Origin of the sequence: Microbacterium sp. NPDC087665 (genome assembly GCF_044743285.1) — a bacterium.
Lineage (GTDB): Bacteria > Actinomycetota > Actinomycetes > Actinomycetales > Microbacteriaceae > Microbacterium.
Genome location: NZ_JBIUWD010000009.1, coordinates 54459 through 110921 on the forward strand (window position 1 = coordinate 54459; position 56463 = coordinate 110921).

A 56463-nucleotide genomic window follows, 5' to 3' on the forward strand; every position below is an offset into this window, starting at 1 on the left:
TCGCCGATCTCCTCGGGCGTCAGGGTGGTGCGCTTGAGCAGCTCGTCGCGCCACTGGCGGGCGGAGACGGTGTTGGTCACGAGGATGAGCGTCGTGGTCTTCGTCGCGGCCATGGCGCCGGCGCCCACGATGGTCTTGCCGGCGCCGCAGGGGAGCACGACGACGCCGGAGCCGTCCTTCGAGAAGGCGTTGACGGCATCCTGCTGATAGGGGCGGATGTGCCAGCTGGTCTCGGCGAGTGCGATCTCGTGCGGGGTGCCGGGCGTGTACCCGGCCAGGTCTTCCGCGGGCCAGCCGATCTTCAGCAGTTCCTGCTTGATCTGGCCGCGGGCCCAGGCATCGACGACGAACGTCTCGGGGGTGGGATGCCCCACCAGCAGCGGCTGGATGCGCTTGTTGTGCGCAACCTGCGAGAGCACGGCGGGGTCGGACGAGCGCAGGATCAGCGTGCCCTCGTCATCGCGCTCGATCACGAGTCGTCCGTAGCGGTTCACGGTCTCGCGGAGGTCGACGGACACCGACGGCGGCACGGGGAAGCGAGACCAGCGGTCGAGCGTCTCGAGCATGTCTTCCGCGGTGTGTCCGGCTGCCCGGGCATTCCACAGACCGAGGCGGGTGATGCGGTAGGTGTGGATGTGCTCGGGAGCGCGCTCGAGCTCGGCGAAGATCGCCAATTCGTGGCGTGCGCTCTCGGCATCGGCGTGGGCGACCTCGAGGAGCACGGTGCGATCGCTCTGGACGATCAGAGGGCCATCAGACATAACAGACAATCCTACCGGCGTGCAGTGGGGTGGGGGTCTACGGCGCGACGATCGTGGCCGCGCGGATGCTCGACACGGGAAGGGTGCGCTCGACGTCGGCGGCGCGATCCCGACCGCGCAGGCGTCCGCCGCCGAGTCCGGTCGCTTCGAGGAGCAGGTCGCGAGTGGATCCGTCGGGCATGCCCACGGTGACGCGCACGACGGCGCGGGCGCGCACGGCGGCTTCGAGCTCTCGATCGAGCCAGGCGGCGTCGGCATCCGGGCCCTGCTGTGCGCGGAGCCGGGTGATGAGCGCGGTGAAGTCGACGACGCGATCCGCAGCCGACACGGCGACGCCCGGCGGGTTCCGGTCGCCGACGATCGCCGTGCCGTCGGCGTCGATCAGGGTCGCGGGGTATCGCGCGTCGGTGAGCGCCCAGTACACGGTGTCGCGTCCGACCTTGGTGGTGAGCGAATCGACGTGCGCGCTCAGACCCAGCGGGCGCAGGTTCTGGTCGACGGCCATCGCTTCGATCAGGTGCGGGTCTGTGCTCTCGATGCGGGTGCGCCCGGTCTCGGCATCCGTCGACACCCGCACGAGCCCGTGCCGCTGCGCGGTCTGGGAGACGAGATAGGCGAGCGGCTGCGGGATGCCGGTGAGGGAGATCTCCCCGAGGAAGTCCAGGATGCTCTGCTCGGTCTCGCCGACGACGAAGGCGTGGGCCGTCGACTCGGAGGTGAAGCGGTACGACGACGCCTGTGCGGCGGATTCACGTGCGGCGATCGTCCGCAGGCGCACATCCAGAGCGGGAGCGAGCGGGCCCGGCGCGATCGCCGTGAGGTCGTTCTGCAGGAAGATGCGATCGACCTCGGTCGGCAGCAGGGTGGTCAGCGCCGAGGCGTCGACGGGCGCTCCCTCGCGCAGCGGAGTCGCCCATGCGGGTTCTGTGCCGTCTTCGGTGACGAGCCCGAGCAGGCGGGCCGTGCGCAGGATCGCCGCGCTGTGCTCCGGCCACGCCGGATCCCACGGGTGGGCGTGGATCCAGGTCGACGGCGCGATCCATCCGCCTGCAGCGCTGCGGAGCCCGCGGGGCAGCGTCTCGCGGAACGCCGTCGCGAGGCGCATCCACCGGTCCGCAGCGGGAGAGCGGAGCCATTCCTCGCCGGCATCCGTCACGCGCAGTCGACGGTCGGCGGCGACGGCGAGCTCGGCATCGCCGGCGATGCTCACCAGCGCGTCGATGAGTTCGATGGGGACGCCGGCTTCGCCGAGCTGGCGCTTCTCGGCGGCGCTCACGGTGCCGGCGGTGAGAAGCGTGAACGGGGAGTCGCGGGCGATGAGAAGAAGATCGGCGAGCACGGCGACGGTCGTGAAGGCGCGTTCGGCCGCGTGGGCCGATGCGGCGTCGGATGCCGGTCCCGGTGCGGTATCCGCGGGTGCCGCCGGTACCGGACGTCCGTCGAGCGCAGTCGCGAGCTCGGGCCAGGGGGAGCCGTCGGGACGGAGCAGAGCCAGAGAGGTGAGGGCCGCCGTGGCGTCTCCCGCGTCGCCGCCGGCCGCAGCGCGAACGAGAGCGGATGCCTCGTCGGCGGTGAGAGCCGGCAGGATGCGCCCGACGGATGCCGGATCGAGCAGCGCTTCGGCGGCGTCGAAGAAGTCGTGCCAGCCCGGATCGGCGCGCACGCCGCGCAGACGGAACAGTCGCGTGAGCTCGTCATCGCTCGCGGCGGACAGCCAATCGGCCAGGGGACGGGCGTGCGTGCTCACGATGACACCCTCAGGATCGCGATGCGCGACCCTTTCGGATGAAGCTCATGATGAGCAACGCGATGATCATGGCGAAGGCCACCGGCAGACCGTAGAAGGGGATCGCGGCGACCAGTGGCCAGACACCGCCACCGAACGCCTTCTGATCCATGCCGACGGCGGTTCCGATGATGATCGCGAAGAAGCAGATGACGGATGCCGCGGCGATTCCGAGCGCCGTGAAAGCCAGGATGCGATCGACTCGTCTGATCGGAACATCCGGTTGGGAGTTCTGCGTGCTCATCTCTCTCACCCTACCCGCACCGCGACCAGCGAGATTCCGCGGTCGCCGACCGGTAGGCTTGTCCTGTCGCGCAGGTGCGCGTCTTCTTTTTCTGTACAGACTCAGCGAGGTTCTCCCATGCCCACCGGCAAGGTCAGGTTCTACGACGAAGACAAGGGTTTCGGCTTCATCGCCAGCGATGACGGTCAGGACGTGTTCCTGCACGCTTCCGCGATGCCCACCGGCGCAGCCGTCAAGGCCGGCACGCGCGTCGAGTTCGGTGTGGCCGACGGGAAGCGCGGTCTGCAGGCGTTGTCGGTGCGGGTGCTCGACGCACCGGTGAGCCTCGCGAAGGCGAAGCGCAAGTCGGCCGACGACATGGCGATCATCGTCGAAGACCTCGTGAAGCTCCTCGACGGCATCGGCGGCGATCTGCGTCACGGTCGCTACCCGTCTTCCAGCCACGGTCGCAAGATCGCGGCCGTTCTCCGCAAGGTCGCTGATGACCTCGACGCCTGAGGCCGACGCGCGCCTCATCGGCGCGCATGACCTCGCGCTGAGTGCTCTGCGCGAGATCACTCCCGCGTCGACCATCGGCCCCGCCGCCGGCTACCTCCCCGAAGAAGACGGCTCGGTGTCGTTGCGGTTCGAGAACCGCCTCCCGGGCTACCCGGGCTGGTACTGGATCGTGACCGTCGCCCGCGTCGACGACGCCGAGCCGACGGTCCTCGAGGTCGAGCTGCTGCCCGGAGACGGCGCGCTGCTCGCTCCGGAGTGGGTGCCGTGGGCCGAGCGTCTGGCCGACTACCGAGCTCACCAGGTGGAGCTCGCCGAGCAGGCGGCGGCCGCCGGTGCGCCCGTCGATGAGGTCGACGACGAGAACGCGTCGGACGACGAGCTCGACGATGACGACGATCTCGACGACGAACTCGACGACGATGAGCTCGACGACCACGGGGCCGACATCCTGCACGCGGGCGACGTCGACGGCGTCGACATCGACGAACTCGACACGGATGCCGTCGACGACGACGGTTCCGACGACGACGGTTCTGACGAAGACGGTTCTGACGACGACGATGAGTCCGAGGAGTCCGACGATGACTTCGATGAGGATGCCGACGACGAGGATGCCGACGACGAGGAGTGATCCTCGTGCGCGTCGGTCTCTGACGGCACCTCCGAGGAGGGGCGCGGGCTCAGCACCCGCGCCCGACCTCAGGAACCGAGGTTCTCGAGCACGTAGTCGAGTGCGCGGGTGAGCTGACGCACGTCGTCGGGCTCGATCGAGACGAAGGTCGCGACGCGCAGCTGGTTGCGCCCCAGCTTGCGGTAGGGCTCGGTGTCGACGATGCCGTTGGCACGCAGCGTCTTGGCGATCGCGGCAGCGTCGACGTTCTCGTCGAAGTCGATCGTGACGACCACGGGAGAGCGGTGCGCGGCATCCGCGACGAAGGGCGTCGCGACGGCGGTGGCCGCGGCCCAGTCGTAGAGCACGCCCGACGACTCCGCCGTGCGAGCAGCCGCCCAGGCGAGGCCGCCGTTCTCGAGCATCCAGCGCAGCTGGCTGTCGAGCAGGTGGAGGGTCGTGAGCGCGGGGGTGTTGAGCGTCTGGTTGAGGCGCGAGTTATCGAGCGCGTTCTTCAGGCTCAGGAACTCGGGGATGTAGCGATCGGATGCCGCGATCCGCTCGATGCGCTCGATCGCCGCGGGCGAGGCCGCGGCGAACCACAGGCCGCCGTCGGAGCCGAGGTTCTTCTGCGGCGCGAAGTAGTAGAGGTCGGCCTGCGTCGCGTCGAAGTCGATCCCGCCCGCGGCGCTCGTCGCGTCGATGACCGTGAGGGCACCGTCTGCCGCGATGCGCTGGATCGGTGCCGCGACACCGGTCGAGGTCTCGTTGTGCGGCCAGGCGTAGACGTCGACGCCGTCGACGATCTCGGCGGCGGTGAGGGAGCCGGGCTCGGCCTTGCGCACATCGGGGGTCTCGAGCCACGGGGCGGCGGCCGCCGACGCGAACTTTCCGCCGAACTCGCCGAAGACGAGGTTCTGGCTGCGACGTTCGATGAGACCGAAGGCCGCAGCATCCCAGAACGCCGTCGATCCGCCGTTGCCGACGAGGATCTCGTAGCCCTCCGGGACGCGCAACAGGGTCGCGAGCTGCTCGCGCACGCTGCCCACGAGGTTCTTCACCGGGGCCTGGCGGTGCGATGTGCCGAGAATCGACGCCCCCGCGGTCACCAGCGCCTCGAGCTGCGCAGGGCGCACCTTCGAGGGTCCGCAGCCGAAACGGCCGTCAACGGGCAGGAGGTCACGGGGAATCTCGATCGCCATGCGTTGATTCTACGGGGGCGGGCGTGGGGTGTTTCACCGTGTCGGGTCTGATGTCGGCCGGGGAATGTAGGCTTGCCTAAGAACCTCGGAGGGCCAGAACATGACGGATCTGATCGACACCACGGAGATGTACCTCCGCACCATCCTCGAACTCGAGGAGGAGAACATCGTGCCGCTGCGCGCGCGCATCTCCGAACGACTCGGCCACTCCGGTCCGACGGTCTCGCAGACGGTCGGGCGCATGGAGCGCGACGGCCTCGTCATCGTCTCCGAAGACCGCACGCTCGAGCTGACAGACGCCGGCCGACGCAAGGCCGTCAACGTGATGCGCAAGCACCGGCTCGCCGAGCGGCTGCTCTCCGACGTCATCGGGCTCGACTGGGCATTCGTGCACGAAGAGGCGTGCCGCTGGGAGCACGTGATGAGCGAGCAGGTCGAACGCCGCCTCGTCGAACTCCTCGGCCACCCGACCGAGTCTCCCTACGGCAACCCGATCCCCGGCCTCGACCAGCTCGGCGACCTGCCGGCGCGCACCTTCGATGAGGGTGTCGTGGGTCTCGTGCAGAAGCTGAACGCGGCGGGTGAGCCGATCGAGGGCACCGTGCGCCGTCTCGCCGAGCCCGCGCAGGTCGACCCCGAGCTGCTCGAGCAGCTGCGCGATGCCGGTGTCATGCCGGGTGCGCGCGGAGACTTCCGTTTCAACGAGGGATACGTGCTCATCCAGATGGAGGGCAAGGAAGACGGTCTGGAGCTGCCGGTCGAGCTCGCATCGCACATCTTCCTGGTCGGCGAACCCGCCTGAAATCAGCGCTGATCGGGGCTCTCCACGGATTGCCAGGTTCGCAGGGTGACATGATCGTTATCTTCCGGTAACCTCGGACGAGTCGTCAGTGAAGCCCGTTGACGATAAGCCGCGATGATTGCCTTCCAGGCTCGTCGTCGTCGCGGTATAAGACGCACAAAGTACCCGAGATACATTCGTGCCACGAGAGCAGAGTGCCGACGAGCCAGCGCCACCCGAGCGCGCAGGCGCTGGAGGATGACGTTTTGGCCACAGAGATCGAACCGCCCGTAAAGAAATCTGAAGACCGAGTACCCGCCCGCCGCACCGGCGCGACGGCTGGAGCACGATCCGTCGTGAAGCCGCTCCGCTCGATCGCGATCTTCGGGGCAGTCGGTGCTCTCGTCGCCGCGGTCGCGCTTCCGGCGTACGCCGCGAGCAAGCCGGCAGAGGCCGCGACGACCGTGCAGCAGCTCGCTGCCGTCGACGCCCAGTCGCTCGTCGTCGCCTCGGAAGCCACCGCGGCCCCGCTCGCTCGCGGAACGTTCACCGCCACCACCCCCGAAGAGATCGAGAAGAAGAAGGCCGAAGAAGCGGCAGCCGCTCGCGCCGCTGCCGCCGCCACCGCGTCCGCCTCATCGTCTTCCACCAGCTTCAACACCGCGGGCTACGCGCTCGTCTCGCCCGGTTCGGGTGAGGTGCGCTACCCGCTCCCGCAGGGTTCGTACAACGTCAGCCGCACGGTCGGCGGCGGCCACAACGGTGCCGACATGCTCGCACCGGCGGGCACGCCGATCTACGCCGCTGCAGCGGGCGTCGTCCGCGCCTCGGCCGAGAGCATCGGCGGATACGGCGTCGCTGTGATGCTCGACAGCGTCGTGGGCGGCCAGCGCGTGCAGACCACCTACGGCCACATGATCTACGGTTCGCGCCAGGTTCAGGCCGGCGAGACCGTCTCCGCCGGACAGCTCATCGGTTACGTCGGCAGCACCGGTCGCTCGACCGCCAACCACCTGCACTTCGAGGTCTGGGTCAACGGCGGACTCCTCGAGCCGATCGCCTGGCTCGGCGCCAACGCGGGCTGATCCGCCGAACACACCTGTATCGTTCATCTGCCGTTTCGCCCTGCCCGGGCTGGAATGGGTTAGCCTGAACCCGTCGTCGAACTGTCGGGAGAAGCTGATGGACACCAGTCCGAGTATCCGCACCATGGATGCCCTCGGTCGTCACGTCCTTCTGCATTGCCCGCAGGGACGCCGCGGTTCTGCCGCGCGCCAAAGGCGCTGTCTTTAGACAGCGCCTTTTTTCGTCTCTGCGATCACTTCCTCCAGCACGGCGCCGTGTGAGTCGAGAGTGCCGGGAAGCCGTCCCGGCGGATCGAGAGGATGACGAATGCGCACACTTGTTCTGAACGCCGGCTACGAGCCGCTCGCCATCGTGTCGTTCAAGAGAGCCCTGGTGCTCGTGATGAACGACAAGGCGTCTGTGATCGAACGCGTCGAAGACGATCCCGTCTGGGGAAGCCACGGCGTCTACGACCGCCCGGCGGTCATCATCCTCTCCCGCTACGTGCGGGTGCCGAACAGCCGTCGGGTGCCCGTGACCAGACGCGGCGTGCTGCGGCGCGACAATCACCGCTGCGGGTACTGCGGCAAAGCGGCATCCACCATCGATCACGTGCTGCCGCGTTCGCGGGGCGGTGCGGACTCGTGGGAGAACCTCGTCGCCTGCTGCCTGCGCTGCAACAACGTCAAGAGCGACCGCACCCCTCAGGAGATGCGGTGGGAGCTGCGGTTCATCCCTCGTCCGCCGCACGGCACCGCCTGGACGGTGCGGGGCACCGAGCGCAGCGACCCGCGGTGGGAGCCGTACCTCGAACTCGCGGCGTGACGGCCGGCGGCTGAGCGACCGCCGCTCGCAGAGCCGGCCGTCGCTCAGCGTGCGTCAGAAGATGATGTCGAGGACGAGCTTGGCGATGATGCCGAGCGCGCCGAGCACGATGCCCAGCACCGCGAGGGTCGTGAAGACCCCGCTCGTCGGGCGACCGGCGCGACGGTCGACGGCGTCGAGACGGAGCGTCTGTACGCCCATGCCGATTCCGATGACGCCCGCGATCCACGGGAAGATGAAGATCGACACGGCTCCGGCAACGATCGCGATGATGCTGCTGGCCTGCTGCGACATCGGCTTCTTGCCGCCCGCAGGCACGGGTGCCTGCGCCGGGTATCCGGTCGGCGGCTGGTATCCGGCCGGCGCGACAGGGGGCTGCTGCGGAGCGTACTGCTGAGCGGCGGCCGGGGGAGCAGGAGGAGGCTGGTAGCCGAGGGGCTCGGCGAACGGGGCCTGCGGTACGGGCGGAACGGCAGGAGCGCCGGCGACCGGTGCCACGGGAGGAGTTCCGGCTGCCGGGGCGGGCGGCGGGGCGTAGGGGTTCTGCTCCGGGTTGTTCGACGCGTCCGTCATCGTCCGTCCTTCTGATCGCCGCCGACCGCATGCATGCGACCGACTCAAAAACCGTGAATGGTGGGGTGCCCTCGACAGGATTCGAACCTGCGACCTGCCCTTTAGGAGAGGGCTGCTCTATCCTGCTGAGCTACGGGGGCGTGCATCCCCAGTCTAATCGACGGGTCGGCACGCCCCTCTGCTCTCAGTCGAGGCCGCGCCGCCAGAGCTTCGACGGCCACCAGATCTTCTTGCCGATGTCGTAGGCGAGCGCCGGAACGAGAAGCGAACGCACCACGAAGGTGTCGAGCAGCACACCGAATGCCACGATGAACGCCAGTTGCACGAGGAACAGGATCGGGATCACCGACAGGGCGGCGAAGGTCGCCGCCAGCACGAGGCCGGCCGAGGTGATCACACCGCCCGTGATCGACAGCCCGCGAAGCACACCCTCCCGGGTTCCGTGCTCGATCGATTCTTCACGGACTCGCGTCATCAGGAAGATGTTGTAGTCGATGCCGAGTGCGACGAGGAACACGAAACCGTACAGCGGCACCGCGGGATCCGCTCCGGGGAAGTCGAAGATGCCGTTGAACACCAGTGCGGACACCCCCATCGCCGTGCCGAACGACAGCACGGTCGTCAGGATCAGCAGGACGGGTGCGAGGATCGAGCGCAGCAGCATCATCAGGATGAGCATGATGACGACGAGGATCACCGGGATGATCAGGTTGCGGTCATGGATCGACGCATCGTTCGTGTCGATGGCGGTCGCGGTCACGCCGCCGACCAGGGCGTCCACATCGCGCAGCTCGTCGCGCAGATCGCGCACGGTGTCGGCCGCGGCATCCGAATCGGCGGCGTCGGTCAGCGTCGCCTGCAGCAGCACGTCTCCGTCGACCACCGTCGGATCGGGTACCGGCGTTCCGGGAGGGCCGACCGCGACGATGCCGTCATCGGTCACGCTCGCCGTGCCGCTGGGAGAGTCGGATGCCGTCACGGCGACGCCGTCGACGCCGTCGTTCGCGAGCAGGATGTCGGCGGCATCCTGCAGCGAGTCCTCCGCGACGATCACATATGCGGGGCTGCCGGATCCGCCGGGGAAGTGCTCGCCGAGGGCGGTCTGCCCGTCGCGCGCCTCGGAGGCACCGATCACGAGGTCCGACTGCGGCACGCCGACCGCGTTGAGCTGCGTGACTCCCGCCGCGCCGGCGACCAGCACGAGGGTCGTGACGATCCAGATCACCCGCGGGCGACGTGTGATGAGTCCCGCGAGCCGCGCCCACAGGCCCGTGGTGCGCATGCCGTGCTCCTCTGCCACGACGGTGGGCTCGAATTGCGGCCGACGCGGCCAGAACACGGCGCGTCCGAAGAGCAGGAGCAGCGCGGGGAGGAGGGTCAGGGCAGCGAGCATGGCGAACACGATGCCGATCGCGGCGACCGGCCCGAGCGTGCTGTTCGACTTGAGGTCGCTCAGCAGCAGGCACAGCAGTCCGGCGATGACCGTCCCGCCCGAGGCGACGATCGGCTCGAAAGAGCCCTTCCACGCCGCCAGCAGGGCGACGCCCTTGTCTTGGGCGACGCGGAGCTCTTCGCGGAACCGGGCGACGAAGAGCAGGGCATAGTCGGTCGCCGCCCCGATGACGAGGATGAACAGGATGCCCTGGGTCTGCCCGCTCAGCAGCAGGATCTCGAACTTCGCCAGCCACCAGACGACCAGCAGCGCGACGCACAGGGCGAAGAGGCTCGTCGACAGCACCACGAGGGGGAGCAGGAACGAGCGGTAGACCAGCACGAGGATCACGAGCACGGCGAGCAGCGCCACGCCCAGCAGCAGGCCGTCGATGCCCGCGAATCCGGCTGCCAGATCGGCCGTGAAGCCCGCGGGTCCCGTGATGTACACCGTGACCCCGTCCGGGGCGGTGGCGCGCAGCTCGTCGCCGAGCTCGGCCACCACGTCCTTCAGCTCGGCGTCACCGCTGATGGGGATGAACGCCTGCACCGCGGCGCCGTCCTCCGACATCAGCGCGGGGGAGACGTCGTCTCCGACGCCCTCGATCGAGGTCGTGTCGGCGACGGCATCCGTGATCGTGGAGATCTCAGCATCCGTCAGCTCCGCATCCGACGTGAACACCGCGATCGCGGGAATCTCGTCGCTGTCGCGGAACTCGCCGAGCAGCTCCTGCACGCGCGTGGCATCCGCCGATTCCGGAAGGTAGGTCGTCTGGTCGTTCGACGAGACCTCGTCGACCTTGCCGAAGAGCGGCCCACCCAGCGAGGCGCCGACGAGCCAGGCGAGGATGAGCGCGACGGGCACGAACACGCGCACCCAGGAATGACGGCGGGAGCGCGCGCGGATGGGCGGGTTCGAGGCGCGGTCAGGGCGGGCCATCAGGGGTCCTTTCGGGCTGGTGTGGGTCAGGAGATCCAGGCGAGGATGAGGATCATCGTCGCGAGGAATCCGGAGAAGTAGTTGAGGGTGATGAAGCGGCGCCAGGCGCGGTTCGTGCCGCCGGAGGTCTCGTCGGTCACGCGCCACCACGGGGCGGCGTTGACGAGGTAGGGCGCGACGAGCAGCGCCGCGAGCGGGCCGGGCCACCCGGTGAACAGCATGAGGATGCCGGCGAGGAACCACAGCGCAAGCGACATGCGCACCGTGGCGCGTGCGCCGATGACGGTCGCGATCGATCCGATCCCGGCCTCGCGGTCGGGACCGACGTCTTGCACGGCGCCGAAGGCGTGCGCGGCCATGCCCCACAGGAAGAACGCCGAGAGCACGAGCACCAGATCGAGGGAGACGGATGCGCCGGCCAGCGCGAGCCCCACGATCGCTGGGGTCACGAAGTGCAGGCTCGACGTCACGGAGTCCAGGAACGGTCGTTCCTTGAAGCGGAGCACCGGGGCGGAATAGGCGATCACCGCGAAGATGCTGACCGCGAGCCAGATCGTCGAGGCGACGCCGCCGACGGCGACGAGGTAGACGAGGAAGGGGATGTTCGTCACCGCCGCCGCCCACAGCGTGGGGCGATGCATGCGCGGAGCGAGCAGGGCGCCTTCGATGCCGCCCTTGCGCGGGTTGGCGAGGTCGGAGGCGTAGTCGAACACGTCGTTGATCCCGTACATCGCGAGGTTGTAGGGGATGAGGAAGTAGACGAACCCGATGACCAGGGTCAGGTCGATTTCTCGCGTGGTCATGAGATACGCGGCCGCGAAGGGGAAGGCCGTGTTGATCCAGCTGATCGGGCGTGACGAGAGCAGGATCTGGCCGACATCGCGACCGAGCGAGCGCGGAGCCGACGGTGCGGTCATGCCGACTCCTCGTGCTCGTTGTGGTCACGACGGCGAGACCGCAGAGCGGCCCACAGAGCGGGGAGCAGGAGCGCGCCCGCGAGCGGGTAGGCGAAGTCCTCGAGCGGGGCGAGACCGATGTGGATGCCGAGCAGCTGGGGGCCGGCGTAGTGGAACAGCCCGGTCGCGATCATGAGGGTGTCGAACACGGCCGTGAGGACGAGGAGCACGAGAACGGTGAGCGCGACGGCGCCCGCATGCGGTCCGCGCCCGCGGGCGACGAGCACGAGCACGCCGACGAGAAGGATCGTCGCGCCGAGGAACCAGGCCGCGAGCTCGAGGTACGTCATCGGGCCGTCTCCGTCGTCCGGCGGCGGAGACGCATGAGGATGCGCACGGCACCGGTGTAGACGATCATCGTGCAGATCACGAGGAACAGCAGGAACACCGGTTCTTCGATCGGCATCTCGGGAGCGAGGACGATCCCCGTCGCGATCGCCGCGTCGCCGCGGAAGAAGATGCCCTGCGCGATGCCGAAGGCGTCCCACACGAGGAAGAACGCGAGTCCTGCGACCGTGACGACGGTGGCGGCGAACGCATCGCGCCAGAAGAACAGGCGGAACCGTCGGTCGAGAAGGAGCATGCAGCCGGTGAAGATCATCAGGGCCGCGAGATAGACGACGCCCATCAGACGGCGTCCGCGCTGCGCGTCACCCGTGCGGGTTCGGGGAGAGGGCCGGCCGAGTGGTCGCCGCGGATGCGCTTGAGCACGATCTCCGCGCTGATCAGACACATGGGCACGCCGACACCGGGAGCCGTCGTCGCGCCGGCGTAGTACAGGCCCCGCACGCGACGCGAGGCGTTCTGCGCGCGGAACATCGCACTCTGCGACAGGATGTGCGCGGGCCCCAGCATCCCGCCGCGCCACGAATGGTAGTCGTCGGCGAAGTCGGCAGGCCCGGTGGTCTCGCGCACGACGATGCGCTCGCGGAGGTCGGGGATGTCCGCCCACCGCGCGATCAGGCCGATCGCGGCATCCGCCGTCTTCTCCACCAGCGTCGATCCGGTGCCGTCGGGACCGCCGTGCCCCACACCGGTGTCGGCGGGGATCGGTACCAGCACGAACAGGTTCTCGTGGCCTTCGGGGGCGACCTCAGTATCGGTGGCGCTGGGACGGCAGACGTAGATCGACGCGGGGGAGGGGATGCTCGGCTGCGGGCCGAAGATGGCGTCGAAGTTCGCATCCCAGTCGTCGGTGAAGAAGAGCGAGTGATGGGGCAGTTCGGGCAGCGCACCGCGCACGCCGAGCATCACGAGCACCGCGCCGGGGCCGCTCGTGCGCCGCTTCCACCACGACTCGGGATAGCTCTGCAGAGCGGCAGGCAGAAGCGTCGTCTCGGTGTGGTGCAGGTCGGCACCGGAGACGACGATATCGGCATCCTCCACCCGCAGCGACCCGGTGTCGTCGCGCCACTCGACGCCCACCACGTGCGCCTCGCGACCCGAACCCTCGGTGCGGATGCCCGTGACCTCGGCGCCCGTGCGCACGGAAGCTCCCGCGCTCACGGCCAGTTCGCCGATGCGCTCGACGACACCCCAGAAGCCGCCCTGGGGGTAGCTGACGCCCTCGTCGAGATCGAGCGCGCTCATGAGGTGGTACATCGCCGGAGCGCTACGCGGATCCGTGCCGAGGAAGACGGCCGGGTACCCGAGGATCTGCCGGAGCAGCGGGTTGCGGAAGCGTCGTGCGGCGAACGACTGCAGGCGCGTGCCGAGCAGGGCGAACAGCCGGGGCGCAGACCGCAGCACCTCTCCCGTCGTCAGCGAGCGCAGTCGCGTGAAGGGGTTGTAGAGGAAGTACTTCTCGGCCATCGCGGTCGTGTGGTGCGCGGAGTCGAGGTAGGTCGCCAGGGCGCTCGCCGCGCCGGGTTCGACGGACTCGAAGAGGGCGGACACCGCTTCTCGTCCGGCGGGAACGGTGAAGGGGGCCGTGGGGAGCGCGGCATCCGGGTCGCGGAAGACGCGATAGCCCGGGTCGAGAGGTGTGAGATCGAGCTGCTCGGCGGACGAGGTGCCCATCATCGCGAAGAAGTGGTCGAACACCGACGGCATCAGGTACCACGAGGGGCCGGAGTCGAACCGGAAACCGCCGCGCTCGACGGTGCCGACGCGACCTCCGATCCGCGTGTTCTTCTCGAGCACGGTCACGGTGTGGCCGTCGCGGGCGAGCAACCCGGCCGTCGCGAGCCCCGCGACACCGGCGCCGATGATGACGACGCGGCTCATCGTGGCTCCACCGCCGTCACGAGCAGTGCGCGCAGCGCCAGCACGATCTTGATGCCGTCGGGCACGCGCACTCGGCGCACGTACAGATCGGCGGCCGGTGTCTTCGCCACCCGCTTCGTCACCGAGGCGAAGAGCGCCAGGGCACTGCGTACCGCGGCCCGGGCATCGTTCGGGAGCAACGGGATCGAGGCGCGGGCATCGCGCAGCTGCTGCTCGACGGTCGCGACCCAGGCATCGCGGTCAGCATCCGACAGGCGATCCGCACTGCTCAGGTAGCTGCGGTGCAGGCGGTCGGTGTCGTCGGCGAGATCACGCAGGAAGTTGACGTTCTGGAAGGCCGCGCCGAGCTGACGGGCGCCGTGCTCGAGCACGGCGGCGTTCTCGTCGGTCGGTGTCGTGCCGCGCAGGAAAACGCGCAGGCACATGAGCCCGACCACCTCCGCCGAGCCGAAGACGTATCGGGCGTGCGCCTCGGCGTCGTAGGCGGCGATGCCGGCGCTGCCGCCCTCGGAGATGTCGACGCGCATCGAGTCGAAGAACGGCTGGGTCAGGTCTTCGCCGATCCCGCAGGCGCGCGCCGTGCGCGCGAAGGCATGCAGGATCAGGTCGCTGCTGTAGCCGGTGCGCATGGAGCGATGCGTCTCGGCGATGTACGACGCGAGGGCGTCCGCCTGTGCACCCGCATCGAGCCCCGCCTCGGCGGCGACGCCGTCGACGATCTCGTCGGCGATCCGCACCATCGCGTAGATGTTGCGGATGTGCTGGCGGTGACGCCGCCCGAGCAGGCGGGTCGCCAGCCCGAATGACGTCGAGTAGGCGCGGATCACGCCGGTCGTGGCGATCTCGGCCGTGCGGCTGAACCGGCGGAGGGATTCGTCTCCGCTCGTGACGCCGCTCATGCGCTGCGCCCTTCGACGCGTTCGAGGAGCGAGCGGATGCTGCGCACGACGTCGTCCGAGAGGGTCCTCGTCTCCGCGGCGGCGGTGAGCACGGCCGATGCGGCTCCGAGTTCGTCGGCGACGAGGCTGCGCACGAAGTGCTCCGCGCCGCATGCCCGCAGGAGCTCGCGAATGCTCGCCCCGTGCTCGTCGCTCAGCTCGGGGGAGCCGAAGAGGGGCTCGATGTGCATCCATTCCGTGGTCATCCGCGCGTAGGCGATGATCGCGGTCTCCTTGCCCTCGCGCAGGTCGGAGAAGGCGTCCTTGCCGTGGGACTGCGGGTCTCCGAAGACGCAGAGCAGGTCGTCCTGCAGCTGGAAGGCGAGTCCGAGGTGCTGTCCGATGGCCGCCATGTCGTCTTCGACCTCGGCGGATGCCCCGGCCAGGACCGCCGCTGCGCGCAGGGGGAGGGCGAATGAGTACGTCGCGGTCTTGTAAGCGCTCATCGCCAGGATCGTGCGCAGATCCGGTGCGATGACGCCGTCGCTCAGACCGACGTCGATGTGCTCACCCGCCACGGTCTCGACGATGGTGTGCTCGATGAGGTCGAGCAGCCGGAGGCGGGTGCTCGTCGAGACCCGTGCGCGGGCGAAGCCGAGGATCGACGTCGAGAGCAGCAGGTCGCCCATGAGGATCGCACTGGATCGCGCCCAGTGCAGTTCGGCCTCATCGGGCTGGCCGTCGTCCTTGCTCGCGAGCGCTCCGATGAGGTTGGGGCGACGGCGGCGGATGAGGTCACCGTCGATCACGTCATCGTGCAGGAGGAAGGCGTAGTGGAGAAGCTCGACTTCGGCGGCGATGTCGATCGCCGCCGACGAATCGACATCGGCGCCGTACGACGCTGCGAGGGCATGGTGCACCTCGAGGAGCAGGCGGGGGCGGATGAGCTTGCCTCCGAGAGCATGCTGCGCGGCGGAGCGCCAGAGGGCGGCGAAGCTCTCGCCGTATGCTTCGGCCGCGGTGCTGCGCTCGGCGAACCGTCGGCGGAGGGCCTCTTCGATCCTCGTGCCGAGCTCTTCGTGGGTCGCGATGGCCGACATGCTCAGAGTGCTCCGCCCTCGCGCAGCTGCGGCAGCTGCTCGACGAGCCAGGGGCTGAAGGCGAAGGGTGCGCCGGCGACCGATGCAACGGCGTCGTCGCCAGCCACCCACGCCCACTCCGCGACCTCGCTCGGGTCGGGGTGCAATTCGCCGTCGAGACGGGCGATGTAGACCGGGCAGATCTCGTTCTCGACGATGCCGCTCGCATCGACCGCGCGGTAGCGGTAGTCGGGGAGGGCAGGGCGGAGGTCGATGACGCGGGCGCCGAGTTCTTCGCGAGCGCGCCGCTCGATGGCATCGATCATGTCTTCGCCCGGACGAGGGTGGCCGCAGAAGCTGTTGGTCCATACCCCGGGCCAGGTGAGCTTGCTCAGCGCTCGTCGCGTCAGGAGGATGCGCCCCTGCTCGTCGACGAGGTGGCAGGAGAAAGCCAGATGCAGGGGAGTGTCGGTGGTGTGCACCTCGCTCTTGGGGAAGGCGCCGATGACGGCTCCGTCCTCGGCGAGAAGAGTCACGTCATCCATGGCATCCTCTGCATGTCATTTAGCTAGTTTGGCGAGTAATAAACTTAGCATGAAATAGTTCCTTGTGTAACATGATGGCATGCGTGATGCGTCCGGCTCTACCCCGGCTCCGGGGGCGCTGACAAGCGCGCCCGCCGCGGTGACACCGGACTCGGCTGACGGAATCGACCACGCCGCAATCTACGACGTGGAAGCCAGCGATCCGCGCAGCTCGCTCGTCGATCGAACGGGCGTCCCACCCGAGGATCTGCGCCAGATCGCCGCGCTCATGGGAGCCCTCGGCGAACTGCGCGAAGCGGAGCAACGCCTCTCCCGCGCATCCCGGCGATACATGCAGTTGAACGAGACCGACATGCGGGCCCTGCACTATCTCATCGTGTGCTCGAACCGCCATGCCATCGCGACGCCGGGGGGAATCGCCCAGCACCTGGCGATCTCGACCGCGTCGACGACGAAGCTCCTCGACCGTCTCGAGAAGGGCGGTCATATCCATCGTTCTCCGCACCCGACGGATCGACGTGCGCTCGCCATCACCATCACCGACGACACGCGCGAGGCGGCGATGCAGACGGTCGGGCGGCAGCAGGCGAAGCGGTTCTACGCGGCGGCCCGGCTGACCCGCGAGGAACGCGATGTGGTCATTCGCTTCCTCGAAGATATGACGCGAGAGATCGCCCTGCCGGACGAAGCCTGGGTCACCGACCACAACGACTGAAGGCTCCCCCGGAGGGAAGCCTTCAGTGGTGTCTCTGGCGCGTGATCAGTGCGCTTTGTTGTACGCCTCGGTGATCGGTGCGGGAATTCGCCCGCGTTCCGAGAGCATGTAGCCGTTCTCGTTCGCCCAGGCGCGGATGGCCGCGACCTCGGGGTTGCGGCCGGCGCGCTTGCGCGGAGCCGAGGACTTCGCTGCGCTCGAGGATCCGGCGCGGCGCCCCGCCGAGATGTACGGCTCCAGCGCGGCGCGCAGTTCTTCGGCGTGCTCGGAGTTCAGATCGATCTCCCACGCGGTGCCGTTGAGCGAGAAATGCACGGTCTCGCCCTCGCCGACCTCCAGAACACTGCCATCGATATCGTCGACCAGTTGATGCACAATTCGTCTCGCCATGGAATTGACAGTACTCCCCGAAATGGAATTGCGGCAACAATGACATTCGCGAGTCTCCGGTCATTCGCACGGAGCGAATTTGTCGAATCGGTGATGGCCGCCTTTCGGGCGTGACGATTCCCGCTCGTGAATTCCGGCCTTTCGGAATTCCCCGTCAGGGAAGAAGCCCCGCGCGTCGAGCTCTGGCCACGGCGGCGTGGCGGGTCGAGGCATCGAGTTTCGCCATCGCGGTGCCGAGATACGCCTTCACCGTGCCCTCGCGCAGCCCGAGCTGCGCCGCGATCTCGGCATTGGTCGAGCCGAGCGCGGCGCAGGCGAGCACATCGGTCTCGCGAGGGGAGAGGCGGACCACCTGCAGCGGTCCGGTCTCGGGCATCGGCTCGCCCGACAGGGCCACGAGGCGCCGTTGGACGCTCGCGATCCGCTCACGCAATCCGTCGTCGTCGAGCGCCGCCGCGATGCTGCGCAACTCGGCGAAGCTCTCGCGCAACTGCTCCTGGTGCGGTGCGCCGACCGCGTCGGCGGTCGTTCCGCGCAGACGGAGCCGACGCTCGACCTCTTCGCGGATGCGCAGTTCATCGGCGACGGTCTGGGCGACGTTCATCGCGGGGGCCGTCGTCACGCCGCCCACCTGCTCTTCGTCCCAGGCCCCGGCGTACAGCACCCCGCGGGATCGGCCGCCCACGACGATGGGCACGGCGAGCAGCGTGCGCAGCCCCTCGCCCAGCACGAACATGTCGTAGTCATGGGTGATCTGCTGCGATGACCCGTAGTCGCTCGTCATCCGTGGACGCAGCTCCATCATCGCTCGCCCGCCGAGTCCGCGCTCCGGACGCACGCGCAGACCGTCGAGGCTGCGCGTGCGGTTGCCGACGATGGCGGTGACGTGCACGACGCCGTCGTCGAGGAGCCCGCCGAAGGCCACGGGGAATCGCGTGCGTCGAGCGAGGTCGCGCACGGCGCGGGCGATGAGCTCGTCTTCGGATTCGATCCCGGCCGGTGTGCTCACGAGTTCCTGCCCACGACTTCCTGCTCGCGACCTCGTGATCGCGAGCTGTGCTCTCGGGTGACGGCGACGTTTCCCGCTGTGTCGCGAGATTACCAGTGCTGAACAGTGCTGCGTGGGTCTCGGCGGCCTACTCGCCGAGACCCACGCCGATCGGGCCTGCCGTCACGAGGACTCGAGGTCGAGCAGGAATCGCTTTCTCTCGGGGTGGGCGCCGTAGCGGCCGGGAGACCCGTCGGACTTCACGACGCGGTGCACGGGCACGATGATCGAGAAGGGCGTGATGCGGCAGGCGGATCCGACGGCGCGGGCCGCGCCGGGATGCCCCGCTACCACGGCGACCTCGCCGTAGCTCATCGTCTGGCCCCACTCGATCGTGCGGATGGTCTCGAGTGCGCGGCGGTGGAAGCCGTCGACGAGGCGCCAGTCGAGGCGGATGCTGTCATCGAATCGGATCGGCGTGCCCTCGAAGTACTGGTCGAGCAGGGCGGAGAGCTCGTCGGCAGCGCCGGGGTCGGGCTCTGGCACGGCGTGCAACTGGCGGGACACGCTCTCGAGCAGCCACGGGACCGAGGGATCTTCGGACTCGGAGAGGTCGAAGCGCACGATGCCCTCATCGGAGAACACCGCCAGCGCATCGCCGAACGGCGTGGGTGCGAAGTCGTAGCGGAACGTCATGGCTCCATACTGGCGGGGGAGCGGCGGCTCGGGACCGGCGCCTCCGGTGGGGGTGGAGAGCCCGTAACGGGGCCATACTCGTGCAGAAGAGGTGGGGAACGGCCGTCGGCGCCCGAAAATCCGAGGAAACCCGCCCGGGATACCGGGCGTCGCGCGCATGCGCGCCTAGGGTATGAGATGTGTGGCGACGGGAAGGCAAGTCTGCGGATGACGCAGGAGCGGCGCGAGCCGTGACCCTCGGCGACCTGCACGCGACGACCACCGGAGTCGTCGTCGCCCACGCGGCCGATGCCGAGCGCATCCGTCTGCGCGCGGAAGCCGCCGATCTCGGCGGAGCCTCCCCGCTCACGAGTTTCCGCGACCGGCCCGAGTCGGGCATCGACATCTCGAAGGCGCACCCCGGCAGCCTCCCGCAGTTCATCACGGGCAAATCGACGCTGCTGTCGAATCTGTTCCGTGACGAGGTGGGCCTGCGCACCGCGCGCCTGGCGGCCGAGCGCATCACCGCCAAGAACACCGAACTGCGCACCGTGCGCGGCATCGAGGCCGTGAACCTCGCCGTCGGCGTCGCGCGGTGGCGCATCGGTGGTGCCGGCTTCGCGGCGCCCGTGCTGCTGCGCCCGCTCGCCATCCGCCGCCACCACTCCGATTTCGAGCTGAAGCTGCAGGGCGCGTTCGAGGTCAACCCCGAGCTCGTGCGCATCGCGCGCGACCACTTCGGCATCACGATCGATGCGGCGGGACTCGCCGCACTGGCCTACGACGGTGGAGTCTTCAAGCCCCAGCCCGTGATCGACAGCCTGCGCGCGATCACCCGCGCGATCGACACGTTCTCGGTCGAGCCCCGGCTGGTCGTCTCGACGTTCGCCGACGTCAGCGGTGCGATGGCGCGCGACACGCGCACCCTCGACCATCAGGTGCTCAACGCCCTCGCCGGCCACGTCAGTGACCGCGAGCAGGTGAGCGCGCCGCGTGCCACGCCGCACTTCACGGGACCGGATGACCGCGCTCCGGCATCCGACACCCTTCTTCTCGATGCGGATGCCGAGCAGGAGGCTGTGCTCGCCAAGATCACCGCCGGGCACTCGCTCACGGTCGCGACCCTGCCGGGAACCGGCGGCACGCAGACCGTGATCAATGCGCTCGGCGAACTGGTGCGCGCCGGCCGGCGGGTGCTCGTGGTCTCGGCGCGTCGATCCACCCTCGACGGGGTGCGCCACCGGCTCTCCGGCATCGGTCTCGACAGCCTGGCGATCTCGCCGGCCACCGTGCGCCGCGATCTGGTCCGCGCGATCGGGCGCAACGAGAAGGCCGCCGCGCCCAAGGTCAACGACGTCGACGACGCCCTGGTGCGCTTGCGCACGGTTCTTCGCGACTATCGACAGGCGCTCACCGCCCCGATCCCCGGCACGAACGCCTCGGTGCTCGAGGCCACACGGCAGCTCACCCGACTCGCCTCGCTTCCGGTGCCACCGTCGACGACTGCTCGACTCGGGCCCGACGCGCTGCGCCGCCTCGCGGACGACCGCAGCGCCGCTGCCGAGGCGCTCGCCCACGCGGCCCGACTCGGCGAGTTCCGGTTCGGCCCCGATGATTCGCCCTGGTACGGCGTCACGTTCGCGACGACCGAGTCCGCTCGCGCCGCGCACGAACTGGCCGGACGCCTGCACTCCGACAGTGTTCCCGCCCTGCTGGAACGCGGCTACGAGCTGATCGCCCAGACGCACATGCGTCCGTTCTCGACCATCGACGAGCTCGGCGACTATCTGGTGCTGCTCGAGGGCATCCGCGACTCCCTTGACCGGTTCAGCCCGACCGTGTTCGAGCGTCCGCTCGGCGAACTCATCCAGGCGCACGGATCGCGTCGGGATGCTCCGGGCATGTCCTCGGCGAATCGTCGCCGCCTCAAGCGACTCGCGAAGGAATACGTGCGCCCCGGCGTGCACGTCACCGAGATGCACGAGGCGCTGCTGCGCATCCAGACGCAGCGTACGCAGTGGCAGCGCTGCGTGGATGCGGGCGTCGCCCCCGAGATTCCGCTGGGCCTCGCCGATGTGTCGGCCGCCTGGCACCGCGTCGAAGCAGAGCTGGCCGAACTCGACGTCGCCCTCGGTCGACGCGAGCCGCTCGCGACGCTGCCGGTCGCACGCCTGGTTCGCACGCTCGCGGGCCTCGCCGCCAAGTCCGACGTGTTCGAGAACCTGGTCGAGCGCGCCGAACTGCGCGACGAACTCGCCCTGCTCGGTCTCGAGCCGCTGCTCGCCGAGCTCTCGGTCCGCCACGTGTCGGAAGCACGTGTCGGCGACGAACTGGAGTTCGCCTGGTGGCAGTCGCTCCTGGAGCGCGCTCTGCAGGACAACCGCGCCCTGCTCGGCGCGAACACTGCGGTCGTCGACCGTCTGGAACGCGACTTCCGCCTGGTCGATGAAGCGCACGCCGCGATGGCCGGCCCGCTGCTGGCCTGGCAGCTCGCCAACCAGTGGAAGATCGGCATCGTCGACGAGCCGCAGGAATCCGCTCATCTCCGTCGCGCTCTGACGCAGCCCGCGACGACGACCGCCGAGGTCATCAGCGCGGCGCCGACGCTCGTCGAGGTGCTGGCTCCGGTGTGGATCTCGTCGCCGTACCTCGTGCCGGAGATCCCCGATTCGGTCGAGTTCGACACCGTGCTGCTGGTGGATGCCGCGGCGATCAATCTCGCGGAGGCGGCCCCCGCTATCCGCCGCGCCCGTCAGGTCGTCGCGTTCGGCGACCCCGTGACCCAGCGGCCCTCGCCCTTCCACATCGCGGTCGATCCGGATGACCTCTGGGAGGCGGAGGTTCCGTTCGACGAGGTCTCTGTCTTCGAGCGCCTCTCCGAGCTGCTTCCCGTCATGACCCTGACCCGCAGCTACCGGGCCGGGGGAGAAGACCTCGCCGAACTGATCAACGACGCCTTCTACGGCGGTGAGATCGTCTCGCTTCCCTGGGCCGGCTCGTACCTCGGGCGCGGCAGCCTCACGGTCGACTACGTCGAGGGGGGCACGGGCACGCCCGACCCGATCTCGGGTGCGGTCGAGAGCCCCGACGCCGAAGTGGCGCGTGTGGTCACGCTGGTCGTCGAGCATGCGATCCACCGCCCCGCCGAATCGTTGATGGTCGTGACCGCCAGCATCCGTCATGCCGAGCGCGTGCGCGCCGCCGTGACCTCCGCCTTCGCCGGACGCTCGGACGTCGCGGACTTCGTCGGCCGTGACACCGCCGAGCCGTTCGCAGTGCTCACGCTGGAGGAATCGGTGGCCGAGAGCCGCGATCGGGTGATCTTCTCGCTCGGCTTCGGTCTCACCAAGCACGGGCGCGTGCTCAGCGACTTCGGCGACCTCTCGACTCCCGACGGCGAGCGTCTGCTCACCGTCGGCATGACGCGCGCTCGCCGTTCGATGGTGATGGTGTCGTCGATCCGCCCCTCCTCGTTCGACGACGGGCGTCTCGAGCACGGCGCGGCCACGCTCATGTCGATCCTCGGCGGTCTCGCCGCCCGGGCGCGCGATGCTCGCCTCGAAGACCTCGCCGACCCGTTGACGCTTGCTCTCGCGCGGGAACTGCGGCGCCTCGGAGCATCCGTCGACGTCGACTATCGCGGCCTGCTGCCGCTGGTGGCCCAGCACGGCGGCAAGGCGGTCGTCATCGAATCGGATCCCGAGTCCCGAGGCGATTCGCTGCGCGAGACGCTGCGGTTGCGCCCGAACGTGCTGCGTCGACTCGGCTGGCACTACGTACGGGTGCACGCCTTCGACCTCTACAGCGACCCGGTCACTGCGGCGTCGCGGATCGCGGCCGTGCTCGGCATCTCCGCGTCGGCTGCGCGCGCCGAGAACGATACGCAACCGCTCGATATGGGCGATACGCCCCATGCCTGACGAGCCTGAGGCGGATGCTCCGCGTCAGCGCGTGGTGCGTGTGCCGGGAGCGCGGCGCGCGAAGCTCACCCCGGTGACCGGAACCGATGCGTCGTCGGAGCCCGCACCACGAACGACGTCGTCTCCGAAGGGTCCGAAGGGTCCGAATGACGATCGGATGCTGCAGGACGTTCCGCCGCACTACTGAACGGCTGCTCCGGCTGCCCCGCTGACCGGAGCGATCAGCGCTTGAGTCTGGATTCCAGGATCATCGCCGTCTCGCGGACGGCATCCGCAAGATCCCGCTCCGCGAGGTCGATCGCCGCGGTGCCGATTCCCGAGGCGTCGGCATCGGCCCAGGTGACCGCGACGGCCGCGACGGGCCAGCCGGTGTGATCGCGCACGGCGGCTCCCACCGATCGCAGACCGTCGGCCACCTCGCTGTCCTCGGTCGCGTAGCCGCGCACGCGCACCTCGCGCAGCAGCTCGCGCAGGGCGCGCGGGGTACGGGGGCCCAGACCGGTGCGATCGGGGAAGGCCGAGGTGCTCGGATACAGGGCCCGCACCTGCTCGCGTGGCAGCGCGGCGAGCATCGCTCGACCGCTGGCCGTGAGATGCGCGGGGAGTCGCACGCCCACGTCGGTGACGAGCGCGGAGCGCCGGGGCGCGCGCTCCTCGACGATGTAGAGCACGTCGCCCCCGCTCATCACGGCGAGGTGCGCGCTTTCTCCGAGACGATCGGAGAGCGAGGCGACGAGCGGGCGACCGAGACGCGCGAGCGGCTGCTGACGGGCGTAACCGCCCGCGAGTTCGAACGCCGAGGTGCCCAGTCCCCAGCGGCGCTCCTCGCGCAGATGCATCACGAACCCGTGGAGCGCGAGCGTGGTGAGCAGGTGGTAGACGGTCGATCGGGGGAGTGCGAGTTCGCGGGCGATGGCGGATGCCGCGACCGGCGCCGGACGCCCGGCGAGGTAGCGCAGGATGCGCAGAGTGTTGTCGGCGGCGGGGACCTGCGAGGGGCCGGTTGCGGCGGCATCCGTACTATCTGGGATCACAGACAAAGGATGTCACGATCGGCTGTCGCCGGCGACCATGCGGGTGTGGAATCGAGACATGAGTGAACTCGTTTCCGTCCTCGTCGGCGCCGCCCCGCTGGCACCGGCCGATGTCGTCGCCGTCGCCCGGCACGGCGCCCCCGTCGTGATCGCCCCCGAAGCGCTCGAGCGCATCGCCCGCACGCGCACGGTGGTCGACGGACTCGCCGCCGATCCCGACCCGCACTACGGCGTCTCGACCGGTTTCGGGGCCCTGGCTACCACCTTCATCGCCCCCGAACGGCGGCTGCAGCTGCAGGCGAGCCTGATCCGCTCGCACGCCGCCGGCACGGGCGCGGAGATCGAGCGCGAGGTCACCCGCGGGCTGCAGCTGCTGCGGCTGCAGACTCTCGCTTCCGGCCGCACCGGCGTGCGACCCGTCGTCGCCGAGACGTACGCCGCGATGCTCAACGCCGGTGTCACTCCGGTCGTGCGGGAGTACGGCTCGCTCGGATGCTCCGGCGATCTCGCCCCGCTCGCGCACATCGCCCTCGCCGCGATGGGGGAGGGAGAGGTCCGCGATGCGGACGGAGAGCTGCGTGCGGCATCCGACGCGCTCGCCGCCGCGGGCATCGCGCCGCTCACCCTGGTCGAGAAAGAGGGCCTCGCCCTCATCAACGGCACCGACGGCATGCTCGGGATGCTGGTGCTCGCGCTGCACGATCTGGACGAGCTGCTGCTGACCGCCGACATCGCCGCTGCCATGTCGATCGAATCGCAGCTCGGGACGGATGCCGTCTTCGCCGCCGACCTCATGGCGCTGCGCCCCCAGACCGGACAGGGGGTGTCGGCAGCCCACCTGCGGGCCTTCCTCGCCGACTCGCCCATCGTGCACAGCCACAAGGGCCCGGAGGACGGACGGGTGCAGGACGCGTACTCGCTGCGCTGCTCGCCCCAGGTGCACGGAGCCGCGCGCGACACCGCCGGCTATGCGGCGATGATCGCCGGTCGTGAGCTCGCCAGCGTGATCGACAACCCGGTCATCACGCTCGACGGTCGCATCGAATCGAACGGCAACTTCCACGGGGCGCCCGTCGCCGCCGTGCTCGACTTCCTGGCCATCTCGGTGGCCGACGTCGCCTCGGTGTCGGAGCGGCGCACCGACCGGGCGCTCGACCCCGCACGCAGCCACGGGCTCCCGCCGTTCCTCGCGCATGAGGTGGGCGTCGACTCCGGCCTCATGATCGCGCAGTACGCCGCCGCGGGCATCGTCTCCGAGCTGAAGCGGCTCGCGGTTCCGGCATCCGTCGACTCGATCCCGTCGTCGGCGATGCAGGAGGACCACGTCTCGATGGGGTGGGCCGCCGCCCGCAAGCTGCGCCGCGCGATCGACGGGCTCGGCCGGGTGCTCGCGATCGAGATCCTCACCGGGGCCCGTGCCCTCGACCTGCGCGCGCCCCTCGTCGCGGGAGCCGCGACCGGAGCCGTGCGCGATCTCGTACGCACGGTGGCCGCCGGCCCCGGGCCCGACCGTTTCCTCTCTCCCGACATGGAAGCCGTGACCGCACTCGTGCAGTCCGGCGCCATCGCCCGCCTCGCAAAGGAGCACGCGAATGACTGACACGACCACCCCCTCGTTCACCACGTCCGACCCGTCGCGCTCGATCCGCGCGGCGCGCGGCAACCAGCGCACCGCGAAGAGCTGGGGAGCCGAGGCTGCGAAGCGCATGCTCATGAACAACCTCGACGCCGAGGTTGCCGAGCACCCGGAAGACCTCGTCGTGTACGGCGGCACCGGTCGGGCCGCGCGCAGCTGGGAGGCCTACGACGCGATCGTGCGCACGCTCGACGAGCTCGAGCCCGATGAGACGCTGTTGGTGCAGTCGGGCAAGCCCGTGGGCGTGTTCCGCACGCACGAGTGGGCGCCCCGCGTGCTGCTCGCCAACTCGAACCTCGTGGGCGACTGGGCGACGTGGCCCGAGTTCCGCAAGCTCGAGGAGCTCGGCCTCATCATGTACGGCCAGATGACGGCCGGATCGTGGATCTACATCGGCACCCAGGGCATCCTGCAGGGCACCTATGAGACGTTCGCGGCGGTCGCCCGTTCGCTCGGTCGCGACTCCCTGCGCGGAACCCTCACCCTCACCGGTGGCGCCGGTGGCATGGGCGGGGCGCAGCCCCTCGCGGTGACCATGAACGACGGCGCGGTGCTGATCGTCGACGTCGATGAGTCCCGTCTGTCCCGCCGCGTCGAGCACGGCTACCTCGACGAGTACACGACCGACCTCGATGCCGCCGTCGCCCGCGTCATCGCGGCGAAAGATGCGGGCGAGGCGCTCTCGGTCGGCGTCGTCGGCAACGCCGCCGAGGTGTTCCCCGAGCTGCTGCGCCGTGGGGTGCCGATCGACATCGTCACCGATCAGACCAGTGCCCACGACCCGCTCGCGTACCTTCCCGTCGGTATCGGCGTCGAGGAGTGGAAGGCCGAGGCCGAACGCGACCCCGAGGAGTTCACGCGCCGTTCGCGGGAGTCGATGGCCGCGCACGTCGCGGCGATGGTGGCGTTCCAGGATGCCGGGGCCGCGGTGTTCGACTACGGCAACTCGATCCGTCGTGAGGCGGAGCTGGGCGGATTCGCGCGGGCATTCGAGTTCCCGGGCTTCGTGCCGGCGTACATCCGCCCCCAGTTCGAAGAGGGTCGCGGGCCCTTCCGCTGGGTGGCGCTCTCGGGCGACCCGGAAGACATCTACAAGACCGACCGCGCCATCGCCGAGCTGTTCCCGGAAGACGCGGCACTGCACCGCTGGCTCGAGAAGGCCGGCGACAAGGTGCACTTCGAGGGTCTGCCCGCGCGCATCTGCTGGCTCGGGTACAAAGAGCGTCACCTCGCCGGGCTGAAGTTCAACGAGATGGTCGCCTCGGGCGAGCTGTCGGCTCCGATCGTGATCGGCCGCGACCACCTCGACTCCGGCTCGGTCGCCTCGCCCTACCGCGAGACCGAGGCCATGAAGGACGGCTCCGACGCGATCGCCGACTGGCCGCTGCTGAACGCCCTGCTGAACACCTCGTCGGGCGCGTCGTGGGTGTCGCTGCACCACGGCGGCGGCGTCGGCATCGGCCGCTCCATCCACGCAGGGCAGGTGACGGTCGCCGACGGCACCGCGCTCGCCGCCGAGAAGCTCGAGCGCGTGCTGACCAACGACCCGGGCACCGGCGTCATGCGGCACGTCGACGCGGGGTACGAGCACGCGAAGGACGTCGCGCGTGAGCGCGGCCTGAACATCCCGATGCTCTGAGGAGTGCGCATGACCACGCTGATCACGAACATCGCCGAACTGACCACGAACGTTCCGTCGCACGATGACCCGACGGGCGTGCGGCGCGACGCCGCCGTGCTGATCGACGGTGGTCGCATCGCGTGGGTCGGGTCGGCAGCGGATGCCCCCGACGCCGACGAGCATGTCGACGCCGAGGGCCGGGCCGTGATCCCCGGCTTCGTCGACAGCCACAGCCACCTCGTGTTCGGCGGAGATCGTGCGGCGGAGTTCGAGGCGCGGATGGCCGGGCAGAAGTATGCCGCCGGGGGCATCCGCTCCACCGTCGCGGCGACCAGATCGGCGAGTGATGACGAACTGCGCAGCCGGCTGCGCGGGTTCCTCGACGAGATGCTCGCGCAGGGCACGACCACGGTCGAGATCAAGAGCGGATACGGGCTGAACGTCGTCGATGAGGAACGACTCGTGCGGCTCGCCGCCGAGGTCACGTCGGAGGTCACATTCCTCGGCGCGCATGTGGTGCCCGCCGAGTACGCCGACCGTGCAGACGAGTACGTCGACCTCGTGACCGGGCCGATGCTCGAGGCGTGCGCGCCGTACGCGAAGTGGATCGACGTGTTCTGCGAGACCGGAGCGTTCACGGTGGAGCAGTCGCGCCGGGTGCTCCGGGCCGGAATCGCCCGCGGGCTCGCGGCGCGTGTGCATGCGAGCCAGCTCGGACCGGGCGAGGGCGTGCGTCTCGCGGTCGAGCTGGGCGCGGCATCCATCGACCACGGTACGTACCTGACCGATGATGACGTGGTGGCGCTCGCTGCGTCCGACACGGTGCTCACGCTGCTGCCGGGCGTGGAGTTCTCGACCAGGCAGCCGTACCCGGATGCCCGTCGTCTCATCGACGCCGGCGTCACCGTGGCGCTCGCCTGCGACACGAACCCGGGATCGAGCTTCACGTCGTCGATGCCGTTCTGCATCGCGATCGCCGTGCGCGACATGGGGATGACGCCCGGGGAAGCGGTATGGGCCGCGACAGCCGGGGGAGCCAGGGCGCTGCGCCGCGCCGACATCGGTGTGATCGCGCCGGGCGCGCGCGCCGACCTGGTGCTTCTGAAGGCTGCGACCCGCGTGCACCTCGCCTACCGGCCGGGGGTTCCGCTCGTCGCGCGGGTGTGGAAAGACGGGCTCGTCGTGGCCTGACAGCCCCTCGCCATCGGCACCCTCTAGGCTGTCGCGCGTGACTGTGCGTACCGACCTCCTTGCCCTGCTCGGCGATCTCCCCGGGATTCTCTTCGTGCCGCCGAGTCCGGAGATCTGGGAGCAGAGCGAGGTGCACGAGACGGCGCGTCGTCTCGTACGCGAGCGTGGGCTCGATGCCGATCAGCCCTACATCGGCTGGCACAGCCAACAGGACATGTTCGACCGGCGCGGCGAGCTCTCTGCGCCGCAGCGGATCTACTTCGGGGGCGATCTCGCGGTCGTGACCGCAGGGTTGAAGACCCTCGAGGGCAGCGGGTTCATCATCCTCGGCGGCCGCAGCGCGGATGAATCCTTCGCGGTATTCCTTGATGCACACCCGAACGGCACCGACGCGGGGCAGGCCGCAGCTTGGGACCGGCGTCTCAGCGCGCTGGACGAACCGTTCCGAGCGCCGTTGCGCGACGGGGAGGGGATCGCCTTGCGTGCCGTGCTCCGTTCCGCGGAGCTCGTGGCGCAGCAGGTGGTCGCCGCTCGAGTGATGCGAGAGCGGTCGCTGCTCACGCACGATGACCTCGACCTGCTGCTCGCGCCGGAGCGGTCCGCGGAACTGGAGCGGATACGCCACATCGGTTCGGCCGAGAACGAGCTGACGCGAACGATCCTGTACGCGTTCGATGTGCGGTACCCGGGTGCACCGTCGGTCGTCGCCTCGCTGGCGCGGGAAGGCAGAGCGGATGCCGCGGTGCTCGCGGCGTGGGGCGGTGAGGAAGCGACCCTCGCCGCACGGGAGCGCAGCATCACGACCGGTCGCGATGCCCGCGTCTACTTCGACCTGGTGCGGACCACCGGCGGCGACGTGATCAGTGCCGCCATCGACCTCGCTGAACAGCGGCGTGCGGTGGGGGAACTGCCCGACGAGATGCTGCACGCGATCGAGGGACTCTTCGGTCCACCTGGAGCCACCTCCTCCCTGAGCGCGATCCAGGATCGCAGGCTTCCGCCGTGGTTACGAGCGGCGATCGGCGACAACGTACAGAGGCGTCCGTTGACGCCGCGCCAGAACGAAGCCGCCCGAGGAGACGGACTCGGCCTCCCTCCCGAGGTCGTCCGAGATCTACCCATCGCCGTCGATGACGCTCGTCGCGAAGCCGGCCTGCCGTCCAGCCCCGGGTTCGATCTGCGCACCCGCTTCGCACACGACGCTGTCATCGAGGAGCGCGACTACATGCTCGCGACCCACCTCGACGGGATGCGTGCTGCCCTTCGTGACCCCGCTGTCGATGAACCGAGCGCCGCGGTCCTGCTCGAGATCGTCGACGGCGCCGGCGCGCTGGCATCGGAGGATATCGATGTGCTGCTCCAGGGCTGGCGAAAGCGACTCTTCGTCAAACCCGGGACGTACACGCCGGCCCCGCCGGCCGTGGTGACGCTCGCGATAGCAGCCGAGGCGGCGGGAAAGCCCGAGGCGGCGAAGATCGTCGATGCCCTCCGACACGACAAGCGCGCCTGGGCTCGTGCTCATCGTTACGCGATCGTCGGTGCGCTCGACGGCGATGCGGAAACTGAGGCTCAGCTCCTCGAAGATCAGGCGACGATCGTCGGCGGGGAGCAGGGATCACGCGCGGGCCAGCATGCTCTCGTGCGTGTGGCTGCTCGTCGGCGAGGAGTCGATCCGATTCACGCTGCGGCCGAGCTCCTGTGCCAGGCCTCGGGTCCTCGCTACGTCACCAGACACTATGCCGAGACCATGGTGTCGTTGGCGATGCCGGGCAGCGACCTCTGGCCTTTCGCCTTCCGAACGCGATCGATGATCGCGCTCCAGAGCGCACTGCGTGTCGTTGCCGACGACGGCCTCCCCATCGACGCGCGGCGGCGAGTATTCGAGATCGCCCAGGAGAGCAGCGTTCTCAGCCACCCCGATCGCGCCTACAGCCGGCCGCACCCGAGTGATATCGAACGACTGCGCGGCGATATGACACGCGTCGGGGACTTGCTTCGCTAGTTGTGCGAATCCGCCGGCAATACGTCTCGGCGGCCCGCGAGCCCTGCCAGCAGCTCCAGCACGCACAGCGCCGCGAGGCGCACCGTGCGGCCGTCCTCGGCATCGGCGGTCGCATCGACCTCGGCGAGGTCGGCGCTGACGACGCGGGGGTCGGATGCCACGGCGCGCGTGAGCGCTCGTAGCTCCCACGCCTGCAGGCCGCCGGGCACGCTCGCGGGGCACCCCGGGGCGACGGAGCGGTCGCACACGTCGACGTCGATATCGAGATGGATGCGCGGATCGGCACCGGCACCCGCGATCTCGAGCGCCTCGGCCACGACGTCGTCGATGCCCCGCCGGCGCAGCTCGTCGAGCGTGATCACCCGGATGCCCCACTCGGCTGCGCGCTGCGCGTAGGCCACGGAGTTGGCGAAGTCGGCGATGCCGATCTGCACGATCCGGGTCGGGGCGATGCGGGAGGTCTCGAGCGTCGACAGGGCCGGGGCATCTTCGACCAGACGCCGCACGGGTGTGCCGTTGGAGACACCGTCGCGCAGATCGAAGTGGGCGTCGAAGGTGATGAGGCCCGTGGCTCGGGCGCCGAGCCCCACGGGGTAGGTGAGGGAGTTGTCGCCGCCGAGCGCGATCACGAACGCCTCGCCGAGTTCGCGCACGCGGGCGATGACCGCGGCTTCACCCTCGTCGCCGTCGGGCTCGTGCACGTCACCGGCATCCGCGATGCGCAGCACGTCGTTCAGGTCGACCGCCGGCGGTCCCATCAGCGTCGTGCCGTAGCGGGGGAGCGCGTCGCGGATCGCCGCCGGGGTCGCCCCGGCGCCCGTGGGCGAGAGCGAGGTGCGCCATACGGGCACACCCAGCAGCACGGCATCCGTTCGTCCGTCACCGGACCAAGCATCGAAAGTAGGCCAGGCGCCCGCGCGCGGCCACAGCGGATCGGTGGAGAGGGCCATGTCAGACTCCCGGGATCAGGGCGTGCGCGATCGCGAAGATCGCGAGGCCGGCGAGGGCGCCGACGAAGGTGCCGTTCAGGCGGATGTACTGCAGATCGCGGCCGACCATCAGCTCGATCTTCTCGGTCGTCTCGGCGGGGTCCCAGCGCTCGACGGTGTCGGTGATGATCGAGGCGATGTCGTGCCGGTAGCGGTCGACCAGGAAGACCGCGGCATCCGACACCCAGGTGTCGACGCGGTGCTGCAGCGCGGCATCCGTCGTCAGACGCTCACCGACCTCCTGCAGGGCCTGCACGGCCCGGCGACGCAGGCCGCTCTCGGGATCGGCGAGCGAGGAGAGCAGACCGTTCTTCGCGGTGTTCCACGCCTCGGCCGCGAGGGCGCCGACGCGGGGGCTGTCGAAGAGCGACGCCTTCGCGTTCTCGAGCTTCGCGCGCGTCGACGGATCGTTCTGCAGGTTGTCGGCGAGACGGCCGAGATAGCCGTCGATGGCCAGGCGGGCCGGATGCTGCGGATCGGCCTGCACCGCCTGGATGAACTTCACGGCCTCGTTGTAGACCGTGTCGTCGACGAAGCGGTGCGCGAGTCGCGGCACCCACGAGGGGAGCCGTCGCGAGACGAGGCCGGTGAACGACTCGGCGTTCGCATCGAGCCAGCGCCCGATGCTGTCGACGGCCAGATCGACCGCGCCGTGATGCGCGTCTGCTTCGACGATCTTCTCGAGCCAGGTACCCGCGGGCGGCCCCCACTCGGGCGACACGAGGTGCTCGCGGGCGAGATCGGTGATGAGGTCGCGCACGTCGTCGTCGCTCAGCGCGTTCAACACGGCCGTCGCGATCGTCGCTCCCTCGGCGCCCACCCGCTCGGCGTGCGGCGCCTCGCGCAGCCATTCGCCGCCGCGCTGCGCGATCGCGGTGGAGGAGAGCTTGGTGCGCACCACGCTGGCCTCGAGGAAGTTCGTCTCGACGAACTCGCCGAGGCTGCGACCGATCTCGTCCTTGCGGCTCGGGATGATCGCGGTGTGCGGGATGGGGATGCCGAGCGGATGGCGGAAGAGCGCAGTGACCGCGAACCAGTCCGCGAGGGCGCCCACCATCCCGCCCTCGGCCGCGGCGCGCACGTAGCCGAGCCAGCCCTGGCGTTCCTGGAACGCGAAGGCGATCACGAACACCACCGCCATGAAGATCAGCGCGCCGAGCGCGACCGCCTTCATCCGGCGCAGCGCGCGGAGTCGTTCCTGGTCGGCGGGCGAGAGCATCGCCATCGGTGTGCGCGGCATGAAGGCATCCTTTCACGGCTGGGCGCCGCCAACGCGGAGTACCCTCGGATGCGTGATCGAAGACATCAAGAAGCGCGCCCTGCACCGCACCAGCATCCTCGAGGGGCAGATGCGCGGGGTCGCGCGGATGATCGAGAGCGAGGAGTACTGCATGGACATCATCACGCAGTCGCGTGCGATCCAGCGGTCACTCGAATCCCTGAACCGTCTGCTGCTCGAGAATCATCTGCGCACGCACGTGACGCACATGTTCGAAGAGGGGGGCGAGGAGCGCGACAAGGCGGTCACCGAACTGCTCAAGGCGTTCGACTTCGACCGCAAGTAGCGCAGGCCGACAGGCCGCGCTCCTCGGCCGTCACTTCTTGCCGTCGAAGACCTCGCCCTCCATGGCGTCGTAGCCCTCGGCCTGCGGGTCGCCGTGCGAGCCGCCCGACAGGGCGTACTCCTCTTCGGGGGAGAGCACGAGGCGGTGCCGGAAGAACACGCCGAACCCGATGAGGATGATCGCGTAGACGATCGCGATCGCGATGATCGCCGGACCGAAGGTCGGGTTCAGCAGGAAGCCCACGAAGATCAGTGCGGCGATCACGAGGGCGATCACGGCACCGGGGATGCCCCAGGGGCTCACGTACGGGCGATCGACGTTCGGGAACTTCTTGCGCAGGATGATGAACGACACCAGCTGCAGGCCGTAGGCGACGACCGCACCCCAGACGGCGATGTTCAGCACGATCGCGCCGGCCACGGTTCCCGCGCCTTCGGAGTCGACCGCGGTGAGCACGTCGAGCACGATGAGGGCGACGAAGCCGATGGCGGCACCGACCGTGAGGGCGACCCACGGCGTCTGGCGCTTGCCCGTCAGCGAGAGGAAGCGGGGGTAGTACCCGGCCCGCGACAGCGAGTACATGTTGCGACCGTAGGCGAACATGATGCCCTGCAGCGAGGCGAGCAGGCCGATCAGGGCGAACAGGGCCAGCACGGCGGCGAGCTGGTCGCCGACGATCGCGCGGAAGCCGTCGAGGAGCGGCTCTCCGGCGGTGCCGGTCGCCTCGGCGCCGATGACGCCGGTGTTGAGGAACAGCACGAGGAGTCCGGTGACGATGAGCGTGCCCCGCGCCCAGAACCCGGCCTTGGGGATGTCGCGCGTGGGGTTGTGCGATTCCTCGGCGGCAAGCGGCAGCTCTTCGATGCCGAGGAAGAACCACATCGCGAACGGCAGGGCGAACAGGATCGGCAGGACGCCGTGGGGGAGGAACGCGGTCTGCCCCTCGTCGGGGACGATGTCCCACAGGGCATCCCACGAGAAGGCGCCGGAGAACAGCGCCATCGCCGAGAAGACGAGGATGATGCCGATCGAGATGACGGAGACGACGATCGCGAAGCGGAACGAGATCGCAGCTCCCGCGGAGTTCAGCGCGATGAAGACCACGTAGAGGATCAGATACCAGACCCATCCCGGTAGCTCGAGGCCGAGCAGCTCGCTCGTGATGCCGTTCGCATACGATGCCGAGAAGTAGACGATCACCGCCGTGGTGGCGACGTACTCGATCGTCTCGGCGGCGCCGGTGACCAGACCGCCCCAGGGGCCCATGGCCGAGCGGGCGAACGAATAGGCCCCGCCGGTGTGCGGCATGGCGGCCGCCATCTCGCCGATCGCGAAGATCATGCCGTAGTACATGGCGACGAGGATGGCGAAGGCGATGAGCATCCCGCCGAAGCCCGCGAAGTCGATGCCGAAGTTCCAGCCCGAGAAATCGCCCGAGATCACGGCGGCGACCGCGAGGCCCCACAGACCCCAGACTCCGGCCGATCTCTTCAGTGTGCGTTTTTCGAAGTAGTCACTACCGGCACGTGTATAGGTCGCTCCGGCGACCTTGCGAGATTCATTGCTCTGCTGAGACATCCGCTCTCCGTTCGCATGCATGCAGGCGCCGGGTGCACCTTGCGGATGATTGTGACAGTCAATGGTGGTTTCGTCTACCTTTAAACGGCACAGTGATCTACTCTGAGGGCGAAGCCGGTCGGCCGATCGCTTCACCGCAGGAGAACGGAGCGTCAGATGTCGGGCAACCTGAGCATCGAACAGCTGGATGCCGGCATCGCCGCCGGCGAGATCGACACGGTGATCGTCGCCTTCGCGGATGCGCAGGGGCGGTTGGTCGGCAAACGCGTGTCGGCACGGCTGTTCCAGGAGGACATCCTGTCCCACGGTGCGGAGGCCTGCGACTACCTGCTCTCGGTCGACGTCGACATGAACACGGTCGACGGGTACGCGATGTCCGGCTGGGATCGCGGCTACGGCGACATGGTGCTGCGCCCGGATGCCGCGACACTGCGCCGGATTCCCTGGATCGAGGGCACCGTGCTCGTGATGGCCGACCTCGTCTGGCAGAACGGCGAGCCCGTCGGGCCGTCGCCGCGCGCCATCCTCGACCGCCAGCGCGACCGCCTCGCCGAACGGGGATGGACGGCCTACGCGGGGACGGAACTCGAGTTCATCGTCTTCAACAACACGTATCGCGACGCGTGGGCGCGCAAGTACGAAGGACTCACGCCCGCGACGGATTACAACGTCGACTACGACCTGCTCGCCTCCACGCGACTGGAGCCGCTGCTGCGCGACATCCGCAACAGCATGGACGGCGCCGGGATGTACTGCGAGGGCGTGAAGGGCGAGTGCAACCTCGGGCAGCAGGAGATCGCGTTCCGCTATGCCGAAGTGCGCGAGACCGCCGACCAGCACACGATCTACAAGAACGGCGCGAAGGCGATCGCCGAGCAGCACGGACAGTCCCTGACGTTCATGGCGAAGTTCAACGAGCGCGAGGGCAACAGCTGCCACATCCACCTCTCCCTGCGTGACGCCGCGGGCTCCCCGGTCATGGCCGGAGACGGCGAGCACGGCTTCAGCCCGATGATGGGGCACTGGATCGCGGGCATCATCGCCACGCTTCGCGAGTTCACCCTGCTGTACGCGCCGACGATCAACTCCTACAAGCGCTTCGCGAAGGGCAGCTTCGCACCGACGGGGGTCGCGTGGGGCGTCGACAACCGCACGTGCGCCCTTCGTGTGATCGGTTCGGGATCGAGCCTGCGCCCCGAGAACCGGGTGCCCGGCGGCGACGTGAACCCCTACCTCGCCATCTCGGCGATCATCGCCGGCGGCCTGCACGGCATCGAGAACGAACTGCCGCTGCCCGATCCGCTCGCCGGCAACGCCTACGAGGCGGGAGTGGACCACCTGCCGACGACGCTGCGCGAGGCCGCGAAGCTCTTCAGCGAATCGACCATCGCGCGAGCCGCCTTCGGCGACGACGTGGTCGATCACTATGTCAACCAGGCGCGCATCGAGGTCGAAGCCTACGACGCGGCCGTCACCGACTGGGAGCGCATCCGTGGCTTCGAGCGCCTCTGACCCCGCGCCGCTGATCGGCATCACGACCTACCTCGAGCGGGCGCAGCAGGGCGTGTGGGACGTCAGGGCGGCGTTCCTCCCCGAGCAGTACCTCACGAGCGTGACCTCCTCCGGCGGCATCGCGCTCCTCCTCCCGCCCCAGGATCCGGATGCCGCCGACGCGGCCATCTCGGGCATGGACGGGCTCGTGCTGTCGGGCGGTGCCGATGTCGCCCCCGAACTCTATGGCGATGACCGGCATCCGCTCACCGACCCCGCCAGGGTCGACCGCGACGCGTGGGAGCTCGCGCTGTTCCGCGCGGCGGAGCGCCGCGGCATCCCCGTGCTCGCGATCTGTCGCGGCCTGCAGCTCGTCAATGTCGCCCGTGGCGGCACGCTGCAGCAGCATCTGCCCGATTCGCTCGGCACCGAGCGGTACCGCCTCGGCGGCGGCGTGTTCGCCGAGAACGACGTCGAGGTGTCGACCGACACGCCCCTGGCCGGGATCATCGGCGAGACCGGCATGCGCGTGCACAGCTACCACCACCAGGGCGTCGACCGCCTCGGAGAGGGGCTCGTGGCGGCCGCGCACTCCGATGACGGACTCGTGCAGGCCTTCGTCGACACCTCAGCCGGTCACATCGTCGGCGTGCAGTGGCACCCCGAGGAGAACGCCGAGGACCGGCGACTCTTCACCGACCTCGTCTCACAGGCCCGTGCGTTCGCCGCACGGCGGAAGGAGGACGCACGATGAGCGCGTTCACAGTCATCAACCCGTCGACCGGAACAGCGATCCGCGAGGTCGCCCGCGCGGACGTGGGAGAGACGGATGCCGCGATCGCTCGCGCCGTCTCGGCTCAGCACCGGTGGGCGGCGCTCGCCCCCGTCGCGCGCGCCGATGCGTTGCGCGCGTTCGCACGCACGGTCGAGGCCGCGGCCGAAGAGCTCGCGCAGCTGGAGGTGCTGAACTCCGGGCATCCGATCGGCTCGGCGCGCTGGGAGGCCGGCCACGTCGCCCAGGTGCTCAACTACTACTCCGCCGACCCCGAGCGTCTCTCCGGTCGGCAGATCCCGGTCGCGGGCGGGCTCGACGTCACCTTCCACGACCCGTACGGCGTGGTCGGGGTCATCGTGCCCTGGAACTTCCCGATGACGATCGCCGCGTGGGCGTTCGCACCGGCGCTCGCCGCGGGCAACGCCGTGGTGCTAAAGCCCGCCGAGCTCACGCCGCTGACGGCGATCCGCCTGGGCGAACTCGCCCTCGAGGCGGGCCTGCCCGAAGGGCTCTTCGAGGTCGTCACCGGGTCGGGGTCGGTGGTCGGGCAGCGGCTCGTCGAGCACCCGGACGTGCGCAAGGTGGTCTTCACCGGGTCGACGGAGGTCGGCATCGAGGTCGCGGCCGGCTGCGCGCGGGGGCTCAAGCCCGTCACCCTCGAACTCGGTGGGAAGAGCGCCAACGTCGTCTTCGACGACGCCGATCTCGAGAAGGCCGCGGCGGCCGTGCCCGGCTCGGTGTTCGACAACGCCGGACAGGACTGCTGCGCGCGCAGCCGCCTGCTCGTGCAACGGTCGGTGTACGACCGCTTCCTCGAACTGCTCGAACCCGCCGTGGCGGCCTGGCGGGTCGGCGACCCGTCGAGCGACGCCACCGATATGGGACCGCTCATCTCGGCGGCTCACCGCGACACGGTGTCGGGGTTCCTCGACGGGGCGGACATCGCGTTCCGGGGGAGCGCCCCGCAGGGCGACGGCTTCTGGTTCGCGCCCGCCGTCGTGCTCGCCGACCCCGCCGACCGGATCGCGCAGCAGGAGGTTTTCGGCCCCGTCGTCGCCGTGATGCCGTTCGACGACGAGGCCGACGCCATCCGCCTCGCGAACGACACCCCCTACGGCCTCGCCGGCTCGCTCTGGACGGAGAACCTCGGTCGCGCCGTGCGCGTCTCGCGCGGGATGCAGAGCGGGGTGCTGTCGGTCAACTCGCACTCGTCGGTGCGGTACACCACCCCGTTCGGCGGGATGAAGGCGTCGGGGCTCGGGCGCGAGCTCGGACCCGACGCCGCCGAGCACTTCACCGAGACCAAGAACGTCTTCTTCGCGACCGACCTCTGACACCCCTGAACCACTGCAACGGAGAACCACACATGAGCATCGATCTGACCCAGCGACTCAAGGACCGCGTCGCCATCATCACCGGGGGCGCGAGCGGCATCGGCTTCGCCACCGCCCAGCGCTTCGCCGCCGAGGGCGCTTTCGTCGTCATCGCCGACGTCGATCCCGCCTCGGGCGAGAAGGCGGCGGCCGAGGTCGGGGGCGTCTTCCGCCCGGTCGACGTGGCCGACCAGGCCAAGGTCGATGCGCTCTTCGATGGGGTCGCGGCGGAGTTCGGCCGCATCGACATCGCGTTCAACAACGCAGGTATCTCGCCCGCCGACGACGACTCGATCGAGACGACCGAACTGCCCGCGTGGGACCGCGTGCAGGACGTGAACCTGAAGAGCGTGTACCTGTGCAGCCGCGCGGCGCTGCGGCACATGGTGCCGGCGGGACGCGGGTCGATCATCAACACCGCCTCGTTCGTCGCGCTTTTGGGATCGGCCACCTCGCAGATCAGTTACACCGCCTCGAAGGGCGGGGTGCTGGCGATGTCGCGCGAGCTCGGCGTGCAGTTCGCCCGCCAGGGCGTGCGGGTGAACGCCCTCTGCCCCGGTCCGGTCAACACCCCGCTGCTGCAGGAGCTGTTCGCGAAGGACCCGGAGCGGGCGCAGCGTCGTCTCGTGCACGTGCCGATGGGGCGCTTCGCGGAGCCGTCGGAACTCGCGGCCGCCGTGGCGTTCCTCGCGTCCGATGACTCGTCGTTCATCACCGCCAGCGCCTTCGTCGTCGACGGCGGCATCACCAACGCCTACGTCACCCCGCTGTGAAGTCGGATGCTGTGAAGCGGGATCATGTCGCTGTGACAGGGTGAGAGCATGAGCGTTCCCCCTTCCGACGGCGATCTCGCCGAGGTGCGCCGGGCGGTCTACCGACCGTTGCGGCGGGGGAACGCGCTCGAAGACGCGGTCGCACGGCTCGTGCAGACGATCCGCCTCGGCGTGGTCGCGCCGGGGGAGTCGTTGCCGCCGGAGCGTGAGCTCGCCGCATCGTTCGGAGTCAGCCGCGACACCGTGCGCGAGGCGATCCGCGAACTCGCCGACACCGGCTATCTCGTGCCGAAGCGCGGGCGCTACGGCGGCACGTTCGTGGCCGATCCGCTGCCTCAGCCCTCGGATGCCGGAGTGGCGACGCCGGTCGAGATCGACGACGTGCTCGGACTCCGTCGGGTGCTCGAGACCGGCGCGGCACGCGCAGCGGCGAGCCGGACGCTGGATGCCGCGACGCGGGCCGACCTCTGGGCACGGCACGAGTCGGCGCTGCCGGCCGGTCCCGAGGAGTACCGCCGGCTCGACACGCTGCTGCACCTGGCGATCGCCGAGGCCGCCGGCATCCCCTCGCTCGTGGCGCTCGTCGCCGAGAACAGGGCCGACGTCAACGCATGGCTCGACACGTTCCCGCTGATGCCCCGGAACATCCAGCACTCGGGAAAGCAGCACGAGCGCATCGTCACGGCGATCCTCGCCGGGCGCCCCGACGTCGCCGAAGCCGCCATGCGCGATCACCTGGCGGGCTCCGAGGCGCTGCTGCGCGGCTTCCTGATCTGAAGCCGCGGCAGGCACTCAGCCGGCTGCAGCCTGGTCGGCCACGGCCAGCGCCTCGTCGATCACCGCGAGTCCGCGCCGCAGGTCGTCTTCCGAGATGACCAGCGGCGGCGCGATGTGCACGCGGTTGAAGTGCACGAACGGCCACACCCCGGCCTTCTTGGCCGCGGCCGCGAAGGCGCCCATGGGGGCGGCATCCGCTCCGGAGGCGTTGAAGGGCACGAGCGGCTCGCGCGTCTCGGCATCCTTCACCAGTTCGATCGCCCAGAACAACCCGCGACCGCGCACCTCGCCGACGCTCGGGTGCGACTGCACCCACGAGCGCAGGGTCGGGTCAACGATGCGCTCGCCGAGGTCGCGCACGCGCTCGAGGATGCCGTCGCGACGGAACACCTCGAACGTCGCGACACCGGCCGCGCAGGCGAGCGGGTGGCCGGAGTACGTCAGTCCGCCGGCGAAGGGCATGTCGTCGAAGGCCCGGGAGATCCGTTCGGAGATCACGACCCCGCCGAGCGGCACGTAACCGGAGTTGACGCCCTTCGCGAAGCTGATGAGGTCGGGCTGCGCATCGAACGCGTCGATGCCGAACCATTCGCCCAGGCGGCCGAACCCGACCATCACCTCGTCGGCGATGTAGACGATGCCGTAGCGGTCGCAGAGCTCGCGCACACCCTGCAGGTAGCCGGGCGGCGGCACGAGCACGCCGTTGGTGCCGACGACCGTCTCGATGATGATCGCCGCGATCGTGGCCGGGCCCTCGAACTGGATGGTCTGCTCGAGGTGCGCGAGCGCGCGCTCGGATTCCTGCTCGGGCGTCTCGGAGTAGAACGGCGAGCGATACAGGTACGGGCCGAAGAATCGCACCGTGCCGGTGTCGACGCCGTCGTTCGCCCAGCGTCGCGGATCGCCCGTCAGCGAGATCGCGGTCGACGTCGAGCCGTGGTAGCTGCGGTACATCGACAGCACCTTGCGGCGTCCGGAGAATTGGCGGGCCATGCGCACGGCGTACTCATTGGCCTCGGCGCCGCCGTTCGTGAAGAACACCTTCTGCATGCCCTCGGGTGCCACCTCGCAGATGAGGCGGGCGAGTTCGCCGCGCACGTCGTTCGCCATCGACGGCTGGATGGTCGACAGGCGTCCGGCCTGCTGCTGGATCGCCGCGACCAGGTCGGGATGCTGGTGGCCGAGGTTGAGGTTCACCAGCTGGCTCGAGAAGTCGAGGTAGGCGTTCCCCGCGTAGTCCCAGAACGTCGATCCTTCACCGGCGGCGACGGGAAGGGGATCGATCTGCGCCTGCGCGCTCCACGAGTGGAACACGTGGCCGCGGTCGTCGGCCCGTACCTGCGCCTCGGCCTCGGGGGCGGGCAGGGCGTGGCGGATGCCGTGGCGATCGGCGAAATCGGTCATCGGATGCTCCTCGGTCTCAGTGGTTGCTCGGGAAGCCGAGGTCGATCTGCGACGGGGTGTGGTCGGGCCAGCGCGTGGTGACGACCTTCGACCGCGTGTAGAAGTGCACGGATTCGGGACCGTAGATGTGCGAGTCGCCGAAGAGCGAGTCCTTCCAGCCGCCGAAGGAGTACGCGCCGATCGGCACCGGGATCGGCACGTTGACGCCGACCATGCCGACCTCGATGTCGAACTCGTATTGGCGGGCGGTGCCCCCGTCGCGCGTGAAGATCGCGGTGCCGTTGCCGTAGGCGTTGGCGTTCACGAGCGCCACGGCGTCGGCGTAGCTGTCGACGCGCACGACCGCGAGGACAGGTCCGAAGATCTCGTCGTCGTAGACCTTCGTACCCGGGGTCACGTGATCGATCAGGCTGACGCCCAGGAAGAAGCCGTTCGAGTCGAACTGCTTCTCCGTGCCGTCGACGACGACCGTCGCGCCCTCGGCCGCGGCTCCCGTGACGTACGAGGCCACTTTGTCGCGGTGCTCGCGGGTGATGAGCGGACCCATTTCGCTCGCCGGATCCGTGCCGTCGCCGATCGTGAGCCCGTCGATGCGCGCGGCGATCGCAGCGACGAGGTCGTCGGCGATGTCGCCCACCGCAACGAGCACCGACACGGCCATGCAGCGCTCGCCGGCCGACCCGTAGGCGGCGGAGACAGCGGCATCGGCTGCCGCGTCGATGTCGGCATCCGGCATCACCACCATGTGGTTCTTCGCCCCGCCGAGCGCCTGTACGCGCTTGCCCGCCGAGGACGCACGCTGATAGATCGAGCGCGCGATCGGAGTGGAGCCGACGAAGCTCACGGCGGCGACCTGCGGCGACTCGAGCAGCGCGTCGACGGCCTCTTTGTCGCCGTTCACGACGTTGAGCACGCCATCGGGGAGGCCGGCCTCCTGGAACAGCTTCGCCAGCCACACGGCCGCCGACGGGTCCTTCTCGCTGGGCTTGAGCACCACGGTGTTGCCGCAGGCGATGGCCGACGCGACCATCCACAGCGGCACCATCACGGGGAAGTTGAACGGGGTGATCGCCGCGACCACGCCCACCGGCTGCTTGACGGAGTGCACATCGACCCCGCGCGAGACCTGCTCGCTGCGCTCGCCCTTGAGCAGATGCACGAGACCGGCGGCGAACTCGACGTTCTCGATGCCGCGCGACACCTCGCCCGCGGCATCCGAGAGCACCTTGCCGTGCTCCGACGTGACGATGGCGGCGAGCTCGGGCGTGCGCTCCTTCAGAAGCTGTCGCAGGCGGAAGAACACGTCGGCCCGCTTGATGAGGCTGGTCTCGCGCCAGGCCGGTGCCGCCGCAGCGGCCGCAGCGATCGCGGTCTCGACCTCGGCGGCCGACGCGAAGGCGACCTCCTTGGTCACCTCGCCGGTCGCGGGGTTGAAGATCTTGCCGGTGCGGGCCGCGTCCGCGGTCTCCGAGCCGTTGATGACATGACGGACGACGTCCACAGTGCTCCTGAGGGTATGAGGGAAACGGGTGAGGGTGCGGCTCAGAGCACGGATTGCGCCCGCGTGAGCACATCGCGCAGGATCTGCTCGATCTCGCGGAACTCCGCCGGCCCCACGGTCAGCGGAGGCGCCAGCTGGATCACGGGGTCGCCGCGGTCGTCGGCCCGGCAGTAGAGACCGGCCTCGAACAGGGCGGGGGAGAGGAAGCCACGCAGCAGTCGCTCGGACTCGGCGTCGTCGAACGTCTCGCGAGTCCCCTTGTCCTTCACCAGCTCGATGCCGAAGAAGTAGCCGTCGCCGCGCACGTCACCGACGATGGGCAGATCGGTGAGCTTCTCGAGCTCGGCGCGGAACAGCGGGGAGTTCTCGCGCACGTGCGCGTTGAGGCCCTCTTCGTCGAAGATCGCGAGGTTCTCGAGTGCGACCGCCGCCGAGACGGGGTGCCCGCCGAACGTGTAGCCGTGCGGGAACGACATCTCGCCCTTCGAGAAGGGCTCGTAGATGCGGTCGCTGATGATCGTCGCGCCGATCGGCGAGTATCCGCTCGTCATGCCCTTGGCGCACGTGATCATGTCGGGCACGTAGCCGAGGCCCGTGCAGGCGAACGTGTGGCCCAGGCGGCCGAACGCGCAGATCACTTCGTCGGAGACGAGCAGCACATCGTGGCGGTCGCAGATCTCGCGCACCCGCGCGAAGTATCCGGGAGGGGGAGGGAAGCACCCTCCGGAGTTCTGCACCGGTTCGAGGAACACGGCGGCGACGGTGTCGGCCCCCTCGAAGAGGATCATCTCCTCGATGCGGTCGGCGGCCCAGCGGCCGAAGGCCTCGAGGTCGTCGGCGGGGGCGCCCATCTCGGCGGCGCGGTAGAAGTTGGTGTTCGGTACGCGGAATCCGCCCGGTGCGACCGGCTCGAACATGGCCTTCATCGCGGGGATGCCGGTGATCGCCAGGGCGCCGTGCGGGGTGCCGTGATAGGCGACCGACCGCGAGATCACCTTGTGCTTGGTGGGCTTGCCCATGAGCTTCCAGTAGTGCTTCGCGAGCTTGAGGGCCGTCTCGACGGCTTCGCCGCCGCCGGTGGAGAAGAAGACGCGGTTGAGGTCGCCGGGCGCCTCGTCGGCGAGGCGATCGGCCAGCTCGATCGCGGCGGGGTGCGCGTACGACCACAGCGGGAAGAACGCGAGCTCGGATGCCTGACGCGCCGCGGCCTCGGCCAGGCGGCGTCGCCCGTGACCGGCGTTGACGACGAAGAGACCGGCGAGACCGTCGAAATACTCCTTGCCCTTGATGTCCCAGATGCGGTGGCCGTCGCCCTTGACGATGATCGGCACACCGGACTCGGCCATCGTGGACTGCCGGGTGAAGTGCATCCAGAGGTGGTCCTTGGCCTTCGCCTGCAGGTCGGCCTCGGATGCGGGCGAGTGGGTGGTGCTCATCTGGTCCCCCAGTTGTAGAGCTGCTTCTGCAGCTTGGCGTAGATGAAGGTCTCGGTCGAGAGCACCCCGTCGATGGGGCGGATCACGTCGTTGATCAGCGCGAGGAGGTCTTCGTCGTCTTCGCAGACGACCTCGGCGAGCACGTCGAACGCGCCGACGGTGATGACGACGTAGTCGATGGCGTCGATCTCGGCCACGGCTTCGGCGACGACGCGGGCGTCGCCCGAGACGCGGATGCCGATCATGGCCTGGCGGTGGAACCCCAGCTGCATCGGGTCGGTCACGGCCACGATCTGCATCACGCCGGATTCCGTCAGCCGCTGCACGCGCTGACGCACGGCTGCTTCGCTGAGCCCGACGACCCGGCCGATATCGGAGTAGGAACGTCGTCCGTCTTCCTGGAGCAACTCGATGATCGTCTTCGAGACCGCATCGAGGGAGGACTGCTTCTTCATCGAGACCATGGTGCGATCTTCGCACTTCAGTCGAATCAGTTCAACCGATTCCGCAGTTTTGATCGTCTCTGACGGAGGGATCGGCAGGCGTGCCTACGATTGCCGCGGGCCCAGCCATGCCGTCGCGGCGGTGGCGTGCGCCGATTCCGGGTCAGAGGGGTGGAACGCGCCGGCCAGCACATCGCGATACAGACGCGAGAGCTCGTTGCTCGAGAAGTACGAGCCGCCCCCGGCGACGAGCATCGCCTCGTCGACGACCTGCTTGGCCATCGTGATCGCCCGGTGCTTGAGCCCGGACAGCAGCGTGAACCAGCGCGGGCCGTTATCGGCGAGTACGTCGACGTCGTGGGCGAGCGCGGCGATCTGCGGGGGGAGGGCGTCGTAGGCGAGCGCCATATCGGCGACGCGCCATCGGATGTCCGGATCCTGGCTGTAGGCCGCGCCCGAGCTCTTCGACCGGCGTGCGTGCGCGGTCGCGACGGCGAGGTCGAGTGCGCGCCGCGCGATGCCGGTGTAGACCGACGCGAGCAGGATCTCGAACACGCTGAAGATGCCGAAGACGATCGGGTCGGGGTTCGAGCCGGGATCGATCCGGCGCACGACGTGCGCCGGGGCGGCGACGGCGCCGTGCAGACGCGTCGTTCGGCTCTGGGTTGCGCGCATGCCCAGCGTGTCCCAGTCGTCGCCGGTCACCACGGCATCCGTGCGATCGACGAACGCGAACACGAGCTTCGGAGCATCCGCACTCGTGGTGTCGAGGCCGTGCAGACCCAGCCGGGTCCACACTGGAGCGAGCGAGGTGAAGATCTTCGTGCCGGTGAACGCGTAGCCGCCATCCGCGAGCGGCGCGGCATCCGTGTCGCTGCCGAACAGCACGAGGTCGTTGCCGCCCTCGCTGATGCCGAACGCGAAGACCTCTCCGTCGACCGCCCCCTGCTGCACGAACTCGAGGCCGGCGACGCCGCGATCCGAGAACACCTTCGCGACGCCCGTCCACACCAGATGCATGTTGATCGCGAGCGCCGTGGCCGGTGCCGCGGTCGCGAGTCGCTGCTGCAGGATCGCCGCTTCGGCGAGCCCGAGCCCTGCCCCGCCCCGTTCGGCGGGAACCAGGATCGAGAGGTACCCCGCCGCCCGCAGCTCGTCGAGGTCTTCGTGGGGGAACGTGTTCTCGCGGTCGTGGATGGGGGCGCGTTCGCGGATCCGATCGAGCAGGTCGTCGGGCAGGAACGCGGTCGGGTCGAAAGCGTGGGCGCTCATGCGAGGGCCTCCAGGAGCTGGCGGATCGATTCCTCGGGCTTGTCGCGGTGCAGGGAGTGCCCCGCTCCCGCGACGACCGACATCGAGATCCGTGGATTCGCGGCGAGCACTTCGGCGGCGCCCTCGCCGGTGAAGAGGCTGTACACGGTGGGATCCGCCCCGATCACATGGGTGGGGACGGTGAGGCGCGCGGCATCCGCCCGCACGTCCCAGGGGCGGTTCTGCGCGCTCGTCTGCTCGATCGCCCAGGCGCTCGCGCGGCGCACCGCATCGACCTTCAGCTCCCAGTCCTGCGGATGCCAGTGCGGATGCTCCTGCTGGACGACCTCGATGCGCGGGTCGGCGAATGCCCGTTCCTGACTCTTGCGCACGATCGTGGCATCGCGGCCGTCGACCACGATCGCGGGGTCGAGGAGCACGAGACGCCGTGTCCACTCCGGGGAGGAGGCGGCGGCGACCGTGCTCGACGCGCCGCCGAGGGAATGACCGACGACCGCGTCCCAGGGACCGCCGCCGTCGGGCCGTGTGACCGCGAGGTCGGCCGCGTAGGCGCCCACCGAGTAGTCGAGCGCGCGGGGTGCCTCGCCGTGCCCGCGCAGATCGACGGCGACGGCGTACCGGCCGGAAGCCGCCAGGGCATCGCCGAGGCGCCACATCAGCGCGGCCGACGAACCCAGGCCGTGCACGAGGAGGACGCGGTGGGCAGACGACGGGTCGCCCCAGGCGATGCGGGGCAGCGTGAGCGGTGCGGGCATGCCCTCAGCCTAGGACGGCCGGTGGCGTGCGGGCCGGTAGTCTGCGGGTCAGTCGAGCGGAGGCAGGTCTCCGTGCGTGGTGAGCACGCGCGCCGCAGCCGCGTGGCCCGCCGAGAGCCTTTCGGCGAGACCGGCGCCGTCGAGCGTCGCCGCGAGGAACCCCGAGGCGAACGCATCTCCCGCTCCGACCGGCTCGACGACGTCGACGCGCGGAGCGGGCACGAAGACCGCGTCGTCGCCCAACGAGTACGCCGTGGCGCCCACGTCGCCGTCCTTCACGACGAGGAGGGCGCAGTTCGGCAGGTGCGCGCGCACGTCTTCGGCCGTTGCCGTGCCCCAGAGGCGTTCCGCCTCGTCGCGGCCGACGAAGGTGATGTCGGCGGCATCCGCGAGGCGGGCGAGCGTCGATGCGGCCTCGTCGAGCGACCAGAGCGCACGACGGTCGTTGACGTCGAAAGAGGCCACGGCGCCGGCGGAGCGGGCGTCGGTGAAGAGCTGATCGACCATCGCGAGGCAGGAAGAGGAGAGTGCCGGTGTGATCCCGGTCGTGTGCACGATGCGCACGCCCTGCAGCTGCTCCGCAGAGAGGAAGCCCGGCGCCATGAGTGAGGCGGCGGACCCCCTCCGGTAGTAATAGACGGCCGAGGACTCGACGCCCGGATCCTTGAACATCACGCCGGTCGGGGCATCCGCATCGGTCTCGGCCCAGAGCTTGACGCCCCGACGCTCGAGTTCTGCGCGGATGCGAGCGGCAAGCGGGTCGTCGCCGAGGCGGGAAGCCCACACCGCACGATGACCGGCGGACACGAGGCCGACCGCGACATTGCCCTCAGCACCCGCCACGCCCACCGACGCGGTCTCGGTCTCGGCCAGGGGAGCGCCGATCGCGGTTATGAGACCCATCGATTCTCCGACGCAGATGATCTCTGCGGGGGTGCCGGATGCTGCGGATGCTGCGGGGGAAGTGCTCATGAAGGGGTGACCGCCAGGGGCTCGGTGTCGGGATGGGGGCTCGCGTCGCGATGACGCAGATCGGGGAACGCGCGGACGAAGACGATGGAGACGATCAGGCCGACCGCTGCGAACAGCGTCGCGGCGAGGTAGGCGCCGCGCCAATCGGTGGAGTCGACGAGGAACCCGGCGACCGCGGAGCCGGCGGCGGCGCCGATGAGCTGGCCGGTGCCCGCCCACCCGAACGCCTCGGCGGTCTCGCTGAACTTGACGCTCGCCGAGGTGATCGCGAACAGCACGGCGAGGGCGGGGGCGATTCCGATGCCCGCGAGGACGAGGGTGCCGCCGAGCCAGAACTCGTTCAGCATCACCATCGTCAGGGCCAGGCCCACGGTGACGATGGTGAGGCGCCGCGCCATGGCCCAGGGGCCGATCGGGATGTGGCCGAACGCGAGCCCGCCGGCGAGGCTGCCCGCCGAGAAGACGGCCAGCACGAGCCCGGCGGTGAGGCTGCCGTGCTCGAACGTGGCGACGACGCCGACCTCGACGGCGGAGCAGGCGCCGATCAACAGGAAGCCGATGACCGTTGCCATCAGCACGGGCGGCTTGAGCACGACCTTGCCGAGCGCATTCCGGCTGCGCGGGATGCGCACGCGACCGACCTCGGGGGAGAGGATGAACCACGATCCGCCGCCGATCAGGATGACGGCGACGAGCAGGAGACCCTCGGTGGTGCCGATCTGCGTCGAGACGAGGGTGATCACCACCGGGGCGAGGATCCAGATGATCTCCTGCAGCGATGCGTCGAGGGAGAAGAGGGGCGTCAGCTGCGACGAGTTTACGAGCTTCGGGTAGATCGTGCGCACCGCGGCCTGGATCGGCGGGGTCGAGAGCCCGGCGATCATGCCGAGCGCCATGTAGCCCGCGAGGCTGAGGGGGAGGAGTGCGAGGCACAGCACCGCGATGACGCAGACGGAGAGGGTCAGGGTGAGCACGCGCCGCATGCCCCACGCGCCCATCCACCGGCTCGTCACGGGACCGGCGACGGCCTGGCCGATGCTGGTCGCCGCGAGCACGAGACCCGCCGAACCGTAGGAACCGGTCTGCTGCTCGACGTGCAGCAGGATCGCCAATGACGACATCCCGTTGGGGAATCGCGCCACCAGCTGTGCTGCGATCATGCGCGCCACTCCGGGCGTGCCAAGAAGGTCCCGATATCCCGCCACCAGACAACGGTACCGGGCGCCGCGGACACGGGATGAACGGGTCGACGGACGACGCGGATGCGACACGCCGACGACACGCCGAAGGGCAGTTTCCACAGGCATCCGAATGTCGGAGGCCCCTCGTAACGTGCTGCCTGTGGATGGATCCCTCACAGGGGCTTTCCAGCCGCGAGATCTCGCGGTTCGGATGGGTCTTCCGGAGGCTCCTGCCTGTGGAAGAAACGGTGGAGAACCTGTGTTGTATCTGGGGAGAGCGGTGGAAAACTACACGAATGTAACTACTACCCCTTGTGGTCACCCTGAGTGTCCGTCCCTATATGTAGTATTGAACTCCCGGCGGAGGTCCGCCGGCCACACAACGATTTTGAGGGGAACGAGATGTCGATCACGGTCTACACAAAGCCTTCCTGCGTTCAGTGCAACGCTACGTACCGCGCGCTGGATGCCAAGGGCATCGAGTACGAGATCCAGGACCTGTCGGAAGACCCGACGGCGCTGGAGCACGTCAAGTCGCTGGGCTACATGCAGGCGCCGGTCGTCGTCACCGACGAGGGTCACTGGTCGGGTTTCCGTCCCGACAAGATCGACGAGCTCGCGTCCCGCCTGGCCTGAACCCCGACGAGGAAAGCGGGGATGACCGATGAGTACCATCGCGACCGCAGCGCCGCTCCTCGTCTACTTCTCGAGCGTGTCGGGAAACACCGCACGCTTCGTAGAAAAACTGGGCCTCCCGGCTCGACGCATCCCGCTCCACCGGCACGAAGAAGAACTCGTCATCGACGAGCCCTTCGTGCTGGTCACCCCGACCTATGGCGGGGGTGAGGGGCGAGGCGTCGAACGTGGTGCCGTGCCCAAGCAGGTGATCCGGTTCCTCAACGACGAGCGCAACCGTCGTCACATCCGCGGAGTGATCTCCGCAGGCAACACCAACTTCGGCGAGGCGTTCTGCCTCGCCGGCGACATCATCAGCCGCAAGTGCCACGTGCCGCACTTGTACCGGCTCGAAATCTTCGGCACACAGGACGACGTGGATCGCGTCAGCGACGGATTGGAACGACGGTGGGCAGCGCAATTGATGAGCAAGCAGTGACCGATATCGACGGGCAGGTGGCCTTCAAGGCCAACGCGGCATACGAGGGGCTCGACTACCACGCCCTCAACGCCATGCTCAACCTCTACGACGCTGACGGCAACATCCAGTTCGACGCCGACAAGCGCGCGGCGCGGGAGTACTTCCTGCAGCACGTGAACCAGAACACGGTGTTCTTCCACTCCCTCAAGGAGCGCCTCGACTACCTGGTCGAGAAGGAGTACTACGAGCCGGCCGTCATCGAGCAGTACTCGCTCGAGTTCATCCAGGAGCTCAACGACCTGGCCTACGGCAAGAAGTTCCGCTTCGCGACCTTCCTCGGCGCGTTCAAGTACTACACGAGCTACACGCTGAAGACCTTCGACGGAAAGCGCTACCTCGAGCGCTTCGAGGACCGCGTCGTCATGACCGCCCTCGGCCTCGCCGACGGCGATGAGAAGCTCGCGGTCGCCCTGGTCGAGGAGATCATCTCCGGTCGCTTCCAGCCCGCCACCCCCACGTTCCTCAACGCGGGCAAGGCGCAGCGCGGTGAGCTCGTCAGCTGCTTCCTGCTGCGCATCGAAGACAACATGGAGTCGATCGCCCGTGGCATCAACTCCGCCCTGCAGCTCTCCAAGCGCGGCGGCGGCGTGGCACTCCTGCTCTCGAACATCCGCGAGTCGGGTGCGCCCATCAAGCAGATCGAGAACCAGTCGTCGGGCATCATCCCGGTCATGAAGCTCCTCGAAGACAGCTTCAGCTACGCCAACCAGCTCGGTGCCCGCCAGGGTGCCGGTGCGGTGTACCTCAACGCGCACCACCCCGACATCATGCGCTTCCTCGACACCAAGCGTGAGAACGCCGACGAGAAGATCCGCATCAAGACCCTCTCTCTCGGCGTCGTCGTTCCCGACATCACGTTCGAGCTCGCGAAGAACGGCGAGGACATGTACCTGTTCTCCCCGTACGACGTCGAGAAGGTCTACGGCGTTCCGTTCGGCGACATCTCGGTCACCGAGAAGTACCGCGAAATGGTCGACGACCCGCGCATCAAGAAGACCAAGATCAACGCGCGCGAGTTCTTCCAGACCGTCGCCGAGATCCAGTTCGAGTCCGGCTACCCGTACATCATGTTCGAAGACACGGTGAACAAGGCCAACCCGATCAAGGGTCGGATCAACATGTCCAACCTCTGCAGCGAGATCCTGCAGGTGAACACTCCGACCACGTACAACGACGACCTGTCGTACGACCAGATCGGCAAGGACATCTCCTGCAACCTGGGATCGATGAACATCGCGCTGTCGATGGATGCCGACGACCTGGGGCAGACCGTCGAGACGGCCATCCGTGCCCTCAGCGCGGTCAGCGACCAGAGCCACATCCGCTCGGTCCGCTCGATCGAAGACGGCAATGACCGCTCGCACGCCATCGGCCTCGGCCAGATGAACCTGCACGGCTACCTCGCTCGTGAGCACGTCTACTACGGGTCCGAAGAGGGCATCGACTTCACGAACATCTACTTCTACACGGTGCTGTTCCACGCGCTGCGCGCCTCGAACAACCTCGCGATCGAGCGCAAGCAGGCCTTCGACGGCTTCGAGGACTCGACGTACGCGTCGGGGGAGTTCTTCGACAAGTACATCGAGCGCGCCTGGGTGCCCGAGACCGCCAAGGTCGTCGAGCTCTTCGCCGGCAAGCACATTCCGACGCAGGATGACTGGGTGGCGCTGAAGGCGTCGATCCAGGAGCACGGCATCTACAACCAGAACCTGCAGGCGGTCCCGCCGACCGGCTCGATCTCGTACATCAACAACTCGACGTCGTCGATCCACCCGATCGCGTCGAAGATCGAGATCCGCAAGGAAGGCAAGCTCGGCCGCGTCTACTACCCGGCGGCGTTCATGACGAACGACAACCTGGAGTACTACCAGGACGCGTACGAGATCGGGTACGAGAAGGTCATCGACACGTACGCCGCGGCCACGCAGCACGTCGACCAGGGCCTCTCGCTGACGCTGTTCTTCAAGGACACCGCCACCACGCGTGACATCAACAAGGCCCAGATCTACGCATGGCGCAAGGGCATCAAGACGATCTACTACATCCGCCTGCGGCAGATGGCGCTCGAGGGCACTGACATGTCCGAGTGCGTCAGCTGCATGCTCTGAGCGCCGATCTGACCTCGAGAAACGACGAACACATGACTCCCGAACGACTCAAGCTGGTATCCAGCGTGCAGGCGATCAACTGGAACCGCATCGAGGACGACAAAGACCTCGAGGTCTGGAATCGTCTGGTCAACAACTTCTGGCTGCCCGAGAAGGTGCCGCTGTCGAACGACATCCAGTCGTGGAACACGCTCACCCCCGAAGAGCAGCTGCTGACGATGCGCGTCTTCACCGGCCTCACGCTGCTCGACACGATCCAGGGCACCGTGGGCGCCGTGTCGCTGATCCCCGACGCGATCACGCCCCACGAAGAGGCGGTGTACACCAACATCGCGTTCATGGAGTCGGTGCACGCGAAGAGCTACTCCTCGATCTTCTCGACGCTCGCGTCGACGAAGGAGATCGACGAGGCGTTCCGCTGGTCCACCGAGAATCCGAACCTTCAGAAGAAGGCTCAGATCATCATGGACTACTACCAGGGCGATGACCCGCTCAAGCGCAAGGTCGCCTCCACGCTGCTGGAGTCGTTCCTGTTCTACTCGGGCTTCTACCTGCCGATCTACTGGTCGTCGAAGGCGAAGCTGACGAACACGGCCGACCTCATCCGCCTCATCATCCGTGACGAGGCCGTGCACGGGTACTACATCGGGTACAAATTCCAGAAGGGTCTCGAGAACGAGACGCAGGAGCGTCGGGATGAGCTCAAGGAGTACACGTTCTCGTTGATGTACGAGCTGTACGACAACGAGGTGCAGTACACGCAAGACCTCTACGACGGTGTCGGTCTGACCGAAGACGTCAAGAAGTTCCTGCACTACAACGCCAACAAGGCGCTCATGAACCTCGGCTACGAGGCCATGTTCCCCTCGACGGTGACGAACGTGAACCCGGCGATCCTGTCGGCGCTCTCACCGAACGCCGACGAGAACCACGACTTCTTCTCGGGGTCGGGCTCGTCGTACGTCATCGGCAAGGCCGAGGCCACGGAAGACGACGACTGGGACTTCTGACAGATTCTGCGGCGTCACGCATCCTGGTGACGCCGCGTGTTCTCGGCCCGTGAACACTGAGAAGACCCCTGCCGCCTCACAGCGGCGGGGGTCTCCTGTTTCGCGTGATATGCAGATGCCGGTGCGGCCGAATCGAGGCCGGGTGTAGGTTGCGGAGATGGAGCCGATCCGTGTGGGCCTCGTAGCCGACCCGGCTTCGCCCACGGCCGTCGCGCGTCGGATGACCGACCTCACGCCGCCGCTCGCTGCTCAGGCCGACGGCTGGATCGTCGAACTCGTCAGCGAGCCGTTCACGCTCGGCTCTGAAGACGTCGATGTCGCGCTGGAACGACTTCGGGCGCACGCCGACCAGAATCGGTGGGATATCGTCATCGGCGTCACCGAGCTTCCGCTTCGCGATGACGACGGCCGCTACCTGCTGGCGGCGATCGATCCTCGACGCCAGTCGGCGGTGCTGTCGCTGCCCGCCCTGGGCGGTTTCCGGGTGCAGACCCGCGCGCGCCACGCGGTGCGAGGGCTGGTCAACGGGATCGCCGAACCCGCCTCGCCGGAGGAGCAGCGATTGCCGCTGCCTCGGCTCAGCGCCCGTGGGCGTGTGCTTCTGGGCATGGTGTTGGCCAATCGTCCGTGGTTGCTCGCCGCAGGCCTCAAATCCGCACTGGTCGCGGCCCTGGCGACCGGCGCGGTCGCGACGATTGAGCCGACGGTGTGGTCGCTCGCGATCTCGCTGTCGGGCTGGCGTCTGGCGGCGGCGACAGTGGCCTCCATCACGATCATCATCGCCTGGATCGTGATCGACGGCAGACTCTGGGACCGTCCCGACGACGACTCGCTCCCAGCGCGGGAGAAGTCGCGTCTCTACAACACGTCGACGCTGCTGACTCTGACGATCGGCATCATCATCTGCTATCTGGCACTGTACGTCGTGAACCTGGCGTGGGCGCTCTTCGTACTCGACACGACGGTCATGAGTGAAGCGCTCGGCCGAACCGTCGGAGTCGGCGACCTGTTCGTGCTCACGTGGTTCGTCGCGTCCGCGGCGACACTCGGCGGGGCGTTGGGCACGGGCTTGGAGTCCGACGATGCGATCCGCGCCGCCACGTACTCGAAGCGGGAGGAGGAGAGACGCGCCCGCCTTGCCGACGAGCGCGCCTGAGGCGGCGATGCTCCTCGAAGGTCCCACCGTGCGATGAATCTCGAATTAGTTTTGTCGGTCCACGAACTCCACCCCCTAGAGTGAAGCGCCGGTATATCGCGCGGGACCCGAATCCCCGTGAGTGCCGGTCGTGACGGGCATCCGTATCCGACGGTGCGCGCAATGAACGGGTGGTATCGGCGTCTCTCAGGGGGGAGGCGTTGATGGGACGCTGCCCACACATACCCAGGGGAGAAAATGCGCGTCAAGAAACTGTCGGCGCTCGCCGGCGCAGCCGCCGTGTTGGCGATGCTGTTCACGGGAGTCGCGGCCGCTCCGGCCTCCGCCGCCCCGATCACCTCCAGCTGCGACTACGCCGACCCTGACGGCGGAGCCAAGTTCCCGGGCTCCATCTGCTGGTTCGACTTCACCGGATACGACTCGACGACCGCGAGGACCACCGAGGGGCAGCAGTTCGAGATGTCCCTCGGCGCCTACGACGTGTCGTACTCCGTGACCGAGCGCTCCGTGTCGGGCTGGAACGTGCGGACCGTCGCGGCGGCCGCAGCCACAGTCCCGCCGTTCGTGCTCGGTGTGCCGGGCTACTACGACGGAATCGGCGGCCAGCCGTTCCTCTACGCCAACGGCGGCACGCTGAACGGTGCGGTGGTGGTCAACATCACGAACTTCCAGGTGTCGCTCGACGGCGTACCGGTCACCGGGTACGACCTCGTCACGGCAGCCCCGGAGACGACGGATGCTGCCGTCGGGCAGTTCGCTGAGTTCATCAACTGGACCTCGGACACCCCGCTGAGCCTGATCGACAGCCTCCCGATCGTCACCACCGGCGGCGGATGCACGATGCCCCTCCAGGGTGATGCCACCACCAACGTCTGGTGCTACCCGGGTGCGGCTGGCAACACCTCGGCCTACGGGTCGATCCTCGCCGCGCCGTCGGCGACCTCGATCTCGGGCACCCTCTACATGTACTCCCGTGGTGAGCGCGAAGGCCTTGGCTTCGGCATCCGCACCGCCAGCGTCTCCGTCGACAAGCAGGTCGCGAGTCGCGTCGACCCGCTCGATGCGTTCGATATCACCGTCACGGCGAGCGAAGGCATGGCTCTGGCGTCGGCGTCGACCGGTGCCGAAGACACCGCGACGACCGATCTCGTGCCCGTGATCCCGAGCGGTGCGCTCACGCTCACCGATGCTGTTTCCGCGGGGTCGGCGAGTCCGCTCGGCTACTACGACCCCTCGTGGGCCTGCACGAATGCGACCGCCGGCAGCACGACCGAGCTTCCCTCGGGTGCCGCTGCGAGCCAGCAGCTCGCCCTCGTCGCCGGCGACGTCGTGAGCTGCACGGTGACGAACACCGCGAAGGCAGCGTCGCTCGCCCTCGTCAAGAGCGTCAGTCCGACCACGGCCGAGGCGGGTGACACCGTCGTCTACGACTTCGCCGTCACCAACGACGGAGCCCTGCCCGTCGACGAGCTCGCGATCGACGAGACCTCGTTCTCGGGAACCGGGCAGCTCGAGGGTCTGTCGTGCCCCGTCACGACCCTCGCCGTCGGGGCATCGACCACGTGCCAGGCGTCGTACGTCGTCACCCAGGCGGACGTCGATGCCGGTCTCGTCACGAACGAGGCCGTCGCGGGCGCCGGAGTCACCGGAACGACCGCGACCGCGGCATCCGCGGCGTCGACGGCCGCACTGACCGCCGCAGGCGAGTCGGCTCTGGCCGTTACCAAGACCGCCGACAAGGCGACGGCGGTCGTGGGCGACGACGTGCGCTACACCCTGACCGCCACGAACACCGGAACGCTCACGCTGCACGATGTGGCGCTGGCCGACGAGGACTTCACCGGTTCTGTCGCCCTGGGCGCACTCGCCTGCGACAGACCTGCTCCCGTGACGCTCGCGCCCAGCGAGGTGCTCACCTGCACGGTGACGTACGACGTTCGCGCGGCAGATGTCGGCACCGTCACGAACCGCGCGGTCGGCACGGCCGTCGACCCGCAGGACAACACCCTCATCGGCGCGGCGAACGCCGCGGTGACGGTGACTGCATCGGCAGCGGGTCTCGCCATCACCGGCGGAAGCGCACCGTGGCTCGCCGCCGGTGTCGGCGCGGTGCTCCTCATCGCCGGAGCCGTGGTCTTCGGTATCCGTCGGGCGCGACGCAACTGATCGGCTGATC

52 protein-coding genes and 1 tRNA gene (1 of these 53 cut by a window edge) are annotated in these 56463 nt (G+C 68.8%); 24 read left to right on the forward strand and 29 right to left on the reverse strand.

The window, feature by feature from the left end; genetic code table 11:
• The 3 genes in view from ACIOSY_RS16685 to ACIOSY_RS16695 are tightly spaced (at most 37 nt apart) and all read right to left on the reverse strand, a layout consistent with a single transcriptional unit that may run on beyond the window.
• A protein-coding gene (locus tag ACIOSY_RS16685) for a DNA repair helicase XPB (protein WP_400855242.1) crosses the window boundary here: on the reverse strand, positions 1-761 show its start. It extends 895 nt beyond the left edge of the window; the window shows 761 of its 1656 coding nt (coding positions 1-761); it begins with the start codon at positions 759-761; its stop codon lies beyond the left edge, outside the window.
• Between the two features lie 37 nt (positions 762-798).
• Positions 799-2508, reverse strand: coding sequence for a helicase-associated domain-containing protein (locus tag ACIOSY_RS16690; RefSeq protein ID WP_400855244.1), 1710 nt, complete (start codon positions 2506-2508; stop codon positions 799-801).
• A gap of 10 nt (positions 2509-2518) precedes the next feature.
• Complete coding sequence (locus ACIOSY_RS16695; protein ID WP_400855246.1) at positions 2519-2791, reverse strand: multidrug ABC transporter ATPase; 273 nt, start codon at positions 2789-2791, stop codon at positions 2519-2521.
• A gap of 117 nt (positions 2792-2908) precedes the next feature.
• Here ACIOSY_RS16695 and ACIOSY_RS16700 point away from each other — a divergent pair, with 117 nt between their 5' ends.
• Positions 2909-3289 (forward strand): cold-shock protein, encoded by a 381-nt coding sequence (locus ACIOSY_RS16700; RefSeq protein ID WP_400855247.1) that lies wholly within the window; start codon positions 2909-2911, stop codon positions 3287-3289.
• A complete protein-coding gene (locus ACIOSY_RS16705) occupies positions 3273-3920 on the forward strand; it encodes a DUF3027 domain-containing protein (RefSeq protein WP_400855249.1) in 648 nt (215 codons plus the stop codon). Before ACIOSY_RS16700 ends, ACIOSY_RS16705 begins: the two co-directional genes overlap by 17 nt.
• A 68-nt stretch (positions 3921-3988) precedes the next feature.
• On the opposite strand, the gene serC is transcribed toward ACIOSY_RS16705, so the two are convergent.
• Positions 3989-5101 (reverse strand): phosphoserine transaminase, encoded by a 1113-nt coding sequence (gene serC, locus ACIOSY_RS16710; protein WP_400855251.1) that lies wholly within the window; start codon positions 5099-5101, stop codon positions 3989-3991.
• A 100-nt stretch (positions 5102-5201) separates the two neighbouring features.
• On the opposite strand from serC, the gene ACIOSY_RS16715 reads away from it, so the two are divergent.
• The 3 genes from ACIOSY_RS16715 (at position 5202) to ACIOSY_RS16725 (ending at position 7772) form a co-directional block, all read left to right on the forward strand.
• Positions 5202-5903, forward strand: a complete 702-nt coding sequence (locus tag ACIOSY_RS16715; protein ID WP_400855253.1) for an iron dependent repressor, metal binding and dimerization domain protein — start codon at positions 5202-5204, stop codon at positions 5901-5903.
• 335 nt (positions 5904-6238) lie between these two features.
• Positions 6239-6967 (forward strand): M23 family metallopeptidase, encoded by a 729-nt coding sequence (locus tag ACIOSY_RS16720; RefSeq protein ID WP_400855254.1) that lies wholly within the window; start codon positions 6239-6241, stop codon positions 6965-6967.
• A 307-nt stretch (positions 6968-7274) separates the two neighbouring features.
• Positions 7275-7772, forward strand: a complete 498-nt coding sequence (locus ACIOSY_RS16725; protein WP_400855255.1) for an HNH endonuclease — start codon at positions 7275-7277, stop codon at positions 7770-7772.
• A gap of 54 nt (positions 7773-7826) precedes the next feature.
• Here ACIOSY_RS16725 and ACIOSY_RS16730 read toward each other — a convergent pair whose 3' ends face one another.
• From ACIOSY_RS16730 to idi, 10 genes are all read right to left on the reverse strand, one after another.
• A complete protein-coding gene (locus ACIOSY_RS16730) occupies positions 7827-8345 on the reverse strand; it encodes a hypothetical protein (RefSeq protein ID WP_400855257.1) in 519 nt (172 codons plus the stop codon).
• Between the two features lie 66 nt (positions 8346-8411).
• Positions 8412-8485 (reverse strand) — tRNA-Arg (locus ACIOSY_RS16735).
• A gap of 44 nt (positions 8486-8529) precedes the next feature.
• The gene (locus ACIOSY_RS16740; protein WP_400855258.1) at positions 8530-10716 is read right to left on the reverse strand and encodes an MMPL family transporter; all 2187 of its coding nucleotides are present in this window, start codon (positions 10714-10716) and stop codon (positions 8530-8532) included.
• 26 nt (positions 10717-10742) lie between these two features.
• Positions 10743-11633, reverse strand: a complete 891-nt coding sequence (locus ACIOSY_RS16745; RefSeq protein WP_400855260.1) for a prenyltransferase — start codon at positions 11631-11633, stop codon at positions 10743-10745.
• Positions 11630-11962 (reverse strand): lycopene cyclase domain-containing protein, encoded by a 333-nt coding sequence (locus ACIOSY_RS16750; RefSeq protein ID WP_400855261.1) that lies wholly within the window; start codon positions 11960-11962, stop codon positions 11630-11632. The genes ACIOSY_RS16745 and ACIOSY_RS16750 overlap by 4 nt, the downstream gene beginning before the upstream one ends.
• On the reverse strand, positions 11959-12300 hold the full coding sequence (locus ACIOSY_RS16755) for a lycopene cyclase domain-containing protein (protein WP_400855263.1): 342 nt from the start codon (positions 12298-12300) through the stop codon (positions 11959-11961). Before ACIOSY_RS16755 ends, ACIOSY_RS16750 begins: the two co-directional genes overlap by 4 nt.
• Entirely contained in the window at positions 12300-13898 is a 1599-nt protein-coding gene (gene crtI, locus ACIOSY_RS16760) for a phytoene desaturase family protein (RefSeq protein WP_400855264.1), read from the reverse strand. The genes ACIOSY_RS16755 and crtI overlap by 1 nt, the downstream gene beginning before the upstream one ends.
• The gene (locus ACIOSY_RS16765) at positions 13895-14797 is read right to left on the reverse strand and encodes a phytoene/squalene synthase family protein (protein WP_400855266.1); all 903 of its coding nucleotides are present in this window, start codon (positions 14795-14797) and stop codon (positions 13895-13897) included. The genes crtI and ACIOSY_RS16765 overlap by 4 nt, the downstream gene beginning before the upstream one ends.
• Positions 14794-15876, reverse strand: coding sequence for a polyprenyl synthetase family protein (locus tag ACIOSY_RS16770; protein WP_400855267.1), 1083 nt, complete (start codon positions 15874-15876; stop codon positions 14794-14796). Before ACIOSY_RS16770 ends, ACIOSY_RS16765 begins: the two co-directional genes overlap by 4 nt.
• Before the next feature lie 2 nt (positions 15877-15878).
• Positions 15879-16400, reverse strand: coding sequence for an isopentenyl-diphosphate Delta-isomerase (gene idi, locus ACIOSY_RS16775; protein ID WP_400855268.1), 522 nt, complete (start codon positions 16398-16400; stop codon positions 15879-15881).
• Positions 16401-16479: 79 nt separating this feature from the next.
• On the opposite strand from idi, the gene ACIOSY_RS16780 reads away from it, so the two are divergent.
• Positions 16480-17115 (forward strand): MarR family winged helix-turn-helix transcriptional regulator, encoded by a 636-nt coding sequence (locus ACIOSY_RS16780; protein ID WP_400855269.1) that lies wholly within the window; start codon positions 16480-16482, stop codon positions 17113-17115.
• Between the two features lie 45 nt (positions 17116-17160).
• Here ACIOSY_RS16780 and ACIOSY_RS16785 read toward each other — a convergent pair whose 3' ends face one another.
• The 3 genes from ACIOSY_RS16785 to ACIOSY_RS16795 form a co-directional block, all read right to left on the reverse strand.
• Positions 17161-17505, reverse strand: coding sequence for an Lsr2 family protein (locus ACIOSY_RS16785; RefSeq protein WP_400855271.1), 345 nt, complete (start codon positions 17503-17505; stop codon positions 17161-17163).
• Between the two features lie 154 nt (positions 17506-17659).
• Positions 17660-18514, reverse strand: a complete 855-nt coding sequence (locus tag ACIOSY_RS16790) for a LuxR C-terminal-related transcriptional regulator (RefSeq protein ID WP_400855273.1) — start codon at positions 18512-18514, stop codon at positions 17660-17662.
• Positions 18515-18676: 162 nt separating this feature from the next.
• Positions 18677-19189: a methylated-DNA--[protein]-cysteine S-methyltransferase gene (locus ACIOSY_RS16795; protein WP_400855274.1), complete on the reverse strand. Its 513-nt coding sequence runs from the start codon at positions 19187-19189 to the stop codon at positions 18677-18679.
• Between the two features lie 179 nt (positions 19190-19368).
• Between ACIOSY_RS16795 and ACIOSY_RS16800 the strand changes: the two genes are divergently transcribed.
• Together ACIOSY_RS16800 and ACIOSY_RS16805 are read left to right on the forward strand one after the other, a co-directional pair.
• On the forward strand, positions 19369-23088 hold the full coding sequence (locus ACIOSY_RS16800; protein WP_400855276.1) for an AAA family ATPase: 3720 nt from the start codon (positions 19369-19371) through the stop codon (positions 23086-23088).
• Entirely contained in the window at positions 23081-23275 is a 195-nt protein-coding gene (locus tag ACIOSY_RS16805) for a hypothetical protein (RefSeq protein WP_400855277.1), read from the forward strand. Before ACIOSY_RS16800 ends, ACIOSY_RS16805 begins: the two co-directional genes overlap by 8 nt.
• 34 nt (positions 23276-23309) lie before the next feature.
• Here ACIOSY_RS16805 and ACIOSY_RS16810 read toward each other — a convergent pair whose 3' ends face one another.
• On the reverse strand, positions 23310-24128 hold the full coding sequence (locus ACIOSY_RS16810) for an IclR family transcriptional regulator (RefSeq protein ID WP_400855279.1): 819 nt from the start codon (positions 24126-24128) through the stop codon (positions 23310-23312).
• Between the two features lie 52 nt (positions 24129-24180).
• Here ACIOSY_RS16810 and hutH point away from each other — a divergent pair, with 52 nt between their 5' ends.
• The 4 genes from hutH to ACIOSY_RS16830 are packed head-to-tail and all read left to right on the forward strand — an operon-like array spanning position 24181 to position 30572.
• Positions 24181-25722 carry a histidine ammonia-lyase gene (gene hutH / locus ACIOSY_RS16815; protein ID WP_400855280.1) on the forward strand — a complete coding sequence of 514 codons (1542 nt, stop codon included), beginning with the start codon at positions 24181-24183 and terminating at the stop codon, positions 25720-25722.
• Entirely contained in the window at positions 25715-27397 is a 1683-nt protein-coding gene (gene hutU, locus ACIOSY_RS16820) for a urocanate hydratase (RefSeq protein ID WP_400855282.1), read from the forward strand. The genes hutH and hutU overlap by 8 nt, the downstream gene beginning before the upstream one ends.
• A 9-nt stretch (positions 27398-27406) precedes the next feature.
• Positions 27407-28570 carry an imidazolonepropionase gene (hutI, locus tag ACIOSY_RS16825; protein ID WP_400855283.1) on the forward strand — a complete coding sequence of 388 codons (1164 nt, stop codon included), beginning with the start codon at positions 27407-27409 and terminating at the stop codon, positions 28568-28570.
• Between the two features lie 37 nt (positions 28571-28607).
• A complete protein-coding gene (locus ACIOSY_RS16830) occupies positions 28608-30572 on the forward strand; it encodes a hypothetical protein (RefSeq protein WP_400855284.1) in 1965 nt (654 codons plus the stop codon).
• On the opposite strand, the gene ACIOSY_RS16835 is transcribed toward ACIOSY_RS16830, so the two are convergent.
• A complete protein-coding gene (locus ACIOSY_RS16835; RefSeq protein ID WP_400855285.1) occupies positions 30569-31522 on the reverse strand; it encodes an agmatinase family protein in 954 nt (317 codons plus the stop codon). The two genes, ACIOSY_RS16830 and ACIOSY_RS16835, sit on opposite strands and share 4 nt — an antisense overlap.
• Position 31523: 1 nt before the next feature.
• Positions 31524-32801: a DUF445 domain-containing protein gene (locus ACIOSY_RS16840; RefSeq protein ID WP_400855287.1), complete on the reverse strand. Its 1278-nt coding sequence runs from the start codon at positions 32799-32801 to the stop codon at positions 31524-31526.
• A 52-nt stretch (positions 32802-32853) separates the two neighbouring features.
• Here ACIOSY_RS16840 and ACIOSY_RS16845 point away from each other — a divergent pair, with 52 nt between their 5' ends.
• Entirely contained in the window at positions 32854-33126 is a 273-nt protein-coding gene (locus ACIOSY_RS16845; RefSeq protein WP_400855288.1) for a metal-sensitive transcriptional regulator, read from the forward strand.
• 30 nt (positions 33127-33156) lie between these two features.
• Here the strand turns inward: ACIOSY_RS16845 and ACIOSY_RS16850 are convergent, their stop codons facing one another.
• On the reverse strand, positions 33157-34704 hold the full coding sequence (locus ACIOSY_RS16850) for an amino acid permease (protein WP_400855289.1): 1548 nt from the start codon (positions 34702-34704) through the stop codon (positions 33157-33159).
• 156 nt (positions 34705-34860) lie between these two features.
• Between ACIOSY_RS16850 and ACIOSY_RS16855 the strand changes: the two genes are divergently transcribed.
• Genes ACIOSY_RS16855 through ACIOSY_RS16875 form a run of 5 tightly spaced genes read left to right on the forward strand, consistent with a single transcriptional unit; the run spans position 34861 to position 39893 of the window.
• Positions 34861-36216, forward strand: a complete 1356-nt coding sequence (locus ACIOSY_RS16855; protein WP_400855290.1) for a glutamine synthetase family protein — start codon at positions 34861-34863, stop codon at positions 36214-36216.
• Complete coding sequence (locus tag ACIOSY_RS16860; RefSeq protein WP_400855291.1) at positions 36197-36949, forward strand: gamma-glutamyl-gamma-aminobutyrate hydrolase family protein; 753 nt, start codon at positions 36197-36199, stop codon at positions 36947-36949. The genes ACIOSY_RS16855 and ACIOSY_RS16860 overlap by 20 nt, the downstream gene beginning before the upstream one ends.
• On the forward strand, positions 36946-38304 hold the full coding sequence (locus ACIOSY_RS16865) for an aldehyde dehydrogenase family protein (RefSeq protein ID WP_400855292.1): 1359 nt from the start codon (positions 36946-36948) through the stop codon (positions 38302-38304). The genes ACIOSY_RS16860 and ACIOSY_RS16865 overlap by 4 nt, the downstream gene beginning before the upstream one ends.
• 32 nt (positions 38305-38336) lie before the next feature.
• The gene (locus ACIOSY_RS16870) at positions 38337-39116 is read left to right on the forward strand and encodes a 3-oxoacyl-ACP reductase (RefSeq protein ID WP_400855293.1); all 780 of its coding nucleotides are present in this window, start codon (positions 38337-38339) and stop codon (positions 39114-39116) included.
• Between the two features lie 48 nt (positions 39117-39164).
• A complete protein-coding gene (locus tag ACIOSY_RS16875) occupies positions 39165-39893 on the forward strand; it encodes a FadR/GntR family transcriptional regulator (protein WP_400855295.1) in 729 nt (242 codons plus the stop codon).
• 15 nt (positions 39894-39908) lie between these two features.
• Here the strand turns inward: ACIOSY_RS16875 and ACIOSY_RS16880 are convergent, their stop codons facing one another.
• The 8 genes from ACIOSY_RS16880 to ACIOSY_RS16915 all read right to left on the reverse strand — a co-directional run bounded on the left by ACIOSY_RS16880 (position 39909) and on the right by ACIOSY_RS16915 (position 48836).
• Positions 39909-41297, reverse strand: coding sequence for an aspartate aminotransferase family protein (locus tag ACIOSY_RS16880; RefSeq protein WP_400855296.1), 1389 nt, complete (start codon positions 41295-41297; stop codon positions 39909-39911).
• A gap of 16 nt (positions 41298-41313) precedes the next feature.
• A complete protein-coding gene (locus ACIOSY_RS16885; protein WP_400855297.1) occupies positions 41314-42798 on the reverse strand; it encodes a CoA-acylating methylmalonate-semialdehyde dehydrogenase in 1485 nt (494 codons plus the stop codon).
• A gap of 41 nt (positions 42799-42839) precedes the next feature.
• Complete coding sequence (locus ACIOSY_RS16890) at positions 42840-44234, reverse strand: aspartate aminotransferase family protein (RefSeq protein ID WP_400855299.1); 1395 nt, start codon at positions 44232-44234, stop codon at positions 42840-42842.
• Complete coding sequence (locus ACIOSY_RS16895; RefSeq protein ID WP_400855300.1) at positions 44231-44689, reverse strand: Lrp/AsnC family transcriptional regulator; 459 nt, start codon at positions 44687-44689, stop codon at positions 44231-44233. Before ACIOSY_RS16895 ends, ACIOSY_RS16890 begins: the two co-directional genes overlap by 4 nt.
• A gap of 93 nt (positions 44690-44782) precedes the next feature.
• Positions 44783-45949 carry an acyl-CoA dehydrogenase family protein gene (locus ACIOSY_RS16900; RefSeq protein WP_400855301.1) on the reverse strand — a complete coding sequence of 389 codons (1167 nt, stop codon included), beginning with the start codon at positions 45947-45949 and terminating at the stop codon, positions 44783-44785.
• Positions 45946-46704, reverse strand: a complete 759-nt coding sequence (locus ACIOSY_RS16905; protein ID WP_400855302.1) for an alpha/beta fold hydrolase — start codon at positions 46702-46704, stop codon at positions 45946-45948. The genes ACIOSY_RS16900 and ACIOSY_RS16905 overlap by 4 nt, the downstream gene beginning before the upstream one ends.
• 48 nt (positions 46705-46752) lie before the next feature.
• The gene (locus ACIOSY_RS16910) at positions 46753-47676 is read right to left on the reverse strand and encodes a sugar kinase (protein ID WP_400855303.1); all 924 of its coding nucleotides are present in this window, start codon (positions 47674-47676) and stop codon (positions 46753-46755) included.
• Positions 47673-48836, reverse strand: coding sequence for an MFS transporter (locus tag ACIOSY_RS16915; protein ID WP_400855304.1), 1164 nt, complete (start codon positions 48834-48836; stop codon positions 47673-47675). Before ACIOSY_RS16915 ends, ACIOSY_RS16910 begins: the two co-directional genes overlap by 4 nt.
• A gap of 423 nt (positions 48837-49259) precedes the next feature.
• Between ACIOSY_RS16915 and nrdH the strand changes: the two genes are divergently transcribed.
• From nrdH to ACIOSY_RS16945, 6 genes are all read left to right on the forward strand, one after another.
• Positions 49260-49493 carry a glutaredoxin-like protein NrdH gene (gene nrdH, locus ACIOSY_RS16920; protein ID WP_400855305.1) on the forward strand — a complete coding sequence of 78 codons (234 nt, stop codon included), beginning with the start codon at positions 49260-49262 and terminating at the stop codon, positions 49491-49493.
• Between the two features lie 28 nt (positions 49494-49521).
• Complete coding sequence (nrdI, locus tag ACIOSY_RS16925; RefSeq protein ID WP_400855306.1) at positions 49522-49971, forward strand: class Ib ribonucleoside-diphosphate reductase assembly flavoprotein NrdI; 450 nt, start codon at positions 49522-49524, stop codon at positions 49969-49971.
• 17 nt (positions 49972-49988) lie between these two features.
• The gene (gene nrdE, locus ACIOSY_RS16930; protein ID WP_400855313.1) at positions 49989-52121 is read left to right on the forward strand and encodes a class 1b ribonucleoside-diphosphate reductase subunit alpha; all 2133 of its coding nucleotides are present in this window, start codon (positions 49989-49991) and stop codon (positions 52119-52121) included.
• A gap of 32 nt (positions 52122-52153) precedes the next feature.
• A complete protein-coding gene (gene nrdF / locus ACIOSY_RS16935; protein ID WP_400855307.1) occupies positions 52154-53131 on the forward strand; it encodes a class 1b ribonucleoside-diphosphate reductase subunit beta in 978 nt (325 codons plus the stop codon).
• Positions 53132-53288: 157 nt separating this feature from the next.
• A complete protein-coding gene (locus tag ACIOSY_RS16940; RefSeq protein WP_400855308.1) occupies positions 53289-54287 on the forward strand; it encodes a hypothetical protein in 999 nt (332 codons plus the stop codon).
• A gap of 237 nt (positions 54288-54524) precedes the next feature.
• Positions 54525-56453 carry a hypothetical protein gene (locus tag ACIOSY_RS16945; protein ID WP_400855309.1) on the forward strand — a complete coding sequence of 643 codons (1929 nt, stop codon included), beginning with the start codon at positions 54525-54527 and terminating at the stop codon, positions 56451-56453.
• Positions 56454-56463: the final 10 nt, after the last annotated feature.

What these genes read in the sequence shown, in the direction of transcription:
- ACIOSY_RS16695 (WP_400855246.1), bottom strand. Translation starts at nt 2,791, where the DNA reads ATGAGCACGCAGAACTCCCAACCGGATGTTCCGATCAGACGAGTCGAT.
- ACIOSY_RS16700 (WP_400855247.1), top strand. Translation starts at nt 2,909, where the DNA reads ATGCCCACCGGCAAGGTCAGGTTCTACGACGAAGACAAGGGTTTCGGC.
- ACIOSY_RS16705 (WP_400855249.1), top strand. Translation starts at nt 3,273, where the DNA reads ATGACCTCGACGCCTGAGGCCGACGCGCGCCTCATCGGCGCGCATGAC.
- serC (WP_400855251.1), bottom strand. Translation starts at nt 5,101, where the DNA reads ATGGCGATCGAGATTCCCCGTGACCTCCTGCCCGTTGACGGCCGTTTC.
- ACIOSY_RS16715 (WP_400855253.1), top strand. Translation starts at nt 5,202, where the DNA reads ATGACGGATCTGATCGACACCACGGAGATGTACCTCCGCACCATCCTC.
- ACIOSY_RS16725 (WP_400855255.1), top strand. Translation starts at nt 7,275, where the DNA reads ATGCGCACACTTGTTCTGAACGCCGGCTACGAGCCGCTCGCCATCGTG.
- ACIOSY_RS16730 (WP_400855257.1), bottom strand. Translation starts at nt 8,345, where the DNA reads ATGACGGACGCGTCGAACAACCCGGAGCAGAACCCCTACGCCCCGCCG.
- ACIOSY_RS16740 (WP_400855258.1), bottom strand. Translation starts at nt 10,716, where the DNA reads ATGGCCCGCCCTGACCGCGCCTCGAACCCGCCCATCCGCGCGCGCTCC.
- ACIOSY_RS16745 (WP_400855260.1), bottom strand. Translation starts at nt 11,633, where the DNA reads ATGACCGCACCGTCGGCTCCGCGCTCGCTCGGTCGCGATGTCGGCCAG.
- ACIOSY_RS16750 (WP_400855261.1), bottom strand. Translation starts at nt 11,962, where the DNA reads ATGACGTACCTCGAGCTCGCGGCCTGGTTCCTCGGCGCGACGATCCTT.
- ACIOSY_RS16755 (WP_400855263.1), bottom strand. Translation starts at nt 12,300, where the DNA reads ATGGGCGTCGTCTATCTCGCGGCCCTGATGATCTTCACCGGCTGCATG.
- crtI (WP_400855264.1), bottom strand. Translation starts at nt 13,898, where the DNA reads ATGAGCCGCGTCGTCATCATCGGCGCCGGTGTCGCGGGGCTCGCGACG.
- ACIOSY_RS16765 (WP_400855266.1), bottom strand. Translation starts at nt 14,797, where the DNA reads ATGAGCGGCGTCACGAGCGGAGACGAATCCCTCCGCCGGTTCAGCCGC.
- ACIOSY_RS16770 (WP_400855267.1), bottom strand. Translation starts at nt 15,876, where the DNA reads ATGTCGGCCATCGCGACCCACGAAGAGCTCGGCACGAGGATCGAAGAG.
- idi (WP_400855268.1), bottom strand. Translation starts at nt 16,400, where the DNA reads ATGGATGACGTGACTCTTCTCGCCGAGGACGGAGCCGTCATCGGCGCC.
- ACIOSY_RS16780 (WP_400855269.1), top strand. Translation starts at nt 16,480, where the DNA reads ATGCGTGATGCGTCCGGCTCTACCCCGGCTCCGGGGGCGCTGACAAGC.
- ACIOSY_RS16785 (WP_400855271.1), bottom strand. Translation starts at nt 17,505, where the DNA reads ATGGCGAGACGAATTGTGCATCAACTGGTCGACGATATCGATGGCAGT.
- ACIOSY_RS16795 (WP_400855274.1), bottom strand. Translation starts at nt 19,189, where the DNA reads ATGACGTTCCGCTACGACTTCGCACCCACGCCGTTCGGCGATGCGCTG.
- ACIOSY_RS16805 (WP_400855277.1), top strand. Translation starts at nt 23,081, where the DNA reads ATGCCTGACGAGCCTGAGGCGGATGCTCCGCGTCAGCGCGTGGTGCGT.
- hutH (WP_400855280.1), top strand. Translation starts at nt 24,181, where the DNA reads ATGAGTGAACTCGTTTCCGTCCTCGTCGGCGCCGCCCCGCTGGCACCG.
- hutU (WP_400855282.1), top strand. Translation starts at nt 25,715, where the DNA reads ATGACTGACACGACCACCCCCTCGTTCACCACGTCCGACCCGTCGCGC.
- hutI (WP_400855283.1), top strand. Translation starts at nt 27,407, where the DNA reads ATGACCACGCTGATCACGAACATCGCCGAACTGACCACGAACGTTCCG.
- ACIOSY_RS16835 (WP_400855285.1), bottom strand. Translation starts at nt 31,522, where the DNA reads ATGGCCCTCTCCACCGATCCGCTGTGGCCGCGCGCGGGCGCCTGGCCT.
- ACIOSY_RS16840 (WP_400855287.1), bottom strand. Translation starts at nt 32,801, where the DNA reads ATGCCGCGCACACCGATGGCGATGCTCTCGCCCGCCGACCAGGAACGA.
- ACIOSY_RS16850 (WP_400855289.1), bottom strand. Translation starts at nt 34,704, where the DNA reads ATGTCTCAGCAGAGCAATGAATCTCGCAAGGTCGCCGGAGCGACCTAT.
- ACIOSY_RS16855 (WP_400855290.1), top strand. Translation starts at nt 34,861, where the DNA reads ATGTCGGGCAACCTGAGCATCGAACAGCTGGATGCCGGCATCGCCGCC.
- ACIOSY_RS16865 (WP_400855292.1), top strand. Translation starts at nt 36,946, where the DNA reads ATGAGCGCGTTCACAGTCATCAACCCGTCGACCGGAACAGCGATCCGC.
- ACIOSY_RS16870 (WP_400855293.1), top strand. Translation starts at nt 38,337, where the DNA reads ATGAGCATCGATCTGACCCAGCGACTCAAGGACCGCGTCGCCATCATC.
- ACIOSY_RS16875 (WP_400855295.1), top strand. Translation starts at nt 39,165, where the DNA reads ATGAGCGTTCCCCCTTCCGACGGCGATCTCGCCGAGGTGCGCCGGGCG.
- ACIOSY_RS16880 (WP_400855296.1), bottom strand. Translation starts at nt 41,297, where the DNA reads ATGACCGATTTCGCCGATCGCCACGGCATCCGCCACGCCCTGCCCGCC.
- ACIOSY_RS16890 (WP_400855299.1), bottom strand. Translation starts at nt 44,234, where the DNA reads ATGAGCACCACCCACTCGCCCGCATCCGAGGCCGACCTGCAGGCGAAG.
- ACIOSY_RS16895 (WP_400855300.1), bottom strand. Translation starts at nt 44,689, where the DNA reads ATGAAGAAGCAGTCCTCCCTCGATGCGGTCTCGAAGACGATCATCGAG.
- ACIOSY_RS16900 (WP_400855301.1), bottom strand. Translation starts at nt 45,949, where the DNA reads ATGAGCGCCCACGCTTTCGACCCGACCGCGTTCCTGCCCGACGACCTG.
- ACIOSY_RS16905 (WP_400855302.1), bottom strand. Translation starts at nt 46,704, where the DNA reads ATGCCCGCACCGCTCACGCTGCCCCGCATCGCCTGGGGCGACCCGTCG.
- ACIOSY_RS16910 (WP_400855303.1), bottom strand. Translation starts at nt 47,676, where the DNA reads ATGAGCACTTCCCCCGCAGCATCCGCAGCATCCGGCACCCCCGCAGAG.
- ACIOSY_RS16915 (WP_400855304.1), bottom strand. Translation starts at nt 48,836, where the DNA reads ATGATCGCAGCACAGCTGGTGGCGCGATTCCCCAACGGGATGTCGTCA.
- nrdH (WP_400855305.1), top strand. Translation starts at nt 49,260, where the DNA reads ATGTCGATCACGGTCTACACAAAGCCTTCCTGCGTTCAGTGCAACGCT.
- nrdI (WP_400855306.1), top strand. Translation starts at nt 49,522, where the DNA reads ATGAGTACCATCGCGACCGCAGCGCCGCTCCTCGTCTACTTCTCGAGC.
- nrdF (WP_400855307.1), top strand. Translation starts at nt 52,154, where the DNA reads ATGACTCCCGAACGACTCAAGCTGGTATCCAGCGTGCAGGCGATCAAC.
- ACIOSY_RS16940 (WP_400855308.1), top strand. Translation starts at nt 53,289, where the DNA reads ATGGAGCCGATCCGTGTGGGCCTCGTAGCCGACCCGGCTTCGCCCACG.
- ACIOSY_RS16945 (WP_400855309.1), top strand. Translation starts at nt 54,525, where the DNA reads ATGCGCGTCAAGAAACTGTCGGCGCTCGCCGGCGCAGCCGCCGTGTTG.